Annotated in this window: 50 protein-coding genes and 1 pseudogene (2 of these 51 running past the window's edge); 32 read left to right on the top strand and 19 right to left on the bottom strand. The window is 65.0% G+C overall.

Annotation, left to right across the window (positions count from 1 at the left end):
* Positions 1 to 301, bottom strand: the 5' portion of a protein-coding gene (locus HU763_RS13185) for an FAD/FMN-containing dehydrogenase (RefSeq protein ID WP_186685697.1). Its footprint begins 170 nt before the window's first position; the window shows 301 of its 471 coding nt (coding positions 1–301); it begins with the start codon at positions 299 to 301; its stop codon lies off the left edge, out of view.
* A gap of 160 nt (positions 302 to 461) precedes the next feature.
* On the opposite strand from HU763_RS13185, the gene HU763_RS13190 reads away from it, so the two are divergent.
* Positions 462 to 1469 (top strand): GlxA family transcriptional regulator, encoded by a 1008-nt coding sequence (locus tag HU763_RS13190; RefSeq protein WP_186686033.1) that lies wholly within the window; start codon positions 462 to 464, stop codon positions 1467 to 1469.
* A gap of 30 nt (positions 1470 to 1499) precedes the next feature.
* Here HU763_RS13190 and HU763_RS13195 read toward each other — a convergent pair whose 3' ends face one another.
* Positions 1500 to 2171 (bottom strand): TetR/AcrR family transcriptional regulator, encoded by a 672-nt coding sequence (locus HU763_RS13195; RefSeq protein ID WP_186685696.1) that lies wholly within the window; start codon positions 2169 to 2171, stop codon positions 1500 to 1502.
* Between the two features lie 248 nt (positions 2172 to 2419).
* On the opposite strand from HU763_RS13195, the gene HU763_RS13200 reads away from it, so the two are divergent.
* From HU763_RS13200 to HU763_RS13215, 4 genes are all read left to right on the top strand, one after another.
* Positions 2420 to 3400: an aliphatic sulfonate ABC transporter substrate-binding protein gene (locus HU763_RS13200; protein WP_186685695.1), complete on the top strand. Its 981-nt coding sequence runs from the start codon at positions 2420 to 2422 to the stop codon at positions 3398 to 3400.
* 14 nt (positions 3401 to 3414) lie between these two features.
* Entirely contained in the window at positions 3415 to 4776 is a 1362-nt protein-coding gene (locus tag HU763_RS13205; protein ID WP_186685694.1) for an LLM class flavin-dependent oxidoreductase, read from the top strand.
* A 136-nt stretch (positions 4777 to 4912) separates the two neighbouring features.
* Positions 4913 to 5749, top strand: a complete 837-nt coding sequence (locus tag HU763_RS13210) for a bifunctional allantoicase/(S)-ureidoglycine aminohydrolase (protein ID WP_170030190.1) — start codon at positions 4913 to 4915, stop codon at positions 5747 to 5749.
* An 88-nt stretch (positions 5750 to 5837) separates the two neighbouring features.
* Positions 5838 to 6437 carry an START domain-containing protein gene (locus tag HU763_RS13215; protein ID WP_186685692.1) on the top strand — a complete coding sequence of 200 codons (600 nt, stop codon included), beginning with the start codon at positions 5838 to 5840 and terminating at the stop codon, positions 6435 to 6437.
* Between the two features lie 419 nt (positions 6438 to 6856).
* Here the strand turns inward: HU763_RS13215 and HU763_RS13220 are convergent, their stop codons facing one another.
* The 3 genes from HU763_RS13220 to pobA all read right to left on the bottom strand — a co-directional run bounded on the left by HU763_RS13220 (position 6857) and on the right by pobA (position 10894).
* Positions 6857 to 7738 carry a LysR substrate-binding domain-containing protein gene (locus HU763_RS13220; RefSeq protein ID WP_170030193.1) on the bottom strand — a complete coding sequence of 294 codons (882 nt, stop codon included), beginning with the start codon at positions 7736 to 7738 and terminating at the stop codon, positions 6857 to 6859.
* Positions 7739 to 7808: 70 nt separating this feature from the next.
* Complete coding sequence (gene ggt / locus HU763_RS13225; protein ID WP_186685691.1) at positions 7809 to 9599, bottom strand: gamma-glutamyltransferase; 1791 nt, start codon at positions 9597 to 9599, stop codon at positions 7809 to 7811.
* Between the two features lie 107 nt (positions 9600 to 9706).
* The gene (gene pobA, locus HU763_RS13230; RefSeq protein WP_186685690.1) at positions 9707 to 10894 is read right to left on the bottom strand and encodes a 4-hydroxybenzoate 3-monooxygenase; all 1188 of its coding nucleotides are present in this window, start codon (positions 10892 to 10894) and stop codon (positions 9707 to 9709) included.
* Between the two features lie 172 nt (positions 10895 to 11066).
* Between pobA and HU763_RS13235 the strand changes: the two genes are divergently transcribed.
* From HU763_RS13235 to HU763_RS13245, 3 genes are all read left to right on the top strand, one after another.
* Complete coding sequence (locus HU763_RS13235; protein ID WP_186685689.1) at positions 11067 to 11945, top strand: helix-turn-helix domain-containing protein; 879 nt, start codon at positions 11067 to 11069, stop codon at positions 11943 to 11945.
* Positions 11946 to 12045: 100 nt separating this feature from the next.
* Positions 12046 to 12444 carry a MerR family transcriptional regulator gene (locus tag HU763_RS13240; protein ID WP_186685688.1) on the top strand — a complete coding sequence of 133 codons (399 nt, stop codon included), beginning with the start codon at positions 12046 to 12048 and terminating at the stop codon, positions 12442 to 12444.
* Between the two features lie 19 nt (positions 12445 to 12463).
* A complete protein-coding gene (locus tag HU763_RS13245; protein ID WP_170030197.1) occupies positions 12464 to 13363 on the top strand; it encodes a hydroxymethylglutaryl-CoA lyase in 900 nt (299 codons plus the stop codon).
* 531 nt (positions 13364 to 13894) lie between these two features.
* On the opposite strand, the gene HU763_RS13250 is transcribed toward HU763_RS13245, so the two are convergent.
* On the bottom strand, positions 13895 to 14413 hold the full coding sequence (locus HU763_RS13250) for an MgtC/SapB family protein (protein WP_186685687.1): 519 nt from the start codon (positions 14411 to 14413) through the stop codon (positions 13895 to 13897).
* Positions 14414 to 14596: 183 nt separating this feature from the next.
* Between HU763_RS13250 and HU763_RS13255 the strand changes: the two genes are divergently transcribed.
* The 5 genes from HU763_RS13255 to HU763_RS13275 all read left to right on the top strand — a co-directional run bounded on the left by HU763_RS13255 (position 14597) and on the right by HU763_RS13275 (position 21663).
* The gene (locus tag HU763_RS13255; protein WP_186685686.1) at positions 14597 to 14836 is read left to right on the top strand and encodes a DUF3203 family protein; all 240 of its coding nucleotides are present in this window, start codon (positions 14597 to 14599) and stop codon (positions 14834 to 14836) included.
* Between the two features lie 121 nt (positions 14837 to 14957).
* Entirely contained in the window at positions 14958 to 16361 is a 1404-nt protein-coding gene (ccoG, locus tag HU763_RS13260) for a cytochrome c oxidase accessory protein CcoG (protein WP_186685685.1), read from the top strand.
* A gap of 50 nt (positions 16362 to 16411) precedes the next feature.
* Positions 16412 to 17821, top strand: a complete 1410-nt coding sequence (mapR, locus tag HU763_RS13265; protein ID WP_186685683.1) for a GntR family transcriptional regulator MpaR — start codon at positions 16412 to 16414, stop codon at positions 17819 to 17821.
* 57 nt (positions 17822 to 17878) lie between these two features.
* Positions 17879 to 19534, top strand: coding sequence for a PAS domain-containing sensor histidine kinase (locus HU763_RS13270; RefSeq protein WP_186685681.1), 1656 nt, complete (start codon positions 17879 to 17881; stop codon positions 19532 to 19534).
* Between the two features lie 62 nt (positions 19535 to 19596).
* Positions 19597 to 21663 carry a PAS domain-containing protein gene (locus HU763_RS13275; protein WP_186685679.1) on the top strand — a complete coding sequence of 689 codons (2067 nt, stop codon included), beginning with the start codon at positions 19597 to 19599 and terminating at the stop codon, positions 21661 to 21663.
* Positions 21664 to 21670: 7 nt separating this feature from the next.
* Here HU763_RS13275 and HU763_RS13280 read toward each other — a convergent pair whose 3' ends face one another.
* The 6 genes from HU763_RS13280 to HU763_RS13305 form a co-directional block, all read right to left on the bottom strand.
* On the bottom strand, positions 21671 to 22417 hold the full coding sequence (locus HU763_RS13280) for an SDR family oxidoreductase (RefSeq protein ID WP_186685677.1): 747 nt from the start codon (positions 22415 to 22417) through the stop codon (positions 21671 to 21673).
* A gap of 153 nt (positions 22418 to 22570) precedes the next feature.
* On the bottom strand, positions 22571 to 24106 hold the full coding sequence (locus HU763_RS13285) for a DHA2 family efflux MFS transporter permease subunit (protein WP_186685675.1): 1536 nt from the start codon (positions 24104 to 24106) through the stop codon (positions 22571 to 22573).
* Positions 24103 to 25296 (bottom strand): HlyD/EmrA/EmrK family protein, encoded by a 1194-nt coding sequence (locus tag HU763_RS13290; protein ID WP_170030206.1) that lies wholly within the window; start codon positions 25294 to 25296, stop codon positions 24103 to 24105. The genes HU763_RS13285 and HU763_RS13290 overlap by 4 nt, the downstream gene beginning before the upstream one ends.
* Positions 25297 to 25326: 30 nt before the next feature.
* Complete coding sequence (locus HU763_RS13295) at positions 25327 to 25800, bottom strand: MarR family winged helix-turn-helix transcriptional regulator (protein WP_170030207.1); 474 nt, start codon at positions 25798 to 25800, stop codon at positions 25327 to 25329.
* A gap of 219 nt (positions 25801 to 26019) precedes the next feature.
* Positions 26020 to 26652, bottom strand: a complete 633-nt coding sequence (locus HU763_RS13300) for a response regulator transcription factor (RefSeq protein ID WP_186685674.1) — start codon at positions 26650 to 26652, stop codon at positions 26020 to 26022.
* Between the two features lie 8 nt (positions 26653 to 26660).
* A complete protein-coding gene (locus HU763_RS13305; RefSeq protein ID WP_170030209.1) occupies positions 26661 to 28067 on the bottom strand; it encodes a sensor histidine kinase in 1407 nt (468 codons plus the stop codon).
* Positions 28068 to 28261: 194 nt separating this feature from the next.
* On the opposite strand from HU763_RS13305, the gene HU763_RS13310 reads away from it, so the two are divergent.
* The 3 genes from HU763_RS13310 to HU763_RS13320 all read left to right on the top strand — a co-directional run bounded on the left by HU763_RS13310 (position 28262) and on the right by HU763_RS13320 (position 33030).
* Complete coding sequence (locus HU763_RS13310; RefSeq protein ID WP_170030210.1) at positions 28262 to 29884, top strand: acyl-CoA synthetase; 1623 nt, start codon at positions 28262 to 28264, stop codon at positions 29882 to 29884.
* Between the two features lie 133 nt (positions 29885 to 30017).
* The gene (locus HU763_RS13315) at positions 30018 to 31787 is read left to right on the top strand and encodes an acyl-CoA dehydrogenase C-terminal domain-containing protein (RefSeq protein ID WP_186685673.1); all 1770 of its coding nucleotides are present in this window, start codon (positions 30018 to 30020) and stop codon (positions 31785 to 31787) included.
* A 235-nt stretch (positions 31788 to 32022) separates the two neighbouring features.
* A complete protein-coding gene (locus tag HU763_RS13320) occupies positions 32023 to 33030 on the top strand; it encodes a FecR family protein (RefSeq protein WP_186685672.1) in 1008 nt (335 codons plus the stop codon).
* Between the two features lie 8 nt (positions 33031 to 33038).
* Here HU763_RS13320 and HU763_RS13325 read toward each other — a convergent pair whose 3' ends face one another.
* Positions 33039 to 34358 (bottom strand): Na+/H+ antiporter family protein, encoded by a 1320-nt coding sequence (locus tag HU763_RS13325; protein ID WP_170030213.1) that lies wholly within the window; start codon positions 34356 to 34358, stop codon positions 33039 to 33041.
* Between HU763_RS13325 and HU763_RS13330 the strand changes: the two genes are divergently transcribed.
* From HU763_RS13330 to HU763_RS13365, 9 genes and pseudogenes are all read left to right on the top strand, one after another.
* On the top strand, positions 34327 to 34623 hold the full coding sequence (locus HU763_RS13330) for a hypothetical protein (protein WP_186685671.1): 297 nt from the start codon (positions 34327 to 34329) through the stop codon (positions 34621 to 34623). The genes HU763_RS13325 and HU763_RS13330 overlap by 32 nt on opposite strands.
* 387 nt (positions 34624 to 35010) lie before the next feature.
* Positions 35011 to 35976 (top strand): annotated as a pseudogene (locus HU763_RS25070) (methyl-accepting chemotaxis protein); the annotation flags it as partial.
* Positions 35977 to 36078: 102 nt separating this feature from the next.
* Entirely contained in the window at positions 36079 to 36834 is a 756-nt protein-coding gene (locus HU763_RS25075; RefSeq protein ID WP_414707184.1) for a methyl-accepting chemotaxis protein, read from the top strand.
* A gap of 90 nt (positions 36835 to 36924) precedes the next feature.
* A complete protein-coding gene (locus tag HU763_RS13340) occupies positions 36925 to 37941 on the top strand; it encodes an ABC transporter substrate-binding protein (RefSeq protein ID WP_186685669.1) in 1017 nt (338 codons plus the stop codon).
* Between the two features lie 100 nt (positions 37942 to 38041).
* Entirely contained in the window at positions 38042 to 38905 is an 864-nt protein-coding gene (locus HU763_RS13345) for a LysR family transcriptional regulator (RefSeq protein WP_186685668.1), read from the top strand.
* Positions 38906 to 39145: 240 nt separating this feature from the next.
* The gene (locus HU763_RS13350; RefSeq protein WP_186685666.1) at positions 39146 to 40063 is read left to right on the top strand and encodes an AEC family transporter; all 918 of its coding nucleotides are present in this window, start codon (positions 39146 to 39148) and stop codon (positions 40061 to 40063) included.
* A gap of 33 nt (positions 40064 to 40096) precedes the next feature.
* Positions 40097 to 40702: a cell wall hydrolase gene (locus HU763_RS13355; RefSeq protein ID WP_186685663.1), complete on the top strand. Its 606-nt coding sequence runs from the start codon at positions 40097 to 40099 to the stop codon at positions 40700 to 40702.
* Between the two features lie 195 nt (positions 40703 to 40897).
* Positions 40898 to 41749, top strand: coding sequence for a CAP domain-containing protein (locus HU763_RS13360; RefSeq protein ID WP_186685661.1), 852 nt, complete (start codon positions 40898 to 40900; stop codon positions 41747 to 41749).
* A 179-nt stretch (positions 41750 to 41928) separates the two neighbouring features.
* A complete protein-coding gene (locus HU763_RS13365; protein ID WP_186685660.1) occupies positions 41929 to 42540 on the top strand; it encodes a LysE family translocator in 612 nt (203 codons plus the stop codon).
* A 34-nt stretch (positions 42541 to 42574) separates the two neighbouring features.
* Here the strand turns inward: HU763_RS13365 and HU763_RS13370 are convergent, their stop codons facing one another.
* Entirely contained in the window at positions 42575 to 43774 is a 1200-nt protein-coding gene (locus HU763_RS13370) for an MFS transporter (RefSeq protein WP_186685659.1), read from the bottom strand.
* Positions 43775 to 43879: 105 nt separating this feature from the next.
* The gene (locus HU763_RS13375) at positions 43880 to 44785 is read right to left on the bottom strand and encodes a LysR family transcriptional regulator (RefSeq protein ID WP_186685658.1); all 906 of its coding nucleotides are present in this window, start codon (positions 44783 to 44785) and stop codon (positions 43880 to 43882) included.
* Between the two features lie 117 nt (positions 44786 to 44902).
* Here HU763_RS13375 and HU763_RS13380 point away from each other — a divergent pair, with 117 nt between their 5' ends.
* From HU763_RS13380 to HU763_RS13390, 3 genes are all read left to right on the top strand, one after another.
* Complete coding sequence (locus tag HU763_RS13380; protein WP_186685657.1) at positions 44903 to 45253, top strand: cupin domain-containing protein; 351 nt, start codon at positions 44903 to 44905, stop codon at positions 45251 to 45253.
* 194 nt (positions 45254 to 45447) lie between these two features.
* The gene (locus HU763_RS13385) at positions 45448 to 47865 is read left to right on the top strand and encodes a glucose/quinate/shikimate family membrane-bound PQQ-dependent dehydrogenase (protein ID WP_186685656.1); all 2418 of its coding nucleotides are present in this window, start codon (positions 45448 to 45450) and stop codon (positions 47863 to 47865) included.
* A 111-nt stretch (positions 47866 to 47976) separates the two neighbouring features.
* Positions 47977 to 49245 carry a carbohydrate porin gene (locus HU763_RS13390; RefSeq protein ID WP_186685655.1) on the top strand — a complete coding sequence of 423 codons (1269 nt, stop codon included), beginning with the start codon at positions 47977 to 47979 and terminating at the stop codon, positions 49243 to 49245.
* A gap of 40 nt (positions 49246 to 49285) precedes the next feature.
* Here the strand turns inward: HU763_RS13390 and argE are convergent, their stop codons facing one another.
* Together argE and HU763_RS13400 are read right to left on the bottom strand one after the other, a co-directional pair.
* Positions 49286 to 50446, bottom strand: a complete 1161-nt coding sequence (gene argE / locus HU763_RS13395; protein WP_186685654.1) for an acetylornithine deacetylase — start codon at positions 50444 to 50446, stop codon at positions 49286 to 49288.
* Positions 50439 to 51116: a DUF1028 domain-containing protein gene (locus HU763_RS13400; protein WP_186685651.1), complete on the bottom strand. Its 678-nt coding sequence runs from the start codon at positions 51114 to 51116 to the stop codon at positions 50439 to 50441. Before HU763_RS13400 ends, argE begins: the two co-directional genes overlap by 8 nt.
* A gap of 303 nt (positions 51117 to 51419) precedes the next feature.
* On the opposite strand from HU763_RS13400, the gene HU763_RS13405 reads away from it, so the two are divergent.
* Together HU763_RS13405 and HU763_RS13410 are read left to right on the top strand one after the other, a co-directional pair.
* Positions 51420 to 52739: a flavin-containing monooxygenase gene (locus HU763_RS13405; protein ID WP_186685649.1), complete on the top strand. Its 1320-nt coding sequence runs from the start codon at positions 51420 to 51422 to the stop codon at positions 52737 to 52739.
* Positions 52739 to 53155: a RidA family protein gene (locus tag HU763_RS13410; RefSeq protein WP_170030230.1), complete on the top strand. Its 417-nt coding sequence runs from the start codon at positions 52739 to 52741 to the stop codon at positions 53153 to 53155. Before HU763_RS13405 ends, HU763_RS13410 begins: the two co-directional genes overlap by 1 nt.
* A gap of 152 nt (positions 53156 to 53307) precedes the next feature.
* Here the strand turns inward: HU763_RS13410 and pgm are convergent, their stop codons facing one another.
* A complete protein-coding gene (gene pgm / locus HU763_RS13415; protein ID WP_186685648.1) occupies positions 53308 to 54945 on the bottom strand; it encodes a phosphoglucomutase (alpha-D-glucose-1,6-bisphosphate-dependent) in 1638 nt (545 codons plus the stop codon).
* Positions 54946 to 55179: 234 nt separating this feature from the next.
* Between pgm and HU763_RS13420 the strand changes: the two genes are divergently transcribed.
* A complete protein-coding gene (locus HU763_RS13420; RefSeq protein WP_186685647.1) occupies positions 55180 to 55827 on the top strand; it encodes a DUF1345 domain-containing protein in 648 nt (215 codons plus the stop codon).
* Between the two features lie 274 nt (positions 55828 to 56101).
* Positions 56102 to 56362 (top strand): DUF1652 domain-containing protein, encoded by a 261-nt coding sequence (locus HU763_RS13425; protein ID WP_170030233.1) that lies wholly within the window; start codon positions 56102 to 56104, stop codon positions 56360 to 56362.
* Here HU763_RS13425 and HU763_RS13430 read toward each other — a convergent pair.
* Positions 56359 to 57076, bottom strand: the 3' end of a protein-coding gene (locus HU763_RS13430; protein WP_186685646.1) for a putative bifunctional diguanylate cyclase/phosphodiesterase. Its footprint extends 1373 nt past the window's final position; 718 of the gene's 2091 nt are visible here — the last part of the coding sequence; its start codon lies off the right edge, out of view — the gene reads right to left on this strand; its stop codon occupies positions 56359 to 56361. The genes HU763_RS13425 and HU763_RS13430 overlap by 4 nt on opposite strands.

Genomic DNA, 57076 nt, shown 5'->3' on the forward strand with positions numbered 1-57076 from the left:
AGTCACGCATGGCGGGAATGGCGAACAGCTTGCTGATCAGCGCCGGCATGCGCTGGATATCGGCGACGAATACCGCATCGCGCGCTTCCAGGTAACCCTTGGGCTGGTCGGCCAACGCCGCCTTGACCAGCTTGGCTCCGTCCATGTCGCGGGTTACCAGCAGGATATGCGTGCCGACATCGAGGCTGTAGGCCTGGTCGTATTGGTCGAGCAACGTCCACGGTGCGAGCTTTTCGCCCGGTTCCAGGGCATTGGCCAGCAGTGGCATCAGGCAAAGCAACACGGCAGCGGCGTATTTCATCAAGGCATCCTCAGTGGCGGGAGCATCAGCATAACGGTAACCGACCCAGCCAGACAGCTTGCCTGAACACGACCTCGAATATGCCAGCGCCACCCACGAGATTGTCTTTCCAACGGCCACCCGCCACACTCTCCAGGCCAGCCCGGAAGCGGAGTCCAGAGTGCCCACGCCACGCCAGTTCAGCAAGAAGACCAGTACCAGCAACATGCTGCGGCTGAAGTCCAACAGCGCCAGTGCCCAGGCCCCTTACCGGGTCGATTTCGTACTGCTCGAACACTTTTCGATGGCCAGCTTCACCGTGGCCATGGACGTGCTGGTCACGGCCAACCTGCTGCGTGCCGACAGTTTCCGCTTCACCCCGCTGTCACTGGACGGCGACCGTGTGCTCAGCGACCTGGGGCTGGAGCTGGTGGCCAGCGAAATGTCTGCCGAGGCGTTGAAGGAACTGGACCTGTTGATTATCTGCGGCGGCTTGCGCACGCCGCTGAAATACCCCGAGCTGGACCGCCTGCTGGGTGACTGCGCTGCTCACGGCATGGCCTTGGGCGGCCTGTGGAACGGTGCCTGGTTCCTTGGCCGCGCCGGGGTGCTGGACGATTATGGCTGCAGCATCCACCCCGAACAGCGCGCCAGCCTGTGTGAACGCAGCCCACAAACCCGCATCACCCCGGCCAGCTTCACCCTCGATCGCGACCGCCTCAGTGCCGCCAGCCCCAATGGCGCCATGGAGCTGATGCTGGGCCTTGTGCGCCGGCTGTATGGCGACGGCCTGGCCGAGGGCGTGGAAGAGATCCTGTCGTTCTCCGGCGCGCGCTACCGCCAGGTTGGCCCAGGGGCGAAGAAATCCATGAGCCTGCACCTGCGCACCATCGTCGAGCTGATGGAGAACAACCTCGAGGAAACCCTCAGCCTCGACCAGCTGGCCGTCTACAGTGGGCGCTCGCGCCGGCAGATCGACCGCCTGTTCCAGGCCCAGCTGGGTACCTCGCCGCGGCGCTACTACATGGAGTTGCGCATCACCAAGAGCCGCCGCCTGCTGCAGTACTCCGACCTGTCGGTGATGGAGGTTGCAGTGGCCTGCGGTTTCGTCTCGGTATCACACTTCAGCAAGTGCTATGCGGCGTACTTCGGCTACCCACCATCGCGTGAGCAGCGACTCGGCGAATGACGGCCCGCCCAAGCATCCAGAAAATACCGATCAGGCGCGGATATAGCGCAGCACTGCATCACAGATCATGGCTTTGTGGCGCTGCTTGACCTCGTCAGCGGCGAGGTCGATCTGGAAGATCTCGCCAAAGGTATGGCGATTCGATACCCGGTAGAAGCAGAACGAACTCATCAGCATGTGCAGGTCGATGACCTCGATGCCGGCGCGGAACACACCTTCCTCGACACCCCGGCGCAGGGTATTGCCCAGGGCCTCGAGCACCAGGCTGCTCATTTCGCGGATCGTCGGCGACTGCTTCACGTACTCGCCATAGTGGATGTTCTCGGTACAGATGATCCGCACGAAGTCGACGTTGCGGTCGTGGTGATCGAAAGTGAACTCCACCAGCCGGCGGATCGCCTGCTCGGCCGGCAGCGACTCCAGGTCCAGGCTCTGCTCGGTCTTGCGGATATCCCCGTACAACTTGACCAGGCACTCGCAGTACAGCTGCTCCTTGCTGCCGAAGTAGTAGTAGATCATGCGCTTGGAGGTGGCGGTGCGCTCGGCGATGGCGTCAACACGAGCACCGGCCAGCCCTTGCTGGACGAACTCGTGGATGGCGGCCTGAAGGATGTCCTCACGCGTTTTCTCGGGGTTGTTCTTGCGCGTCTTGCGCCCCCCTTCGATTTCAGGCTGGCCGAGGCTGACTACGGAATCACTCATACCCACTCACAGGCTGTTCATTGGATTGCCCGGATTATCCGTGAGCAGGGCCATACAGGGAAGCGCGCCGTTGGTATGGCGGCCAGACGCTTTCCGGGCCGCTGACGCGTCGGGCACATTTCACATAAAACAAAATGATATGTAAATGACTAAACATTCTAACGAAATGGAATATAAAAATTGAAAGCCCAACGCCAGCTCCTTAGTCTGGACGCACCGTTTCCCTACCGACTCAAGGAGCAATGCCCATGCCCAACCGTGCTTTCTCCCCCCTACGCCGCCTGCTGCTCGGCGGTCTGCTGGCCAGTGCCGCCAGCGCCCTGCTGCCTTGGTCGCAAGCCTTGGCCGACGAGGCCAGGACACTGCGCATTGGCTACCAGAAGTTCAACAGTATCAACATCCTCAAGGGCAGCGGCGCCCTGGAGAAGGCTCTGGCACCACAAGGCGTAACCGTCAGCTGGCATGAGTTCGCCGCTGGCCCGCAACTGCTCGAAGCGCTGAGCACGGGCGCCATCGACCTTGGCCATGCCGCCGATGCCCCCTCGGTATTCGCCCAGGCCGCAGGCAAGCCGGTGGTGTACCTGGCTGCCGAGCAGCCCTACCCACGTGGCATCGGCCTGGTGGTGCGCGAGCAGGATCACCTGGCCAGTGTCCAGGACCTCAAGGGCAAGCGCGTCGCCACGGGTCGCGGCTGGAATGCCCAATACCTGCTGGCGGTTGCGCTGGAGCAGGCCGGCCTCAGCTACCGTGACATCACTCCAGCCTACGTCAACAACGCCGCCGATGCCGTGGCCGCCCTGCAATCAGGCAGCGTCCAGGCCGTGACCCTGTGGGACCCGTTCCTGGCTGCGGCAGAAAGCCAGCCAGGCCTGAAAAACCTGCGCGACGGCAGCGGCCTGTCCAACAACCGCACCTTCTACCTGTCCACCGCCAGCTTCGCCGACCAGCACCGTGACCTGCTGAAAACCTTCTTCAGCGAACTGGGCAAGGTCAGCCAGTGGGCCAATGCCAAGCCTGATGAAGTCGCCGCGCTGCTGGCCCCCCAACTGGGGATCAGCGCCGACGTGCTGCAAGTGGCCAGCGAGCGCCGCAACTACAACGCCGTGGCGATCACCCCGCAGATCGTGGCCGAGCAGCAGAAGCTGGCCGATACCTTCCAGGGCCTGGGCCTGATTCCGCGCAGGCTGCAGGTGGCCGATGCGGTCTACCCGGCTTCCGTGCTGCCTTGAACGGAGCCCACAGCATGCCCCGCCCGATCCGCTTCAATGCCTTCAGCATGAACGCCGCCAGCCACCAGTCGCCCGGCCTGTGGCGCCACCCGCGCAACACCAGTGTGAACTTCAACCGCCTGGGTTACTGGACCGACCTGGCCCGCCTGCTCGAACGCGGCCTGTTCGACGCCCTGTTCATCGCCGATGTGCTGGGCATCTACGACGTCTACCAGGGCGGCCCCGAAGCCGCCCTGCGCGGCGGCGTGCAGGTGCCGGTCAACGACCCGCTGCTGCTGGTGCCGGCCATGGCCGGGGTTACCGAACACCTGGGCTTTGGCGTCACCTTCTCGCTCACCTACGAACACCCCTACCCGTTCGCCCGGCGCATGTCCACGCTCGACCACCTGAGCAATGGCCGCGTCGGCTGGAACATCGTCACCGGCTACCTCGACAGCGCTGCAAGGAACCTGGGCCTGGCGCAGCAACTGGGCCACGACCAGCGCTACGACCTGGCCGAGGAATACCTGCAGGTGCTGTACAAGCTGTGGGAAAAAAGCTGGGACGAAGACGCGGTGCTGCTGGAGCGTGACAGCGGGCGGTATATCGAGCCATCCCGGGTGCACCCTATCAGGCATGCCGGCGAGCACTTTCAGGTACCCGGCATGCACCTGTGCCAGCCGTCGCCCCAGCGCACGCCAGTGCTGTTCCAGGCCGGCGCTTCGCCGCGCGGCCAGCAGTTCGCGGCGCGCCACGCCGAGTGCGTGTTCATCAGCGGGCCGACGCCCACGGTGCTGTGCCGCTACGCCGACGGCATTCGCCAGGCCTGCGAGGCCGCCGGGCGCGACCGTGACGCCGTGCTGATCTACGCCCAGGCCCTGGTGATTGTCGCCCCCACCCAAGAACAAGCCGAAGCACGCTTCGCCGAGTACCGCCGTCATGTGGACCTGGACGCCGCCCTGGCGCTGCTGTCGGGCTGGACCGGCATCGACTTTGCTGGCCTCGATCCCGACGCGCCGATCGAATATGTCGAGAACGATGCCGGCCGCGCAGCCCTGGCCGCCTTTACCGCGGCCGACCCGAACCGCCGCTGGACCGTGCGCGAGGCCGCCGAATTCGTCGGCCTGGGTGGCCGGGGCCCGGTGCTGGTCGGAGCTCCCAGCGAAGTCGCCGACCAGTTGGAAAGCTGGTTGGAGGAGACCGGCATCGATGGTTTCAACCTGACCTACGCCGTGCAACCGGACGACCTCGCCCAGGTGGTGGAGCTGCTGGTACCCGAGCTGCAACGGCGTGGCCGCTACCCGCTGAGCTATGCCGAGGGCAGCTTGCGGCACAAGCTGTTCGGCCACGGTGACCGTTTGCCGGAAGCGCACGCAGGTCGCCAGGTCAGCATTTAGCTGGCAAATACCGGGTATTCCAACATTTAATTTGTGGATGGAACGCTCTCGCCCCTATTCTGTCGCCACATCCCCTGCGCCGCACCGGCCGGTGCGGTTCACGGCATGGGGAGAGAACAACAAGTCGAGATCGTCCATGTCGAACCATTCCTACTTCGCCCCCCACGGTGGGCACCCGGCTCAGACCGAGCTGCTGACTGACCGTGCCATGTTCACCGAAGCCTATGCCGTCATCCCCAAGGGTGTGATGCGCGACATCGTCACCAGCCACCTGCCGTTCTGGGACAAGATGCGCATGTGGGTCATCGCCCGCCCGCTGACCGGCTTTGCCGAGACCTTCTCGCAGTACATCGTCGAAGTCGCCCCGGAAGGCGGCAGCGAGCGCCCCGAGCTGGACCCGAACGCCGAAGCGGTGGTGTTCATCGTCGAAGGCGAACTGGACATCACCGTCGAAGGCAAGCACCACACCCTGGTACCGGGCGGCTACGCCTTCCTGGCACCCGGCGCCGAGTGGAGCCTGCGCAACAACAGCAAGGCCAACGTCACCTTCCACTGGCTGCGCAAGCATTACCAGAAAGTCGAAGGCCTGGACGTTCCGGAATCCTTCGTGACCCACCGTGACAACGCCACCGTCATCGAAATGCCAGGCACCGAAGGCCGCTGGGTCACCACCCGCTTCGTCGACATGGCCGACATGCGCCATGACATGCATGTGAACATCGTCACATTCCAGCCGGGCGGTGTGATTCCGTTTGCTGAAACCCACGTGATGGAGCACGGCCTGTACGTGCTCGAAGGAAAGGCGGTGTACCGCCTGAACCAGGACTGGGTCGAAGTGGAAGCCGGCGACTTCATGTGGCTGCGCGCCTTCTGCCCGCAAGCCTGTTACGCCGGTGGCCCAGGCAAGTTCAGCTACCTGCTGTACAAGGACGTGAACCGCCACGTGCACCTGACCTTGAACCCCAAGCGCTAAGCCCTGGCTGATGCCCACAAGCCCGCCAATCTGGCGGGCTTTCTTTTGGCCGCGCATACTGGAGCCTCGTCCCCGCGCGGTACTTGTCATGAACCGCTGCCTGCTGCTTGCCGCCCTGCTGCTCTGGTCCCGCGCCCCGGCCGCCGATGACTGGAACCTGGCCTATGATCGCGAAGGCATTCGCGTGTACCTGAGTGGTGTCGCCGGTTCGCCGTACCAGCAATTTCGCGGTGTCAGCACCATGAAAGCCAGCCTGCGCACGCTCACCGACCTGCAGGAGAACCTGCGGGTCGCCTGCAAATGGCTGTATGCCTGTGCCCAGATGCGCCTGCTGGAGGTAAACGGTGCCGATACCTGGGTCTACCTGACCACTAACCTGCCGTGGCCGACGATGCCACGGGACATCGTGCTGAAGGTGACCACCGAGCGGCTCGACGATGGCACCCTGGTACGACACCTGAGCGCCGAGCCGGGCCGCTTGCCGGAAGCGCCCGGGCTGATCCGCGTGCAGCACCTGTCCGGCGAATGGATCATGAGACCGCTCGGCAAGCGGGAAACCGAGGTGATCTACCAGCTGCAAGCCGACCCTGCAGGGGATGTGCCGGCTTGGCTGGCCAATCGGTTCGTGGTCGATGCGCCGGTGGTCACCCTCAGAACCCTGAGGGCCGTAGCCGAGCGTCAGCCTTGAGGCTTCAGTCAAACTCGAAGGACGGGTTGCAATGGCCGGTTTCAGTCAGGTAGGTACCTTCAGGGGCAGGGTGTGCTTGGCACGCCAATGCTCCGGACGCTCCGACGACGGGCTTCAGGCTGTTCGGTACACGCTGCAGTCGTTTCGCTGATGGCAGTATCCGCATCTTCACGCTCGTTGCCGTGAGCTACTTGAACCAGGCCTGCGGCGGCCAGTGCGATCTTTTTCACAGGGTCTCCGGAATGAGATCAAAGGGGTTGCGCAGCAGATCCTATGTTTTGCCAAGCCTGGATGACTTTAGCCAGATTCCCCGCGAATCATTCAGAAACCCGCTCCTGCCTTGCGGGAAGGATCGAGGCAGCAGTCATCGCTCCAAGGCAATCGACGCGTCACCGAACCCGCTACCGCAGTTGCAGCGCTCAGATGCCGCCACCCGCCAACAATTGCGTCATCACTTCGGCCAGGGCCTTGACCATGACATCCGCGGTCGGCCGGTGGACGATGACGATTTCGTAGCTGTCGACCTCCGGCAGTCCCTGGCCTGCCCCCAGCACCCGGTGCTCGCCGGTCGCCGCCCGCGGTGGCAGCAGGCTGATGCCCATGCCGTCGGCCACCGCAGCCTGGATACCACTGAGGCTCGAGCTGGTGAAGCTGATGCGCCAGCGGCGGCCGATGCCCTCGATGGCGTTGATCATATCGTCGCGGTACAGGCCCCGTGGCGGGAAGGTCACCAGCGGGATCGGGTCCAGCTCGAAGGCCGGCGTGCGCGCGCTGTCGATCCATTGCAGGCGCTCCGGCCAGCAAGCCACGCCCTCGCGGGCGTTGCGCCGCTGCTTGAGCAGCACCAGGTCGAGTTCACCGTTGTCGTAGGCCTGGCTGAGGTCGCGGCACAGGCCGCTGGTCACTTCCAGCTTTACCTGCGGGTTGCGCCTGCTGAATGCCGACAGCGCATTGGTGGTGCGCCCGCCGACGAAGTCCTCGGGCACCCCCAGGCGTACGGTCACCCCGACCATCGCCCCGGCCAGGGCTTCGAGCATCTGGTCGTTCAGGGCCAGCATGTGCCGGGCATAGCCGAGCAAGGTCTGCCCGGCGTCGGTCGGCAACACATCACGATTGCCACGCACCAGCAGGCGATGCCCGACCATGTCCTCAAGGCGCCGCACTTTCTGGCTGATGGTCGATTGGGTCGAGTGCAGGCGGGCCGCAGCCGTGGTGAAACTGCCACAATCGGCCACCACCACGATTGCACGCAGCAGGTCGAGGTCGAACAGGGCCCTATTCGATTTCACGCCAGTAGACATCCCGGTATTCAACTTCTGAATGGCAAGGCTGTTTTCTATCACGCCCCTCCCTATGCCGCAACGCGCACCGCTAGTCACCCAGTGCCACGCCCTCACGCCGTGGATCGGCACCGCCCGACCAGCCCTCGCCGCTGCGCTGGATGATCTGCATGCCACTGGTCATGGTCATCGGCGTTACCGCATGGCCCCAGGTTGCCAACTGGCGGATCAGCGCCGGGCTGGCCAGCCCCGCCTCCACTTCGGTGTCGGCATTGCGGCTGCCGAAGTTTGGCAGGCTAGCGGCCTGCTGCGGATCAAGCTGCCAATCCAGCAGGCCGATCAGCGCCTTGTTGACGTAACCGATGATCTGCGAGCCGCCGGGCGAGCCGAGGCTGGCCACCAGTTCGCCGGAGGCCCGCGAGAACACCAGGGTCGGCGCCATGGACGACAGCGGCCGCTTGCCCGGCTGTACCCGATTGGCCACAGGCTTGCCCTGCTCCTGTGCAATGAACGAGAAGTCGGTCAGGTGATTGTTGAGCAGAAAGCCCTTGACCATCAGGTGCGCACCGAATGCCGCTTCCACGGAAGTGGTCATGGCCAGCGCCTGGCCGTGGTCATCCACCGCGCTGAGGTGCGAGGTGGAAATGCGCAGTGGCGAGCGGTCGGGGGCCATGGCCAGGTCGGCGCCCTGCGGCTGGCCAGGGCGGGCGCGCTTCATGCTGTATTCGCCGACCTGTGCGGCGCGGGCGGCCAGGTAGGCGGGGTCGGTCAACGCCTTGACCGGGACCGGCACATAATCGCTGTCGGCCAGGTACTGGGCACGGTCGGCATAGGCCAGGCGCTCGGCCTCGGCAACCAGGTGCACGGCCAACGGCGGCGCCTCCAGCCCGGCTGCGGATGAGCTGGGCAACGGCCGCATGGCGGCAAGGTCGCGTGACGGCGAAGCCCGCTGCAGCGCTTCGAGAATGCCCAGGGTCTGCAGCACCGCTACCCCACCCGACGAAGGCGGCGGCATGCCGCAGATGCGCCAGGCCTTGTAGGGGCCGCAGACCGGCTCGCGCACCTTGGCCTGGTACTGCTGCAGGTCCTGCAACGACAGGTAGCCGCGGTTGGCATGGCTGCGCACCCTGGCCACCATGGCTTCGGCGATTGCGCCGGTGTAGAACGCCTCGGCGCCATGCGCGGCAATCTGCTCGAAGGTGTCCGCCAGTTCGGGGTTGCGCAAGGTCGTGCCGACCGCCAGCGGCTTGCCATGCTCATCCAGGAAATAGCGGGCCATGGCCGCTGACTGAGCAATGAACGGGTCGCTCGCCACCAGGGCATGAAGGCGTTCGGAAACCGGGAAACCGTTGCGCGCCAACCTGATCGCCGGGGTGAACAACTCACGCCAGGGCAGCTTGCCGTGTTGCGCATGGGCCAGTTGCAACGCCCGCAGGACCCCTGGCACCCCCACCGAACGCCCGCCGATCTGCGCAGCCCTGAAAGGCATCGGTGAGCCGTCGGCTTGCAGGAACAGATTTTCCGACACCGCCGCCGGGGCGGCCTCGCGGCCATCGTAGGCCTGCACGCGGTGGCCGTCCCAGTACAAGATGAACGCCCCGCCACCAATGCCACTGGATTGCGGCTCGACCAGGGTCAGCACCATCTGCATGGCGATGGCCGCGTCGATGGCGCTACCACCGGCACGCAGCATTGCTCGCCCCGCCTCGCTGGCCAGCGGGTTGGCGGCTGCGACCATGTGCCGGCTGGCGTGCACCGGCTGCAGGCCCGTTCGGTAGCCAGAGGCCAGTTCCGGTGGTGCGGGCAACACCGTGTCGGCACAGGCCCAACCACTGGCAACCAGCAGCCACAGGGCGCCCGTCAGGGGCGTGAAGAATGTCATCGTTTGCTTCCTGCGATTACCTGTTCAGCGAGGCACTGTCGGTCATCCGCGGACCGGTCTGCAAGTGCTGGTGGTTTTTCCAGCCTGCCGGCAGCCAGGCACGGGCCTCAGGCCACTTCCTCGAACGGCAGGCCCACATAGTTCTCGGCAATGTTCATCAACCCCGCCGGCGAACTCAGGAAGTACTCGCGGTCGGCCTCTTGCATCTTCTGGTCCCAGGCGTCCTTGTGGCTGCCGAAATCATGCAGCAGCTGGGTCATGAACCAGCTGAAGCGTTCGCCCTTCCACACGCGGCGCAGGGCCAGCGGCGAATATTGCTGCAGCAAGTCGGTACGCCCCTCGCGATACACCTTGAGCAGGATGCGGTACAGGTAGTTGACGTCCGAGGCCGCCAGGTTCAGGCCCTTGGCCCCGGTCGGCGGGACGATGTGCGCGGCGTCGCCGACCAGGAACAGACGACCGTACTGCATCGGCTCGACCACCAGGCTGCGCAGCGGCGCGATGCTCTTCTCCAGGGCCGGACCAGTCACCAGGCGCGCCGCCACGTCTTCGGGCAGGCGCGCTTTGAGCTCATTCCAGAAGCGCTCGTCGGACCAGGCTTCCACCTGCTCGCCCAGCGGCACTTGCAGGTAATAGCGGCTGCGGGTCTGCGAGCGCTGGCTGCACAGGACGAAACCGCGCACGTGGTGCGCGTAGATCAGCTCGTGATTGACCGGCGGGGTATCGGCCAGCAGGCCCAGCCAGCCAAACGGGTAGACCCGCTCGTACTGCTTCAGCACACCGTCAGGGATGCTTTGCCGCGAGACGCCGTGGAAACCGTCACAGCCAGCGATGTAGTCGCAGTTCACGCGGTGCACCTGGCCATCCTTCTCGTACGTCAGGTACGGCCGCTCTCCCTGGAGTTCATGCGGCTGGACGTTGGCCGCCGAGTAGATGATCGGCGCGCCACTGGCCTGGCGTGCCTGCATCAGGTCTCGGGTGACTTCGGTCTGGCCGTACACCATCACCGTCTTGCCGCCGGTCAGGGCCTTGAGGTCCAGGCGCTGGCGGCGCCCACCGACCAGCAGCTCGACGCCTTCATGGACCAGGCCTTCGCGGTCCATGCGCTCGGCCACACCGGCTTCACGCAGCAGGTCGACCGTGCTTTGCTCCAGCACCCCGGCACGGATGCGGCCAAGCACGTATTCGGGCGTCTGGTGTTCGACGATGACGGTATCGATACCGGCCTTGTGCAGCAGTTGGCCCAGCAGCAGGCCAGACGGACCTGCACCAATAATTGCGACCTGAGTTTTCATTGTTGTTATCTCTGTGCGGACGATGCCGGCCCTGGACTGGCAGCGGGGCAGCATCTGCTGTTAGGGTTTGCCCTTGCATTTTTACTGGCAAAAACAGCCATTGAAGTGTGCTATTCCATGCATAACCTGCACTTTTACAAAAAACGTTCGATTAACGGACAGGCGTGCACACATGAAATCCACCCTCCCCGGCGTCCCCTTGTTCAAGTTGTACGGTGAAAACCAGGCCTGGCCCGGCACCGACCTGCTGCACTGCGAGTCGATCCCGGCGCGTAGCCGTTTGCATCACTGGGAAATCAAACCGCACCAGCACGCGGAGCTGTTCCAGCTGCTGTACGTGCAGCGCGGCCGGGCCGAGGTGGAAATCGAGGGGGTACGCAATACCATCGGCGAAGCGGCGATCCAGGTGGTGCCACCGCTGACCGTGCATGGCTTTCGCTTCAGTGCCGACATTCAGGGTTATGTACTGACCTTCGGTACGGCGCTGGTGGCGAACCTGGAACAGCGCCTGGAGGCACCCCTGGCCGTGCTGGCGAAAGCGGCGTGTTACCCGCTGGGCCAGGACCGTGCGCGCCTGCGCAGCCTGATCGACACCCTGCAGCAGGAATACCAGGGCAACGCGCCGGCCCGCGCGGCGCTGCTCGAGGCCCTGGTAACAGCGCTGATGGTGTGGATCAGCCGTCGCCAGCAGTCGGGGCAGACGCCGCGCAACCGGGATGAGCGTGACCGGCACTTGCTGGGGCAGTATCTGCGTTTGGTCGAGGCGCACTATCGCGAGCACCTGTCGGTGGAGGACTTTGCCGCCCGGCTGAATATTCCCAGCCTGCAACTGAACCAGCTGTGCCGCGCACTGAGTGGGCAAACGGCACTGCAGGTGGTGCACCAGCGGTTGCTGCTGGAGGCGCGGCGCAATCTGGCCTACACACGGATGAGTATCGGGCAGTTGTCGGATACCCTGGGGTTCACCGACCCGACGTACTTTGCCCGCTGGTTCAAGCGCTTGAGTGGGCAGACACCCAATGGCTATCGGCGGGCGGTGCAGCTGGGCTGATTGGCTATCGCCGGTACAGGCGATAAACATACCCACCCCTGCTTGACGTTTACGTCAACCTGCGGTCAGGATAGCCGCATACACCACGCCGAGCCCCAGCATGAGCACCCACACCTACAGCATTTCCGACCTGTCCCGCGAGCTGGACATCACCACCCGCGCCATCCGCTTCTATGAAGAACAGGGCCTGCTGAGCCCTGAACGCCGCGGCTTGGAACGTATCTATTCGGCGCGCGACAAGGTCAGCCTGAAGCTCATCCTGCGCGGCAAGCGCATCGGCTTTTCCCTGGCTGAATGCCGTGAGCTGATCGAGCTGTACGACCCGTCCAGCGGCAACCTCAAGCAGCTCAACAGCATGCTGGCGAAAATCGCCGAGCGCCGCGCCCAGCTGGAACAGCAGATGCTCGACATCCACCAGATGCAACTGGAACTGGATACCGCCCAGGAGCGCTGCGAGCAGGCCCTGGCCGCCACCCTGAACAACAAAGACAACCGCTGAAAGCCACAGGAAACCCGCCATGTCCTTGCCCAAACACGTTCGCCTGGTCGAAGTCGGCCCTCGCGACGGCCTGCAGAACGAAGCCCAGCCCATCAGCGTCGCCGACAAGGTACGCCTGGTGGATGACCTTACCGAGGCGGGCCTGGCCTACATCGAAGTGGGCAGTTTCGTCTCGCCCAAATGGGTGCCGCAGATGGCCGGTTCCGCAGAAGTGTTCGCCGGCATCCAGCAACGCCCGGGTGTCACCTATGCCGCGCTGGCGCCCAACCTGCGCGGTTTCGAAGATGCCCTGGCTGCCGGGGTAAAGGAAGTGGCGGTATTCGCCGCGGCTTCGGAAGCCTTCTCGCAGCGCAACATCAATTGCTCGATCAGCGACAGCCTCAAGCGCTTCGAGCCGATCATGGAAGCCGCCCGTCACCACGGCGTGCGTGTGCGGGGCTATGTTTCTTGCGTACTTGGCTGCCCCTATGAAGGCAAGGTCGATGCCGGCCAGGTCGCGCCGGTGGCTCGCGCCCTGTACGACATGGGCTGCTACGAGGTCTCGCTGGGCGATACCATCGGCACCGGCACCGCAGGTGATACCCGACGCCTGTTCGACACAGTGTCGGCACAAGTACCGCGCGAGCGGCTGGCCGGGCACTTCCACGACACCTACGGCCAGGCCTTGGCCAATGTGTATGCCAGCCTGCTCGAAGGCATCAGCGTGTTCGACAGCTCGGTCGCCGGGCTGGGCGGTTGCCCTTACGCCAAGGGCGCGACTGGCAATGTCGCCAGCGAAGATGTGGTGTACCTGCTACAGGGGCTGGGCATCGAAACCGGCATCGACCTGCAGCGGCTGATCGCTGCCGGCCAGCGCATCAGCGCTGTGCTGGGCCGCGACAACGGGTCGCGGGTCGCACGCGCATGCAGCGCACGATAGTCATACGGGTGTCACATCGATGTGGGTGAAGTGTTACCGCCGCCACGTTTCACAGCAAAAAATCGGGTAACAGGGAAACAAATCGGCAAAATCTCAGGCCAGGCGATTCCGATGAAAATCACTAAGTGCTTGTTTTTAAAGGAATTTAAAAAGTTGGCACGCACCCTGCTAAATCTCTGGCACAACAACAAAAAAAACGTGACACCCAATAAAAACAACAGGTAACGGCTCTGACATAACAAGAACAACACGGCAGAGGCGTAGCAAGCAGATTTTTTTGGAGTCGACACGCTTTTCAGGGGTACGCCCCGCGGTCTGGCACAGAACAATAAAACTACCTCAAGGTAGCGGCAGCCAGGTTCGGATCAGCCATGATGAAAGCAGGTCAGCGCTCAAAAAAATACGTTTGCTCTTGACCCCGAATGGGGGTCACCCGCAACACCCGGACAGGCTGACAAAAACAACAACAGGCCGGTCCCAATAATAAAAATAGAGCAGGCAACAACGCTTTGAGGGGAGCTTCGGCTCCCCTCAGTGCTTCCTGCCCTCTTCCTCTTCCTGTTTTTTCTCATCCTGCCCTTCAAGCTTCTCTACCAGCAACGGCATCGTGCCCAGCACCAGCAGGGCCAGCACCGTGCTGATCAGCGCCGTGGCTTCGCGGCCCATGCCGGCGGCCGTGCCGATGGCGGCAGTCATCCATAACCCGGCGGCCGTCGTCAGTCCTTTGACATGGCTGGGGTCCTGGCCGTTACCTTTCAAGATGGTACCTGCACCGAGAAAGCCGATACCGGCGACGATACCCTGGATCACCCTGCTCAAGGCATCTTCCTCGGCACCGGCCATGCTCGGCGCCAGCACGAACAGTGCCGCTCCCAGCGACACCAGCATATGCGTGCGCACGCCAGCCGACTTGCCCTTGTGTTCACGCTCGAAGCCCAGCACCGCACCGAGCAAGGCGGCCATCAGCAGGCGCACGAGTATCTGCGTGACTTCCCGGGCGTCGGTGATATCGGCGAATTCGGCCTGGATTGCTTGCCAGATGAGGTCCATCGCGGTCGTTCCCATGCCTGAACTTGGTGTTACCAGGCCCACGGGTTCACCTGCGAAGAGGCCGGGCCTGGCATCTGCAACGATTGACCAGCATAGCCAGGGCAAAGTGCCGCTGAACCTGCCGATGCAGCAACCGGCCCGATTCCGTGGTCCACCCCTTAACCGCTGATGGAGGACCACCCCATGCCCGTTGAAATCGACCCAACCACCCGCCGCTGCACCCTCATCGGCGCGGATCTGCGCATCGAAGGCGAAGGCCCGGCCATCGAGATCATCACCGATGAACAGCTGCGCATGTCGGTAGCCCTGCTCGCCGGCCAGCGCGTGCCGATCACCGAGGCTGAGGCCGATGCGCTGACCGTAGCCGGTGCGGTGGATAGCCGCAGGCATCTGAAGTCCAGCGCGCCAGGCTCGGTAATCTAGGGCCTGGCGAGGCAAGCCGGGCAATCTGATCCGGTTTTTATCGTAAAATCTGAGCCTGTGCTGATAACAGGCTCAGGGCCATAGTGTTCACGCCTGATCGAGGCCTGATGAGCACCGAGCCATGACCGATAGAATCCTTTGCACAGAGATCGCCACTGCCCCAGCCAGCGCCCAGCCACGACATACCGACACCGGCATCCATACCCGCAGCTTCTCCGGGCGGTACCGCAACCTGCGCATCGGCTTCGCCGGCGCCCTGTTCCTGCTGTTCTTCGGCACTGCCTGGCTGGACTGGGACGGTCGCCAGGCCGTGCTCTGGGACCTGGGCAACAGCAAGTTCCACATCTTTGCCGCCACCTTCTGGCCGCAGGACTTCATCCTGTTGTCGGCGCTGCTGATCATCTGTGCCTTCGGCCTGTTCGCCATCACGGTGTACGCTGGCCGCGTGTGGTGCGGCTACAGCTGCCCGCAAAGCACCTGGACCTGGTTGTTCATGTGGTGCGAAAAGGTCACCGAGGGTGACCGCAACCAGCGCATCAAGCTGGCCGCCGCCCCCTGGAGCCTGAACAAACTGGGCCGCCGCGCGCTGAAGCACAGCCTGTGGTTGGCCATCGGCCTGCTCACCGGCCTGACCTTCGTCGGCTATTTCACCCCGATCCGCCCACTGGCCGCAGAGCTGTTCACCTTGCAACTGGGCGGTGTGGCGCTGTTCTGGGTACTGTTCTTCACCGCCGCCACCTACCTCAACGCCGGCCTGCTGCGCGAAGCGGTGTGCCTGCACATGTGCCCCTATGCCCGCTTCCAGAGCGTGATGTTCGACAAGGACACCCTGGCGGTCGCCTATGACCCGCGGCGTGGCGAGGCCCGTGGCGCGCGCAAGAAAGGCAGCGATGCCCGCGCGCAGGGCCTGGGTGATTGCATCGATTGCACCTTGTGCGTGCAGGTATGCCCCACCGGCATTGATATCCGTGACGGTTTGCAGATGGCTTGCATCGGTTGTGCCGCCTGCATCGACGCCTGTGACGCAGTCATGGACAAGATGGGCTACGCCCGTGGCCTGATCGGCTACAAGTCCGAACACAGCCTGCAAGGTGGCACCACCCATTGGTGGCGCCCGCGCCTGCTGGGCTATGCCGCCGCCCTGGGGGTGATGATTGCGGCACTGGTGCTGGCCTTGCACCTGCGGCCAATGGTATCGCTGGACGTGATCAAGGACCGCAGCCTGTTCCGCGAGAATGCCCTCGGCCAGATCGAGAACATCTATCTGCTCAAGGTCATCAACAAGACCGCCCGCCCGCAGCACTACGCGTTGCGCCTGCTGGACGCCGATGGCTTGCGCTTGCAGGGCAAGACCGCATTCACCCTCGCGGCCGGCGAAATGAGCGAACTGCCAGTATCGGTGGCGCTGTTGACCGAGCGCCCGGCCAGCAGCTCGCAGACGCTGAGCTTCGAAATCAGCGAGCGCGACGATCCGGCCATCCGCAGTGTGGCCCACAGCCGCTTCGTCGCACCGCTGAACCGTTGATCCCTTACACTGACCCCACCTTGCCTGCCAGGCTTCGACAGAAGGCCAGAATGAAACGCTACGAACGCTTTGCCGATGACATTGCCGAACTGATTCGCTCCGGGGTGCTGGGCCCCGGCCAGCGCGTGCCCTCGGTGCGCTATGCCAGCCAGACCCACGGGGTCAGCCCGTCCACCGTGTTCCAGGCCTACTACCTGCTGGAGCGGCGCGGCCTGATCCGCGCGCGGCCGCGTTCAGGTTACTTCGTCAACGCCTACGCCCCACGCCAGTTCAGCGAGCCGCAGGGCTTGCAGCCGGTCAGCGAGTCCACCACCGTCGACGTCAGCGCGCTGGTGTTCTCGATCCTCGACTCGATCAAGGACCCCAACACCGTGCCGTTCGGTTCGGCCTTCCCCAGCCCAGAGCTGTTCCCGCTGCAGCGTCTGTCGCGTTCGCTGGCCAGCGCCGGCCGCAGCATGGACCCGCGCATGGTGGTCACCGACCTGTCGCCGGGCAACCCGCAGTTGCGCCGGCAGATTGCCTTGCGCTACATGGTCGGCGGGCTGATGTTGCCGATGGAGGAACTGCTGATCACCAACGGCGCGCTGGAAGCATTGAACCTGTGCCTGCAAGCGGTCACCCAGCCTGGCGACCTGGTGGCCATCGAGGCACCGGCGTTCTACGCCTGCCTGCAGGTGCTGGAGCGGCTCAAGCTCAAGGCGGTAGAAATACCCGTGCATCCGCGCGAAGGCATCGACCTTGGCGTGCTTGCGCAAACCCTGGAAAAACACCCGGTCAAAGCCGTATGGTGCATGACCAATTTCCAGAACCCAGTGGGCGCCAGCATGCCGGAAGCGAAAAAGCAGGCGCTGGTGGCGCTGCTGACCCGGCATCAGGTGCCCTTGATCGAAGACGATGTGTATGCCGAGCTGTACTACGCCCAGCAGGCCCCCAAACCGGCCAAGGCTTTCGATACCCAGGGCCTGGTGATGCATTGTGGTTCGTTCGCCAAGAGCCTGGCACCGGGCTACCGTATCGGTTGGGTCGCCGCCGGGCGCTTCGCGCAAAAAATCGAGCGCCTGAAACTGATGACCTCGCTGTGTGCATCGATGCCGGCCCAGGCAGCCATTGCCGACTACCTGCAGCACGGCGGCTACGACCGCCACCTGCGCAAGCTGCGCTACGCCCTGGAAGGCCAGCAGGCCAACATGCTGGCGGCCATCGCGCGGCATTTCCCGGCGCAGACGCGGGTCAGCCAGCCCTCCGGCGGTTACTTCCTGTGGCTGGAGCTGCCCGAACGGATGGATGCGCTGAAGCTGTTTCACATGGCCCTGGCCCAAGGCATCAGCATCGCTCCAGGGCCGATCTTCTCGCCCACCCGGCGTTTCGGCAACTGCATCCGCCTGAACTACGGCAGCCCCTGGCATGACGACGCCGAGCGGGCCATGGAGACCCTGGGGCGGATCATTCGCTCGTTCTGATGGTTGATGGCCCGGCAGGCGACCATAGTTGCCCGATCCGTACACCGGGACTTCGTCATGCAACCAGATTCGCTCACGTCGTTGGCGCAACTGCAGGCGCGTGTCGCCGAGCTGGAAGCACGCCTGGCCGAGCGCGACGACGGCGCCCTGGCCCACAACCGCTTGCTGGGCGAACTGCTCGATAACAGCCGAGCCAACGTGTTCGCCGCCGACCGCAAGTTGCGCCTGGTGGCGATCAACCGGACGGCCCGGGAAACCTTCGAGCGTTATCGTGGCTTTGTGCCGCAGATTGGCGACTACGTGCCGCAGTTTCTGCTTAACCAACCCGACCTCATGGGCCGCCTGGCACCGGTGTGGCCACGCGTGCTGGCCGGTGAAGCGTTCATCGATACCATTACCCTCGGGCCGCCTGACGCCCCGCGCCATTACGAAATCCGCTACCACCCGTGGCGCGACGCTGAGCAGCGGATCCAGGGTGGCTACATGTTCGCTTATGACATCACCGAGCGCATGGCCAATCAGCAGCGCCTGCGCCAGGCTGAGGAAGCACTGCGCCAGGCGCAGAAAATGGAAGCCGTCGGCCAGTTGACCGGGGGCATCGCACACGACTTCAACAATCTGCTGGGCAGCTTGCTGGGCTCGCTGGAACTCGCCGGGCAACGCCTGGGCCAGCAGCGCCTCGCTGACACCGCGCGCATGCTCGAACTCAGCCGCAACAACGTCTTGCGCGCCACCGCCCTGGTGCAGCACCTGCTGGCTTTTTCACGCCAGCAGGCCCTCGTGCCGCAAGCCGTCGATGTGCACCAGCTGGTTGCCGACATGCACGACCTGATCCGCAGCTCGACCGGCCCGCACATCGCGTTCCAGGACCAAACGCTGGCCGGACAATGGCCGATCCGTATCGACCCGCAGCAGCTGGAAAGCGTCTTGCTCAACCTGTGTATCAACGCCCGTGACGCCATGCCAAGCGGCGGTAACCTGCGCATCAGCTGTGCAAGCGTCAATCTCGCAGCGGCCGAGGCCAAGCGCCTGGACCTGCCACCAGGCCACTACCTGCACATTGCTGTCGAGGACAACGGCCTGGGCATGCCCAGTTCGGTACTGCAGCGCGCCGTCGAACCGTTCTTCACCACCAAGCCACTGGGCCAGGGCACCGGCCTGGGCTTGTCGATGGCCTATGGCTTTGCTCGCCAGTCCGGTGGGCAGTTGCTGATCGACAGCATCGCCGGGCGGGGCACCTGCGTTCATCTGTACTTTCCCCGGCACCAACACCCGGGTGTTGCTGATAGCCCGCTGGCTGGCGCAGCCCATGGCGAACCCGCAGGTCCACGCGGGCAGCGCATCATGCGGGTAGAGGACCAGCCGGCGCTGCGCCTGGTGCTGGTAGAAGTGCTGACCGAGCTGGGCCATGAGGTGCAGGCCCTGGAAGATGGCCGCCAGGCCGTCGAGGCGCTGCGCCAGCCCCCACCGCCGGACTTGCTGGTCGCGGATATCGGCCTGCCCGGAGGAACCGACGGCTACCAGCTGGCAGAGATTTATCAGAAACTTGTGAAAGACGCCCCGGTATTGCTGATTACCGGTTACGAAATGACCGATGCGCTACCCGAGGCCGGGCTTGGCCAGCGCACCGCCCTGTTGGCCAAGCCGTTCACGCTGCAGACCCTTGGCGAACGGCTTGGCCAGCTTCTGGGCACCCACGCGCAGCCGCGCTGAACGCTATTCGGCGGCAGGTTAACACGCTAAAGTCAGGGCGTTACCTTTTGTCGGATAGCGACATGCCTCATCGCGACCTGCTCACCCTGCGTCAACAAGTCGAAGACCTGCAACGGCAGAACGCGTTGTTGGAAGCACGGCTTTCGAGCCTGCAGGACCACGGCCAGGACTTCTACCGCTGGTTGTTCGACACCATGGACGAAGGCTTCTGCATCATCGAGTTCTTCGACGGCCCGCACGGCCCGCTCAGTGACTACGTGCATGTGCTGGCCAACGCGGCCTATACCAAGCATGCTGGCATTGCCAATGTGGTCGGGCAGAAGCTGCGCGAAATGGTGCCTGATGAGGCCGATGACTGGGCAGCGCGCTATGGCGCCGTGCTGCGCACCGGCGAACCCTTGCATTTCGAGCAGGAACTGGTGGCTACCGGGCGGGTGTTGTCCATCACCACGTTCCGCGTGGAGCCCGCCGAGAAACGCCAGGTGGCCGTGCTGTTCAAGGACGTCACCGAACGGCGCCGGGCAGAGCAAGCCGTGCAGCGCCTGAACGAAGAGCTCGAGCAGCGGGTAAGCACTGCGCTGGCAGAGCGCAGGCTGTTTGCCGAGCTGGTCGATCACAGCGTGGTCAACGTGCATGTGATCGACAAGGACATGCGCTGGCTGGCGGTCAATCGGCAGGCCAGGCACGATTTCCAGTTGCTGTACGGGCAAACGCCGGAGATCGGCGACTACATGCCCGGGCTGATCGATGACGGCCAGCCCGAGCAGACGCCGATCCTGCCCCTGTGGCAACGCGCACTGCAGGGCGAGCAGTTCATCGAGACCGGCGCTTTTGGCCAGGCCCCCGCGCAGCGCCATTACGAGCTGCGCTTCAACGCCCTGCGCGACCATGAAGGCGAGATCCAGGGCGCCTATCTGTTCGCCTATGACATCAGCCAGCGGGTGCAGGAGCAAGCGCGGCTGGCCAAGGCCGAGGAGGCCCTGCGCCAGGCGCAGAAAATGGAAGCAGTAGGCCAGCTCAGCGGTGGCATCGCCCACGACTTCAACAACCTGCTGGGCGGCATCCTGGGTGCCCAGGAACTGATGCGCCAGCACCTGGAGCAGGCGCGGTTCGACAGCCTGGAGCCGTTGCTGGCATTGTCCAGTGGCTCGGCGCAACGGGCTTCTGCGCTGGTGCACCGGCTGCTGGCGTTTTCCCGCCAGCAAACCCTGCAACCCCGCTCCACCCAGGTGGCCACGCTGGTGGCTGGCCTGGAAGACCTGCTGCGCCGCACCATCGGCCCGTCCATCAACCTGACCAGCTGCTTCCCCTGCCAGCTGTGGCCGACGTTCATCGACCCGCCGCAACTGGAAAGCGCCCTGCTCAACGTCTGCATCAATGCCCGCGATGCCATGCCTGACGGTGGCGTGATCGATATCCATGGCGACAACCTGCTGCTGGACGACGAGCACGCCCGCGCCCTGGAACTGCCGGCCGGTGAATACGTGCGGCTGAGCATCAGCGACAACGGCAAGGGCATGTCGGCAGAGGTGGCCCAGCGTGCAGTGGACCCGTTCTTCACCACCAAGCCGATGGGCCAGGGCACTGGCCTGGGCTTGTCGATGACCTACGGTTTCGTGCGCCAGTCGGGCGGGCAATTGCGGCTGTTGTCGACGCTTGGCGAAGGGACCCGCATCGAGCTGCTGTTGCCCCGCCACCATGAGCCAGCTGAAGTACCGGCGCCCACGCCGCAGCGCACGGCGCCGGAAAAACCCAGCACGGCGGCGCAACGCATCCTGCTGATCGAAGACCAGATCGCCTTGCGCGTGGTGGTCTGCGAAGTGCTGCAAGAGCTGGGCTACCAGGTCGATGCTTTCGAGAACGGCCCGGCCGCCCTCGCCCACCTGCAAACCGGCGCGCGGCCAGACCTGTTGCTGAGCGATATCGGCCTGCCGGGAGGGCTGAATGGTCGCCAGGTGGCGGAACGTTGCCGCGAGCGCTACCCCGACCTCAAGGTACTGTTCATCACCGGCTACGATGAAAGCGCGGCGCTCAGAGACGGCCAGCTGCTACAAGGCACGCTGGTGCTGACCAAGCCGTTCGAGCTGCAGGTACTGGCCGAACGGATACGCACACTGCTGGACGGTTGACGGCGGCTCAGCGCCCGCCGCCCAGGTCGACGAAACTACCGGTAGCGTACGACGCCTTGTCCGAGAGCAACCAGAGGATGGCCTCGGCGACTTCCTCGGGGCGCCCGCCGCGGCCCATGGGCAAGCCGGGCTCAAGTTTGCTGACCCGCTCGGGGTCGCCGGAAAGCGCGTGGAACCCGGTATGGATATAGCCTGGCCGAACGCCATTGACCCGCACGCCCTCGCCTGCCACTTCCTTGGCCAGGCCGATGGTAAAGGTATCGAGCGCGCCCTTGGAGGCGGCGTAGTCCACGTATTCACTGGGTGAGCCCAGGCGTGCAGCCACCGATGACACGTTGACGATGGCCCCACCCTGGCCGCCGTGTCGGCGCGCCATGCGCAGCAAGGCGTGCTTGGCGCAGAGCATGGGGCCGACGATGTTGGTTTTCATGACCTTGAGCAGGCGGAATTCGGACATGTCCTCGACCCGGCTCTGCTGGCCGATGGTGCCAGCATTGTTGACCAGCGCGGTGACCGGGCCGAGTTCCTGGTCGACACGCAGGAACAGCTGTATGACCTCGTCTTCGACGCTGGCGTCGGCCCGCACGGCAATGGCCTCGGCGCCCAGGGCGCGGACCTGGCCGAGGATGTCAGCCGCAGCCTGATCGTCAGCGTGGTAATTGATGCAGATGCGGTAGCCCTGGCGGGCGGCCAGCAGCGCTGTGGCGGCGCCGATGCCACGGCTGGCACCGGTAATGACGATGACGTTCTGCATGGATATGCCGATCGTTGGGAAGGGACGATCGACAATAGGGGAAAAGGGACGGTATGGGAATAGAACGCGGGGCCTGGCAGGTGCCTGTCTCGAGCGGTTGGCTGGCGCTCGATTGCGCCCCACCCAACACCCCAAGCCAGGCACCCGGACGCTTCAATGCCCCGCGGAAGCCGGCCCCGCCTTGGCGGTAAAGGGCGGCTTGGCAAACCACACCAGCAGGATCAACCCGGCAAATACCCAAGTCATCAGGGTGAAGTAATCCACCGTCGACATCATGTAGGCCTGGCCGTTCAGCATCTGCTCCAGCTGCGCATAGCTTTGCGGGCTGGCCCCGCCCAACTGCTCGAGGGTATGCCGCGTCGCCGGGTCGAACTGGCTGATGTGTTCACTCAGGTAGGCATGGTGCTGGTCCGCCCGACGAATCCAGATCCAGGTGGTCAACGACGCCGCAAAACTCCCGCCCAAGGTACGCAGGAAGGTTGCCAGCCCGGAGCCATCGGCAATCTGCTGCGGCGGCAGGTCGGATAGCAGGATGCTCAAGGTCGGCATGAAGAACAATGCCACGCCAATGCCCATGAACAGCTGCACCAACGCCACGTGCTGGAAGTCCACCTCATTGGTGAAGCCGGCACGCATGTAGCAGCTGGCGCCGATCGCCAGAAATGCCAGGCCCGCCAGCACACGCAGGTCGAAACGGTGTGCGTACTTGCCCACGAACGGCGACATGATCACCGGCAGCAGGCCGATCGGCGCCACCGCCAGGCCCGCCCAGGTGGCGGTATAGCCCATCTGCGTCTGCAACCACTGCGGCAGGATCAGGTTGATGCCGAAGAACCCCGCATAACCGCCGACCAGCACGAGGGTGCCAACCCGGAAGTTGCGGTGCACAAACAGGCGCAGGTTCACCACCGGGTGACGGTCGGTCAGCTCCCAGATCACGAACACCGTCAGGAACACCAGCGAAATCAGGCTGCCGGTGACGATGAACGACGATTCGAACCAGTCCAGGTCGTTGCCTTTGTCGAGCACCACCTGCAAGGCACCGACGCCAATGATCAGCGTCAGCAGGCCGATGTAGTCCATCGGCTGGCGGCTGGTGACCACCGGCCGGCTGCGCATCTGCTGGCGCACCACGGCGGCGGCGAACAGGCCGATGGGTACGTTGATGAAGAAAATCCACGGCCAGCTGTAGCTGTCGGTGATCCAGCCGCCGAGGATCGGCCCGGCAATCGGCGCCACCACGGTCACCATCGCCAGCAACGCCAGGGCCATCCCGCGCTTGGCCGGTGGGTACACCGCAATCAGCAATGTCTGGGTCATCGGGTACAAGGGCCCGGCCACCACCCCCTGCAGCACGCGAAAGCCAACCAGCTCCGGCATCGACTGGGCAATCCCGCACAGGAACGAGGCCAGCACGAACAGCAGTGTGGCCCAGATGAACAGCTTCACTTCGCCAAACCGCCGGCTGAGCCAGCCAGTGAGCGGCAAGGCAATGGCGTTGCTCACCGCGAACGAGGTAATGACCCAGGTACCCTGCTCGTAGCTGACCCCCAGGTTGCCGGAAATGGTCGGCAGGGCCACGTTGGCAATGGTGGTGTCGAGCACCTGCATGAACGTCGCCAGCGACAAGCCGATGGTGGTCAGCAGCAGGCTTGGCGGGGTGAACTGGGCCGCAGCAGTATTGCTCATCGCTGCGCCGTCTTGCCGGTTGCGCTGTTCTCGTGGATCAGCCGGGCGATCAGGTTGTCGGCTTCGACCAGCTGACGGTCATAGACCTGGGTGGTATAGCTGGCCTGCTGGGGTGGCTGCTGGGCCAGTGCCGGGCCGCTCTGGTCGTGCAGATCGACCTCGACCACGGTGGACAGGCCGATACGCAGCGGGTGTTGCTTGAGCTGGTCGGGGCTGAGATGAATGCGTACCGGCACCCGCTGAACGATCTTGATCCAGTTACCGGTGGCGTTCTGCGCCGGCAACAAGGCAAAGGCGCTGCCGGTGCCGGCGCCAAGGCTGTCGACCGTGCCGCTGTACTTGACCTCGCTGCCATACAGGTCGGCGCTGATCTGCACCGGCTGGCCAATGCGCATGTCGCGCAGTTGGGTTTCCTTGAAGTTGGCATCGATCCACACCTGGTCCAGTGGGATCACCGCCATGGTCGCGGTACCGGGCTGCAGGCGCTGGCCCAGCTGCACGGTACGCTTGGCAACGTAGCCGGTCACCGGTGCCACCAGGGTTGTACGGGCATGGTCGAGGTACGCCTGACGCAAGTCGGCGGCGGCAGCCATCACCTCGGGGTGCGAGGACACCACGGTGTCATCGACCAGCGCGCTGCTGGTGCTGAGCTGCTGGCGCGCGCTGTTGACGGCGGCCTGGGCCACGCTCAAGTCGTCGCGGGCGTGGGACAGCTCTTCTGCGGCAATGGCGCCGCTGTCGGCCAGCACCTTGCGCCGGTTGAAGTCCTGCTGGGCCTTGCGCAGTTCGGCCAGGCGGGTTTCCAGCTGGGCCTTGAGCGAGTCGACGTTGCTGTACAGGCCGCGCACCTGGCGCACGCTGCGCGCCAGCCTGGCTTCGGCGGACTGCAAGGCCACTTCGCTGTCGGCCGGATCGAACTGCAGCAGCACCTGGCCAGCATGCACCAGGTCGCCGTCATCGGCGCCGATACTGGTGACCGTGCCGCTGACCAAAGGGGTGATTTCCACCACGTTGCCGTTGACGTAGGCATCGTCGGTGCTTTCGTGCCAACGCCCGACCAGGCTGTACCAGGCCCAGGCGCCTGCGGCAGCCAGGATCACCAGCAACAACAGGCCAAGCAGCCAGGCCTTGCGCTTGCGCGAGGGCTCGGGCGTTGCGGAGGGAGACGGGGTGTCTGCGGAAGTGGCCATGACAGTACCTTGGATAATTCGTGACAGGGTTCAACGATCACCGAAGCGGCGGATCGTCAACGGGTCGCCGGCAGCGAGCAACACCTTGGCCAACAGGCCTTCCAGGGCTTTGAGCTCTTCGCCGTCGAGCGCGCCGCACAACTCGTTCATGGCGGCGGCGCCGATTTCCGGCAGCCGGTCGGCCAGGCGCTGGCCGTCGGCAGTCAAGGCCAGGCGCACCTGGCGACGGTCGTCGGCGCAACGGGTGCGCACGATCAGCTCCTTCTGCTCGAGGCGGTCGAGCATGCGCGTCATCGAACCGCTGTCCAGGCCCAGGTAGCGGCACAATTCGGCCGGGGTATCCACCTGGTACTGAGTGACGATGATCAGCACCTTGAACTGTGCGGCGGTGACGCCTTCGGATTCGAGGTGCCAGTCGAGGATGCGGTCCTTGAGGATTGCCGCACGGCCAAGCAGCATGCCGATGGCGCAGGTCTGGAAGTTGTCTGGGGTGAAATGGGCCATCAGCGACTGCTCGGGTAAGTGTGTAAAAATATTACTGCTTAGGCAGTGAATGTCAAAGCTTTGATTAGCAAGCTATGAAATATTTCATGATTTCGCCCGATTCGCGGCCTGTGCAGGAGCGGCCTTGCGTGGCGATGGGGCACAAAGTGGCCCCCAACAGTTTGTGCCGCAACACAGATCCAGGGCCGCTGCGCGGCCCATCGCGACGCAAGGCCGCTCCTACAAGGCTCGCAGGCCCAATGCCTGCACCGCCCCGCAGGCAATGGCAATACCGACCAGCTCGGCCAGGCTTTGCGCCTGCAAGCGCTTCATCACCCGGCCGCGGTACAAGTCCACGGTTTTCACGCTGACCCCCAGCCGTTCGGCAATCTCACGGTTGCTCAAACCCTGCGCCAACGGCACGAACACGTCGCGCTCGCGCGGCGTCAGGGCATCGACGCGCGCCTGCACCTGAGCCAGCGCCTGATCGTCCTGACGCGCCCGCCCGGCCTGGTCCAGCGCAGCCTGTACGCTGTCGAGCAGCAACTGATCGTTATACGGCTTTTCGATGAAATCGCAGGCGCCAGCCTTGAACGCCCGCACCACGATCGGCACATCGGCATGGCCACTGACGAAGATCACCGGCAGCGCCAGGCCGCGCTCGCGGATCGCCTGCTGCACCGCCAACCCACCCAACCCCGGCATGCGCACATCCAGCAGCACACAGGCCGGCCCGTCATCAACGCAGGCATCAAGAAACGCTTGCCCGCTGGCAAACGGCAGTGCCTGCAAACCTACCGACTGCAGCAACCACACCGTCGAATCCCGCATGCCCTGGTCGTCATCGACCACATACACTTTCGCTTGCACCACGCCTCCCCTCATCCCCTGCTGACCGCCAGGCGGCAGCACAACACCAGACCACCCTTGTCACCGGCCCGCGCCCACAGGCTGCCGCCAAAGCCTTCGATCAGGCTGCGGCTCATGCTCAAACCCAGGCCCAGGCCGTCGGCCTTGCTGGTGGTGAAAGGGGTAAAGATTTCATCCAGCCGCTCGGGGGCCACGCCCGGCCCCTGGTCGGCCACTTCTACCAGCACGCCGTCGCCATCGCGCGCAGCGCTCAGCAGGATACGCGACGGCCGCTCGCCGTGCTGCTCGCGGTTGGCATCAATGGCATTGCGCAGCAGGTTCAGCAGCACTTGCTCCAGCAGTACCCGGTCGGCGTACACCGAGGGCAGTTGCGCGCTCATGCGCAATTCGACCAGCACCTGGTCGCGCGCAGCTTCCCAGGCACACAGGCGCATGGCTTCACCGGCCACCTCGGCCACGTCCAGTGCCTGCAGGCGGCGCGGCCCTTTGCGCAGGAAGGCGCGCAGGCGGCGGATCACCTCGGCAGCATGGGTGGCCTGCTCGCTGATGCGCTGCAGGCCCTGCCCAACCCGCTCGCGCGCCTGCGGGTCGTGTGCCACAGCCTGCAGGTAACGCTGGCTGGCATTGGCATAGTTGACCACCGCGGCCAATGGCTGGTTGATCTCGTGGGCTATACCCGACGCCAGCTCGCCCAGGGTGGCCAAGCGGGCACTGTGCGCCAGGCTCTCCTGGGCCTCGATACGCAAGGTAATGTCGCGGGACACGCTGACCACCTCGACCACTGCGCCGGTATAGGTTTCGCGGATGGCCCGGCTGGCGATCTCGAACCAGCGGTAACCGCCTGCGGCCTGGCGCACCCGGCAGGTCATGGTGTGGTAGCCGTCCTGGTCGAGGGCAGCGGCGGCCTGGCGCAGCACCTGGCGACGTTCGCGCGGGTGCAGCAGGGTATGCACCGGCCTGCCACGCAATTGCTCGGGCCACAGCCCGAGCAGGCGGAAGGCCGCCGGCGAGGCATCGAGAAAACGGCCATCAGGGCTGTGCCTGGAGATCAGGTCGGTGGTGTTCTCGATGATCAACCGGTACAGGCGCCGGGCGCGGCTGGCCTCGCGCGCACCGTGGCGCTCGTCACTGGCGTCGCGGCAACGCGCCAGCACTTGCTGGCCCTGATCGTCGGGGATGAAGTTCCACAGCACGATGCGCTCGCCAACCTGTACCTCGACGTCGGCAATCGCCCGGTGCTGGCGCAGGCAGGCGCGCACCAGGGAGGCACAGTTGGCTGGCAGCCAGCTGGCCAGTGCGGGACCCTCATCAAGCCACGCCTGTAACGCCGGGTTGAGCGCCAGCGGCGTGGCATCGGCGCAGAGCATCAGGCTGGGCTGAGGGTCCTTGGCAAGCAAGGGGTAGGCGGTCTTGTCCAAAATGAGCGGCTCGTTGTTATAGTAGTTTTACTATATTGCTATAGTCGATATTCCTAATACCATAGCGACTCGCGTAAAACAGCGACAAGGGTAACGGCCCACCGTCCGTCACCCTGCACCCTGATCAGAGCTAACAATCAGCCACCGGGGGCCAAGCGCACTGGCTGCGCCTGCCTCCCCTACAGGATTACCGCATGTCGATCTATGCCCAGGGCCTGATGCCCGCTGCCGTCAACCATGTCGCCCTCACCCCGCTGAGTTTCATCGAACGCACCGCTGCCGTTTACGGCAATTATCCTGCGGTGGTCCACGGTGCCATCCGCCGCAACTGGCAGGAAACCTACCAGCGCTGCCGACGCCTGGCCAGCGCCCTGGCCGGCCGGGGTATCGGCCGCGGCGATACCGTGGCGGTGATGTTGCCGAACATTCCGGCCATGCTCGAGGCCCACTTCGGTGTGCCCATGACCGGCGCTGTGCTCAACACGCTGAATGTGCGCCTGGATGCCGAGGCCATCGCCTTCATGCTGCAGCATGGCGAGGCCAAGGTGCTGATTACCGACCGCGAGTTCCACACGGTCATCGAGGCTGCCCTGGCCCTGCTCGAACACCCGCCCCTGGTGGTGGATGTGGATGACCCCGAGTATGGCGAAGGCCGCGCGCTCAGCGAGCTCGACTACGAGGCCTTCCTCGCCGAAGGCGACCCGGAATTTGCCTGGGAATGGCCCGATGACGAGTGGCAGGCGATCTCGCTCAACTACACCTCCGGCACCACCGGCAACCCCAAGGGCGTGGTCTATCACCACCGTGGCGCCTACCTGAATGCCCTGGGCAACCAGATGACCTGGGCCATGGGCCACCGCCCGGTGTACCTGTGGACCCTGCCGATGTTCCACTGCAACGGCTGGTGCTACCCGTGGACCATCACCGCGCTGGCCGGTACCCACGTTTTCCTGCGCCGGGTCGACCCGCAGAAGATCCTCAACCTGATCCGCGAACACCAGGTCAGCCACTTGTGTGGCGCGCCGATCGTGCTCAACGCCCTGGTCAACATGCCCGAGGCGGCCAAGGCGGCCATCGACCACCCGGTGCAGGCCATGGTCGCCGGCGCCGCACCACCCGCCAAGGTGATCGGCGCCGTGGAGGAAATGGGCATCCAGGTGACCCACACCTACGGCCTGACCGAAGTCTACGGCCCGGTGACCGTGTGTGCCTGGCATGACGAATGGGACCAACTGGCGCTGGAAGAACGCGCGCGGATCAAGTCGCGCCAGGGCGTGCGCTACCCGACCCTCGACGGCTTGATGGTCGCCGACCCGCAGACCCTCGAGCCGGTACCGCGCGACGGCAACACCCTGGGCGAGATCTTCATGCGTGGCAACACCGTGATGAAGGGTTACCTGAAGAACCCCGAAGCGACCGCCGAAGCCTTCCGTGGCGGCTGGTTCCACACCGGTGACCTGGCCGTGTGGCATGCCGACGGCTATGTCGAGATCAAGGACCGGCTCAAGGACATCATCATTTCCGGCGGCGAAAACATCTCTACCATCGAGGTGGAAGACGCCCTGTACAAGCACCCGGCCGTGCTGGAAGCCGCAGTAGTGGCGCGCCCGGATGAAAAATGGGGGGAAACCCCGTGCGCCTTCGTTGCCCTCAAGCCGGGCCGCGAAGATACCCGCGAGGCCGACATCACCGGCTGGTGCCGCGAGCACCTGGCCGGGTTCAAGGTGCCGAAGACCGTGGTGTTCGGCGAATTGCCGAAGACCTCCACCGGCAAGATCCAGAAGTACGTGCTGCGCGACCGGGCCAAGGCCCTCTGAAGCCGCAGCTGCCTCATCGCCGGCAAGCCAGTTGCCACAGGGTTGATACAAGCCTCGAGCCTTGTGCAATGCCTGTGGCAGCTGGCCGGTGGTTGGGCCCGCACAGACAACCTCAATCTTCCAAGAGCACACGATGACCACCTACACCGCCCCCCTGCGCGACATGCGCTTCGTCCTGCATGATGTGTTCAACGCCCCCGCCTTGTGGGCCCGCCTGCCCGCCCTGGCCGAGCGCATCGACGCCGAAACCGCCGATGCCATCCTCGAGGAAGCAGCCAAGGTCACCGGCCAGCTGATCGCCCCGCTCAGCCGCAACGGCGACGAGCAGGGCGTGCATTTCGCGGCCGGCACCGTCACCACCCCCGATGGCTTCCGCGAGGCCTGGCACACCTACCGCGAAGGTGGCTGGGTCGGCCTGGGTGGCAACCCCGAGCATGGCGGCATGGGCATGCCGAAAATGCTCGGCGTGCTGTTCGAGGAAATGCTCTATGCCGCCGACTGCAGTTTCAGCCTGTATTCGGCGTTGAGCGCCGGCAGTTGCCTGGCGATCGATGCCCACGCCAGCGAAGCACTCAAGGCCACCTACCTGCCACCCCTCTACGCAGGCCGCTGGGCCGGCACCATGTGCCTCACCGAGCCTCATGCCGGCACCGACCTGGGGCTGATCCGCAGCCGCGCCGAGCCCCAGGCCGACGGCAGCTATCGCATCAGTGGCAGCAAGATCTTCATCACCGGCGGCGAGCAGGACCTGACCGAGAACATCATCCACCTGGTACTGGCCAAGCTGCCTGATGCGCCGGCCGGTGCCAAAGGCATCTCGCTGTTCCTGGTGCCCAAGTACCTGGTCGAGGCCGATGGCAGCCTGGGTAGGCGCAACCCCGCGCATTGCGGGTCGATCGAACACAAGATGGGCATCAAGGCCTCGGCCACCTGCGTGATGAACTTCGACGGTGCGGTCGGCTATCTGGTGGGTGAGCCGAACAAGGGCCTGGCCGCGATGTTCACCATGATGAACTACGAGCGCCTATCCATCGGCCTGCAGGGCATCGGCTGTGCCGAAGCGTCCTACCAGAGCGCCGCCCGCTATGCCAATGAACGCCTGCAAAGCCGCGCAGCCAGCGGCCCGCAAGCCAAGGACAAGGTGGCCGACCCGATCATCCAGCATGCTGATGTGCGGCGCATGCTGCTGACCATGCGCACCCTCACCGAGGGTGGCCGGGCGTTCGCCGCCTACGTTGGCCAACAGCTGGACCTGGCGCGCTACGCCGACGACGCCGGCGAACGCGAGCACGCCCAGCGCCTGGTGGCACTGCTGACGCCGGTGGCCAAGGCATTCTTCACCGACAACGGCCTGGAAAGCTGTGTGCTCGGCCAACAGGTGTATGGTGGCCATGGCTACATCCGTGAATGGGGCCAGGAGCAGCGCGTGCGCGACGTGCGCATCGCCCAGATCTATGAAGGTACCAACGGCATCCAGGCCCTCGACCTGCTCGGGCGCAAGGTGCTGGCCGACGGCGGCCAGGCACTGGCCAGCTTTGCTGCCGAGGTACGTGCCTTCAGCCTCGACGCGCCGCTGCACCGCGAAGCCCTGCAAGCGAGCCTGGCACGCCTGGAAGCAACCAGCGCCTGGCTGCGCTCGCGCGCTGGCGAGGAGCCCAACCTGGTCAGTGCCGTGGCGGTGGAATACCTGCAGCTGTTCGGGCTGACCGCGTATGCCTACATGTGGGCGCGGATGGCCGCGGTGGCGTTGGCCAAGCGTGACGAGGACGATGCGTTTCATGCGGCCAAGCTGGCCTGTGCGGAGTTCTACTTCCAGCGCGTCCTGCCGCGTGGCTTGGGCCTGGACGCGAGTATTCGTGCAGGGAGCGCCAGCCTTTATGGGATGACCGCCGGACAATTCTGATCGCCCCGCCCGCCCTCAGCGTCGGCAAGCCGGCTCCCACAGGCAGGCCCTGTAGGAGCCCGGCTTGCCGGCGGTGGCGACCAGGTGGAACGGGTTCCTGCCGCGAAGGGTTCTCAAACGCTGGAAAACCGTTGCCAATCCGACGAAAAACCGGCACAACAGAGAATCACTCGCCATTACCGCGGTTCTCCGGAGCCCTGCGCCAAGGGTAGAATGCGCAAAACCCGGAGCCGCAATGAACCACGACCGCCGCAACCCCAGCCCAGACGATGCCATCACCGACGCCGCCGCGCACTGGTGCATGCGCCTGCATGCCGAGGATTGCACGCTGGCCGAGCGCGAGGCGTTCAGCCGCTGGCTGGCGGCCGACCCGCAGCATGCCGAGGAATACCAGGCAATGCTGGAGATCTGGCACACCGCCGACCTGCTGCCACGCACCGCCACCGTCATCGATTTCAACGCGCCCGTTCAGCACCCGGCGCGCCCGCGTGGCTGGCGGCCATTCGCCTCTGCTGCCGCCATCGCCCTGGCAGTGCTGCCGCTGGCCGGCTGGCTGGGCTGGGAACAAGGCTGGCTGCCCAACCACTACCAGCACTTCGCCGCCGGCGAGCGCATGCAGACCGTGGAACTGAACGACGGCAGCACGGTGCAGCTCAACCTCAACACCGAGCTCACCTACCTGAACTACAAGGACCAGCGCCAGGTCACGCTCAAGCGTGGCGAGGCGTTCTTCAAGGTGCGCCACGACAGCAACCACCCCTTCATCGTGCATGCCGGCCGTGGCCAGACACGTGTCACCGGCACCCAGTTCAACGTGTGGAAGTACCAGGACCGGGTCAAGGTGACGTTGGTGGAGGGCTCGGTACTGGTCTCCAGCGACGGCAGCGACGGCGGCTACCGCCTCGGCCCGGGGATGCAGGCCAGCTATCGCCAGGGCGACTTCGAGCCGCAGCTGGCACAGAGCGACGATTACGGCAACAGCCTGGCCTGGCGTGACGGCAAGCTGGTGCTCGACAACCTGAGCCTGGAGCAGGCGCTGCCGATGATCAACCGCTACCTCGACGCGCCGTTGCTGCTGGCCGACGCCAGCACCGGCCGCATTCGTATCAGCGGCATCTACAACACCCGTGAGGTGGGGCGCCTGGTCAACAACCTGCCCAAGGTGCTGCCGGTCTACCTGACCCGCAGCAAGGATGGCAGCACTGTGCTCAACCGCATCTCGCCGCCACCCGGCAAGGGCTGACGCCTGCCCTACAGGGTCATCGCCGCCAGCCAGCCGAACGCCAGCAGCGGCAGGTTGTAGTGGATGAAAGTGGGTACCACGGTGTCCCAGATGTGGTGATGCTGGCCATCCACGTTGAGCCCCGAGGTCGGCCCCAGGGTCGAGTCCGAGGCCGGCGAACCCGCGTCGCCCAGGGCGCCGGCGGTACCCACGATGCACACCGTGGCCAGCGGGTCGAAGCCCAGTTGCACGCACAGCGGCACGAAGATCGCCGCCAGGATCGGTACCGTGGAGAAGGACGAGCCGATGCCCATGGTCACCAGCAAGCCCACCAGCAACATCAGCACCGCACCGACAGCCTTGCTGTGGTTGATCCACTGCGCCGACGCTTCCACCAGGCTCTTCACCTCGCCGGTGGCTTTCATCACGTCGGCAAAGCCCGAGGCGGCAATCATGATGAAGCCGATCATGGCCATCATCTTCATGCCTTCGGTGAACAGGTCGTCAGTGTCCTTCCAGCGCACGATGCCCGACAGCGAGAAGATCAGGAAGCCGACCATGGCACCGATGATCATCGAGTCCAGCCACAACTGGACAACAAACGCCGCAGCAATGGCCAGCCCGGCCACCAGCAGCGTCAGCGGGTTGTACTGCACGCTCACCTGCTCTACCTGCTCGATGCGCGCCAGGTCGTAGTCACGCTTCTTGCGGTAGCTGACGAACACTGCCAGCAACAGCCCGGCGAGCATGCCGGCGGCCGGGATGGCCATGGCATGGGTGACATTGACGCCGCTCACATCGACACCTGCGCGGGCGACGTTGGCCAGCAGGATCTCATTGAGGAAGATGTTGCCAAAACCCACCGGCAGGAACATGTACGGGGTGATCAGGCCGAAGGTGATGACGCAGGCGATCAACCGACGGTCGATGCGCAGGCGAGTCAGCACATACAGCAGCGGCGGCACCAGTAGCGGGATGAAGGCGATGTGGATGGGCAGGATGTTCTGCGACGACACCGCCACCACCAGCATCAGGCCGATCAGCAGCCATTTCACCTTGCCGCCATTGGCATGGCCCTGGCGCTCGATCATGCCCAGGGCACGGTCGGCCAGGGCATGCGCCAGGCCAGACTTGGCGATGGCCACGGCAAAGGCGCCCAGCAGTGCATAGGACAGGGCCACCGTGGCACCACCACCCAGGCCGCCGTTGAAGGCCTTGAGCGTCCCCTCGATACCCAGGCCACCGACCAGCCCACCGGCCAGGGCGCCAATGATCAGGGCGATGACCACGTGCACGCGGGACAGGCTGAGTATCAGCATGATGCCGACCGCGGCGATCACTGCATTCATGGTTGGCTTACCTCGTTGCGACAGAAAAAAAGCCGGCACTCTGAAGCAGTGGGCGACAGAAGTCAAAAGCGCCATGCTGCGGCAGATTACCAATGCCCGGCGCGATGCTTTGCAGGAGCGGCCTGGTGTCGCGATTGAGGCGCGGCGCGGCCCCAGCCATTCGTCTGCTGATGCTGAAATCCTGGGGCCGCGTTGCGGCCCTTTCGCGACACCAGGCCGCGCCTACAAGGGCCACGCGGGCCTGCAGGTTAAATTGAACGTTTGAATAAAGAAAAACCTGCGCTGGCCGACACAGACGTCAGCCACACTCCTATTACAAGGGACCCATCCCATGCCTTTGCGACAACTTTCCATCCAGTGGAAAATTACCCTGCTCGCCGGTCTCTGCCTGGCCGGCATCGTCACCCTGCTCGTCGGCCTGTCGCTGTACCGCATGGACCACAGCTCGGACCTGGTCAAGGCCAGCAGCATGCAGATGCTGACCGAGTCGGCACAGTCGCGCATCGAATCGCAAGGCGAGGTGCAGGCCTTGAACATCCGCCGCCAGTTCATGGACGCCTACCAGTACGGCGCTGGCTTCGCCCGCCAGGTGCTGTTCCTGCGTGAACAGGCCGAAAAGCGCTTTCTCGATGCCTTCGACCTGCGTGAGGACATGACCCGCCAGGTACGCGCCGCCTTGCAGGCCAACCCGGACCTGCTCGGCCTGTCGCTGGTATTCGAACCCAACGCGCTGGACAACAAGGACAGCCTGTTCGCCGGCAAGGCGGAACTGGGTAGCAACGCTACCGGGCGTTTCGCCCTGTACTGGTCGCAGCCGCGGGTCGGCCAGCTGACCTCCATGGCCCTGCCTGAAACCGACATGGCCAACACCGAGATCGGCCCCAGCGGCCAGCCGGCCAATACCTGGTGGGTCTGCCCGCGTACGTCCGGCAAGGTCTGTGTGGTGGAACCGTACTTCTATGACATCGATGGCCAGCAGGTCCTGATGACCAGCATCGTCTTCCCGCTGCGGGTAGACGGCAAGGTGATCGCCACCCTGTCCGTGGACATCAACCTCAACAGCCTGCAGGCCCTGAGCCAGGAGGCCAGCCGCAGCCTGTACGAAGGGCGCACCACGGTCGGTATCCTCAGCCCGGTCGGCCTGCTGGCCGGCTACAGCGCCGATGCCAGCAAGCTGGCCCAGCGCTTCGACCAGGTCGATACGGCCAAGGGCGCCGAACTGGTACGCACGCTGGCCGATGGCAAGTTGACCACCCTGCACGACCAGCAGCGCCTGAAAGTGCTGGCAGCGTTCCGCCCGATCCCGGATGCCCAGCCATGGGGCGTGTTGCTGGACGTGCCGGAAGATGCCCTGACCGGGCCGGCCGAGGCGCTGAAGCAGGAACTGGACGCGCTGAACACCAGCGGCACCCTGCTGGAGCTGGGCCTCGGCCTGGCCGCGGCAGTGGCCGGCCTGCTGATGGTGTGGCTGATGGCTCGCGGCGTGACCCGGCCGATCCTCGGCGTGGCGGCCATGCTCAAGGACATTGCCAGCGGCGAAGGCGACCTGACCCGCCGCCTGACCTACCAGAAGCGTGACGAACTGGGCGAATTGGCCGGCTGGTTCAACCGCTTCCTCGACAAGTTGCAGCCGACCATTGCCGAGGTCAAGAGCTCGGTGCAGGCCGCTCGCGGCACCGCCGACCAGTCCTCGGCAATTGCCACGCAGACCAGCGCTGGCATGGAGCAGCAGTATCGCCAGGTCGACCAGGTGGCCACCGCCTCGCACGAAATGAGCGCCACCGCCCAGGACGTTGCCCGCAGCGCCGCGCAGGCCGCCCAGGCCGCCCGCGACGCCGACCAGGCGACCCGCGAGGGCCTGGCGGTGATCGAGCGTACAACCACCAGCATCGATGCGCTGGCTGCCAACATGAGCGAAGCCATGGCCGAAGTCGAAGGCCTGGCGCAGAACAGCGAGAAGATCGGTTCGGTGCTGGAGGTGATCCGCTCGATCGCCGAACAGACCAACCTGCTGGCACTCAACGCCGCCATCGAGGCCGCCCGCGCCGGTGAGGCAGGACGTGGTTTTGCCGTGGTGGCCGACGAAGTGCGCAACCTGGCCCAGCGTACCCAGGAGTCGGTGGAAGAAACCCGCCAGGTGATCGAGGCGCTGCAGAACGGTACCCGTGAAGTGGTCGGGGCGATGGACAACAGCCACCGCCAGGCCCAGGGTGGTGTCGAGCAGGTTGGCCAGGCGGTCACTGCGCTGCAACGCATCGGCCAGGCGGTGACGGTGATTACCGACATGAACCTGCAGATTGCCTCGGCCGCCGAGGAACAGAGCGCCGTAGCCGAGGAAATCAACAGCAACGTGGCGACCATCCGCGACGTCACCGAATCGCTGTCGGGGCAGGCCAACGAATCGGCGCGGGTCAGCCAGTCGCTGAACAGCCTGGCCAACCAGCAGCAGGCGCTGATGGATCAGTTCCGCGTATGACCGCCGGCCCTGCCACCTCGTGGTTGCCGGGCACGCGGGCGGGTCGTCTACACTTGCCGCACCACTCAACGGCAACCGACGAGGGCCTGGATGAAGAAGATCCCAACACTGTTGGCCGGCCTGCTGCTCACCCTAGGCCTGGCCAGTACCGACAGTGCCGCCTCGGCTGAACGCAGCGAGCCCATCCACTTTGGCGCCATAGCCTGGGAAAGCGGCGCCCTGACCACCGAAATCCTGCGGCTGATCGTGGAGCGTGGCTATGGCTACCCCACCGACACCCTGCCCGGCAGCACAGTCAGCATGGAGGTGGCGCTGGCCCGTAACGACCTGCAGGTGATCGCCGAGGAATGGGCCGGGCGCAGCCCCGCATGGGTCAAGGCCGAGCAGGCCGGCCAGGTGTATGCCTTGGGCGATACCGTGAAAAACGCCGAGGAAGGCTGGTGGGTACCCGCCTATGTGATCGAAGGCGACGCTGCACGCAAGCTGAAGCCCATGGCACCCGAACTTCGCAGTGTCGAGGACCTCAAGCGCTACCCGCAGGTTTTCCGCGACCCGGAATCGCCCGGCAAAGGGCGCTTTCTGAACAGCCCCAGCGGCTGGACGTCGGAAACCGTCAACAGCCAGAAACTCAAGGCCTATGGCCTGGACACGCTGTACAGCAACTTCCGTACGGGCTCGGGAGCGGCGATGGATGCCGAGATCGGCTCGGCTATCCGCCGCGGCCAAGCCGTGCTGTTCTATTACTGGAACCCGACCCCATTGATGGGCCGCTATAAGCTCATACGCCTGGAAGAACCGCCGTTCGACGCCCAGGCCTGGGCCACCCTCACCGATCCCGGCAACCCCAACCCCAAGGGCAGCCGTTCGCTGCCGGCGAAATTGTCGATCGGGGTGTCCAAGGCGTTTCATCAACACTATCCGGAGCTGGTGAGCGTGTTCGAACAGGTCGAGTTGCCCATCGATCGGTTGAACAAGGCGCTGGCCGACATGAGCGAAAAGCGTACCCCACCCCGTGATGCCGCCCTCGCCTTCCTGCGCGATAACCGCCAAGTGTGGAAGGCCTGGCTGCCTGCGGACGTCGCCAGCAAGGTCGAGGCCAGCCTCTGAGCAGCGGCTGGCGCAGGCTTGGCCAGCAAGGTCCTGGCTTGCCGCCAACAGGGCCGCGCCTGACAATGCCACACCGACCGACCAGCCCGGACCCACCCGCATGTCTCTCAAAGCCCTGCGCACCTTGGTGACCATCGCCCGGCATGGCACCTTTGCCCGTGCCGCCGACCTGCTCAACCTCACGCCCTCGGCGGTGAGCCTGCACATCAAGATCCTCGAAGACGAACTGCAAGTGACACTGTTCGACCGCAGCCGCAGGCAGGTGGCGCTGACTGAGGCCGGCCAGTTGGCGGTAGCCCGCGCCGAGTCCATCCTGGCTGCCTATGACGAACTGGCCGATACCCTGGCCAGCGGCCCGAGCCTGCGCGGCCGCCTGCGCCTGGGGGCGATCCACACGGTGCTGGCGCGGCGCTTGCCGAAGGCACTGGTGTGGCTCAAGGCGCACCACCCACAGCTGCACATCAGCGTGGCATCGGGCATGTCGGCCGAACTGGCGCGACGCGTGGAAGATGGCGAGCTCGATGCAGCGATTACCACCGAACCGGTCAGCCCCTACCCGCAGAGCCTGGACTACACGCCCTTGTTCGAGGACCGCTTCTGGGCCATCGCCAGCGCCGAGCTGGCCGGGCACAGTGTGGCGCAGTTGCTGGCCAGCCAGCCCTTCCTGCGCTTCGACAAGCGTGCCTGGGCCGGCCGACAGATCGAGCAGGAACTGCGCCGCCAGCACCTGCAGGTGAGTGAACAGATGGAACTGGATAGCCAGGAAGCCCTGGCGCGCATGGCGGTGATGGGCCTGGGTGTGGCGATCGTGCCCATGGCCGATGAAGACCTTGCCCGCCTGCCAGCAGCGACCTGCCTGCCGTTTGGCGAACCGCAGCTGACCCGGCGGGTGGTCTTGCTGGAGCATCAGAAAAGCCAACGGCGGCACTTGAGTGCTGTGCTGAAGACTGCGTTGGATGCTTAAGTTACGGGTGACCGCCAGGTGCAGGGGCGGCCTTTTGTCGTGAAAGAACCGTAAAAAGGTGGTGGCGAAGATGAAGCGCTGGGGGGCGCTTCGCACCCCTTTCGCGACGCAAGGCCGCTTACACACTCAGTGGCTGGGCGAATATGCATTTTTGCTCAACGGTCAATGAAGAAAACAACGTTTTTATAAATCAAACAGCCTCCGTAATCTTGCCCGGTACCCGACCACGGAACGCTGACCATGCTCCACTTGCTGCTGACCACCCTGCTACCGATCATCCTGCTGATTGCCTTGGGCGCGTTCCTGCGGCGGCGTGGCTTTCTCGCAGAAAGCTTCTGGCCTGGCGCCGAGCGCCTGAGCTACTACGTGCTGTTGCCGTCGCTGTTTCTGCACGGCCTGGCCAGCGCCAACCTCGATGGCGTACCGGTGCTCGGCATGGTCGGCGTGCTGATGCTTTCGACCTTGGCCGGGGCCGTGCTGCTGGTACTGTACCAGGGCGCAATGAACCACGATGGTGCCGACTTCACGTCAGTGTTCCAAGGCGGTATCCGCTTCAACAACTACATCGGCGCCACCCTGGCAGCGGGCATCTACGGCAGCGCTGGCATCGCCCTGGCCGCGGTGGCCAACGCCGCCATCGTGCCCCTGGTCAACCTGCTTTGCGTGCTGGTGTTCGCCCGCTTCAGCGCCCGCCATAGCTCAACCACCACGGTATTGCGGGCGATCTTCGCCAACCCCCTGATCGTCGGTTGCGCTGGCGGCTTGCTGCTGCGCGCCAGTGGGCTGGGCTTGCCGGCGGGTATCGAGCCCACCGTCAAGGCGCTGGGCCAGGCGGCCCTGCCGCTGGGCCTGCTCTGTGTCGGCGCCGCCCTTGGCGGCGCCAGCCTGGGCCAGCAGCTGCGCCCGTTGCTGGCCGCATCGGCGTTCAAGTTCTTGATCATGCCACTGACGACCTGGGGCCTGTGTCGCTTGCTGGGCCTGGGTGGCCAGGCGGCAGTGGTGGCAGTGTTGTTCCAGGCGCTGCCCACGGCGTCCTCTTCCTATGTGATGGCCCGGCAGATGGGCGGTAACGCACCGCTGATGGCGGCCATCATCGCGTTGCAGACCGTGGCAGCCGCTGCAACGTTGCCCTTGGTACTGATGCTTGCGCTTGACTAGACTGTGAACCACCTCACGGTTCGGAGCCCGCTCATGCGCCTGTTCTGGATACTGACCGGCCTGGCCCTGCTCTCAGGCCCACTGGACGCGGCCGACCCCGCCAAGGCAGCGATCGCCGAAGACAAGGCCGCGCGGCTCGAGGACAAGGTGGTAAACGACGCGCCACCGCCAAAGAAGGCAGAAACCCTTACCCCGGCGGAAGCGCAGGCCGTGGACCCGGCGGGCCAGGCAGCACTGGATGACAGCATCACCTGCCTGGCCCGGACCGTTTACTGGGAGGCCAAGGGCGCCGACGCCGAAGACATGGCTGCCGTGGCCAGCGTGGTGCTCAATCGTCTGGGCAGCGAGGGCTTCCCGGACACCATCTGCGGCGTGGTCAAGCAGGGTGTCGAGAGCAAGGCCTGCCAGTTCTCCTGGTGGTGCGACGGACGCCCTGACCAAGTCGAGGAACCGCAGCGTTATGGCATTGCCAAGGAGATCGCGCGCAAGGCGCTCAACCAGCAATTGAAGGACACCACCGGCGGGGCGTTGTACTTTCATGACCGCAACGTCCGCCCGGACTGGGCCAAAGCCTATCGCAGGACAGCTCAGACCCGGCATTTTCTCTTCTACAAGCCCAACCAGGCACTGGCCCGCTGACACTCGCCCAGGCTGGTCACGGGTAATGCGACGCCTGATCGCACTTTTTCGCCGGTGGCAGGTCTACTCCCTCTTTTGCCGCCAGCAACGATTGCCGGCGTTTTCATTGCTTTGCACGATCCCGGGCCAAAAGCCCCGGGCTTGTGTAGGATGAGCAGCGCAAACCACGACGCTGCCAGTCATAGGGAGATCCACATGCGCGTCCTGTCATCCGTTGCCGCCTTGTCGCTGGCCCTGGTCGTCTCGACCGGGGCACTGGCTGCCACCGGCGAAGAGGCGCAACTGATCGATTCGATCAATACCTACCGCAGCAAGGCCCAGCCCTGCGGTGGCGAAGCGTCGCTGGAGCTGCCGCCGCTCAACAGCGATACCCGCCTGGCGTTGTCGCCAGAAGGCACCCGCGACTTGCAGCAGGCGATGACCCGCGCCGCTTACCCCATGGTCAATGTGCAGGCCATCAGCCTGTCGGGGCCGCGCGATGCACGCGCCGCCATGCATGCCATCGAAGAGAGCTTCTGCCAGGTGGTGCTCGACCCGCAGTTCGTCGATATCGGCGTCAGCCAGGAAGGCCGCGAGTGGCGTATCGTGCTGGCCAGGCCGCTGCTCAGTGGCCGCCTGGGCGACTGGCAGGCCGAAGGGCAGAAAGTGCTGCAGGAAATCAATGCTGCGCGCAAAGTGCCGCGCCAGTGCGGAGGCCAACCCTTTGCCGCGGCACCGGCGCTGAGCTGGAGCGGCGTGCTGGCCGGCGTCGCCGCCAACCACACCCGGGCCATGGCCAACCAGAACTTCTTCGACCATATCGACAAGGATGGCCGTACCCCCGGTGACCGGGCCGAACTGGCCGGCTACCTGTACCGGCAGATCGGTGAAAACATCGCTGCAGGGCGTGACACTGCGCACAAGGTGGTCGATGGCTGGCTGGACAGCCCGGGGCATTGCGCCACGCTGATGAACCCGGACTTCCGCGAACTGGGGGCTGCCTACGCGGTGGATCCGAAGAGCGATGCGGGCATCTACTGGACGGGAGTGTTCGGGGCCCCGCAATGAGGCAGGCGGAGATAGCCTGGTTTCAGCCGTTCGGCATGAGGGGCTCAGCTCACATCGTTGTATCCCTCCATGGTCGCGAATACCGGCAGAGCCCGTGCCATTCTCCACGTCGCCTGCTTCGCGGATAAATCCGCTCCTACAATTGGCGCTATTTTCTTCTCAACGAGGCTCATCCCGCCATGGCACTCGACACCTGGCTGATCTACCTGCTGGCCAGCATCGGCCTGTCGCTGACCCCGGGCCCCAACAGCCTGCTGGCCCTGAGCCACGGCGCCTTGTACGGCGCACGACGGACGTTGTTCACCATCATCGGTGGGGTGTTCGGCTTCAGCGCCCTGATCGCCCTGGCCATGTTCGGCCTCAGCGCGTTGCTGCAGGCCTCGGCCTCGGTATTGAACGTGCTCAAGTGGGTGGGGGGTGCCTACCTGATCTGGCTGGGAATCCAGCTGTGGCGCAGCCCGGGCTTGCACCTTGAGTTGACCGGGCAAAGCGCCCGGCTGGGCAATGCCAGCCTGTTCCGCCAGGGCCTACTGTCGGCCATGGCCAACCCCAAGGTGTTGTTGTTCTATGGTGCGTTCCTGCCGCAATTCATCGACCCGCAGCGTGGGCTGTTCGCGCAGTTCGTGGTCATGGCGGCGACCTTTGCCAGCGTCGAGTTTCTGGTCGAATACCTGTTGGCCCGCCTGGCGTTTCGCATCCGCCCCTGGCTGGCCAAGGGCGGCAAAGGCTTCAACCGCTGCTGTGGCAGCCTGTTCGCCCTGATCGGCGTGGCGCTGCCGCTTGGGCGATGAGCCAGGCAACTTGCGCAGCAGCGCGCGTCGTTCTTCAGTTGCGGCGGGCCTTGGCCAGGAAAATGACCAAGGCTACACCCGGTAACCCAGCCCCTACCCACGCCACACCCTGCCAGCCGAACTGGCTGAACACTGCGCTGGCGACCGCCGAGCCCAGCGCTCCACCAAGGAAGATGCTGGTCATGTACACCGCGTTGAGCCGCCCGCGGCTGGCCGGGTCCAGTGCGTACACCTCGCGCTGGCCGATCACCATGTTCATCTGCACGGCGAAATCCAGCAACACCCCGGTAAGCCCCAGGCCAATCACGCTGTAGCCCGGCGCCGTCAGCCCCAGCAGCAGGGCCGTCGGCGCCAGCAGCAGCGCCAGCAGCGAGCCAGCCCGGGCATGCCCGGCATCGGCCAGGCGACCGGCCAGCGGGGCGGCAACGGCACCCACCGCGCCGACCAGGGCAAACACCGCGATCTGGCTCTGTGACAAGCCATGTTCACCGGCCAGGGCCATTGGCACCGCGGTCCAGTACAGGCTGAACGCCGCGAACATCAACGCCTGGTACAGCGAGCGCTGGCGCAGCAAGGGGTAACGGCGCAGCAGCGTCAGCAGCGACAGCATCAAGCCGGCATAGCTGGCCTTGTGTTCGGGGCGGCGCTGCGGCAAGGTCAACGCCAGCAACAGGATGATCGCCAGCATGACCGCGGCGGCGCCGATGAACACTGCACGCCAGCCAAAGTGGTCGGCCACCAGGCTCGACAACGGCCGGGCCAGCAGGATGCCCAGCAACAGGCCGCCCATGATGTTGCCGACCACGCGTCCACGCTGCTGCTCCGGCGCCAGGTGCGCCGCCAGCGGAATGAGCATCTGCACCGCTACCGAACTGAAACCGATCAGTAGCGCATAGCTCAGGAACAGCTGGCCCTGGCCACTGCTGCTGGTGCCTGCCAGCAGCAGGCTGATTCCGGCCAGCACCGCCGTGGCCACCATCAGCCGGCGATTTTCCAGCAGGTCGGCCAGCGGCACCAGCAGCAACAGGCCCAAGGCATAGCCCAGTTGGGTGAGCGAGACGATCAGGCTGGCATGTTCGGTGGACAGCCCAAGGTCCGGGGCGATCAGCCCGACGATGGGCTGGGCATAGTAGATGTTGGCGACAATCGCGCCACAGCAGAACGCCAGCAGTGCGACCAGGGCTCGGCTCAGGCCGGTGGCTGCCGGCTGCGCGGCGGCAAGGGAGGGATTCATGCGAGGTTCCTCGGCAACGGATGGAATATGCCGATCACCTTACCCAGCGGCGTCGGCAGCGGGAATCCGGCGCTGGCGCAATGGGCTTTTGCGTGTTGCGCAACGCTAGGCGCGCTGTGCCAGTACCGTTTCGCAAAAGTGAATGAACGCGTTCACCCGCCTGGAGCCACGGTGGTTGGGCAGGTACAGGGCATTGATGCTGTCGTTGGCCGCCCCAGGGCTGGCCCGCCAATCAGGGAACAGCCGCTGCAGGCGCCCGGCTGCCACGTCCTCGCGCACCAACCAGTCGGCCAGCAGTGCAATGCCGCTGCCGGCCAATGCGGTCTCGCGCAGCAGGTCGGCATTGGCGCTGCGCAACGGCCCGCTCACTTCCAGCTCCAGGCTCTCCTGCGCCCGGGTCAGGCGCCAGGAGCGGCCTTTCTGGCCATAGCGAAAGCGCAGGCAGGCGTGCTCAAGCAACTGCCGGGGATGCTGCAGCGCATCACGCCCGGCCAGGTAGGCCGGGCTGGCCACCAGCCAGCGCTCGAAGCGGCCCAGCTGGCGACACACCAGCTCATCGTTGGGCGAAGGGTCACCCAGGCGGATCGACAGGTCGTAGCGGCCATCGAGCAGGTCATCGAGGCGGTCGCTGAGGTCGATGTCCAGTTCCAGTGCCGGGTGCTGCGCCAGGAACGGCCCCAGGTGCGGGGCGATGACGCGCCTGCCGAACTCCACCGGCAAGCACAGGCGCAGCACGCCGACCGGCTCCTCGCCACGGTCGGCGACGCTGGCATCGGCCTCGTCCAACGCTTCGAAAATACCCCGGGCGCGCTCGTAATAACGCGCGCCGGCCTCGGTCAGGCTGACCTGGCGGGTCGAGCGGTTGAGCAAGGTGGCGCCCAACGCGGCTTCCAGGGCATCGACCAGGCGCGTCACCGACGAGGTCGCCAGCCCAAGCCTGCGCGCGGCAGCCGAAAAGCCCTGGGCATCGACGGTGGCCACGAACATTTTCATCGCCAGGAGTTTGTCCATTTGCTGCCCGCCTTCCAAATCTCGGAAAGTTCTTACAAACGACCGGGCGGGTCAAGAAGCGCGGCAATTGGAAATCGCGTCCATAGTGGAAGCAGTCCCCTTCGAGCGAGGCATTCCATGACATTGCACAACCTCCTGACCGACCTGCCCCCTTGCGCCGCCACCAGCGCTGAACGTGTCGACGAGCTGCTCAGCCGCCCGGGCGTACGCGTGGAACGCATCGTCTCCACTGGCCAGGCCAGCCCACCCGGGTTCTGGTACGACCAGGCCGAAGGCGAATGGGTAATCCTGCTCAGCGGTGCCGCGGGCCTGCGCTTCGAGCATGAACAGCACACCCGCCTGCTGGCAGCGGGCGATTGCCTGGACATCCCGCCACATTACCGCCATCGCGTGGAATGGACTGCCCCCGGCACAGCGACGATCTGGCTTGCGGTTTTCTACGGCAGTGGCAGTCCGTGGCCGACGTAACCAGACGACTTGCCGATGTCTGTGCTGTATGTACAGCTTTTCTCTCGTCATGTTCGCCACCTTATCCATGCTTTTAGCAGCACCCAGGCCAGTTCAACCCTGCGACAATCAGCCTCACAAAATTATGTACCAACTTGTTAATTAGCAAGCTAAGCGTTTAGACTGCGCGTATTCCACCTGCTGAGATCCCTGGCATGAAAGCAATACCGCGCGCTTCCGGCGCCACACACATCATCCTGGTCGGCCTGGGCGTGATCATCGCCCTGCTTGGCCTCCTCCTGGCGGCGGGCGGCGTCAAGCTGGCCGGCCTGGGCGGTTCCTGGTACTTCCTGATCGGCGGCCTGGCCATGGCCATTGCCGGTGTTCTCATCGCATGTCGCAAGCCGGCGGGGGCCTGGCTGTACGCGGCGTTCCTGGTGGGTACCGCGATCTGGGCCCTGGCCGACGCCGGCCTGGTATTCTGGCCGCTGTTCTCGCGCCTGTTCATGTTCGGCGCCATCGGCCTGGTGGTGGCGCTGGTCTACCCGCTGCTGGCACGTACCAGCGGCGCCAGCAGCGGCCGTGGTGCCTATGGCGTGGCCGCTGTCATGGCCGTTGCGCTGGTCATCGCCGTTGGCAACATGTTCGTTGCCCACCCCACTGTCGCACCTGCCGGCAAGGGCCCGGGCATGACCCCGGTCGAAGCCGGCAAGCAGCAGAAGGACTGGGCTCACTACGGCAACACCGAAGGCGGCAGCCGCTTCGCCGCGCTGGACCAGATCAATCGCGACAACGTCAGCAAGCTCCAGGTGGCCTGGACCTACCACACCGGTGACGTGGCCATCAGCGACGGCAACGGTGCCGAGGACCAGCTCACCCCGCTGCAGGTTGGCAACAAGGTGTTCATCTGCACCCCGCACAACAACCTGATCGCGCTTGACGCCGACTCCGGCAAGGAACTGTGGAAGAACCAGATCAACGCCCAGTCCAAGGTCTGGCAACGCTGCCGTGGCATGGCCTATTTCGACGCCAGCGCGCCGATCACCCAGCCAACCCAGCCGAACAGCACGCCGGTCACCGTCGGTAGCGTGCCGGCCGGTGCCAACTGCCAGCGTCGCCTGCTGACCAACACCATCGATGGCCGCCTGATCGCCGTAGACGCCGACACCGGCGAGTTCTGCCGGGGCTTCGGCAACAACGGCCAGGTCAACCTGATGGCCGGCCTGGGCAACGTACCGGACTCCTACTACCAGCTGTCCTCTGCACCGCTGATGGCCGGCACCACGGTGGTGGTCGGCGGGCGTATCGCCGATAACGTGCAGACCGACATGCCTGGCGGCGTGATCCGTGGTTTCGACGTGTTCAGCGGTGAAATGCGCTGGGCCTTCGACCCGGGCAACCCGGAAGACCGACGCGCGCCACAGGGCGACAAGACCTACGTGCGCAGCACCCCGAACAGCTGGGCACCGATGTCCTACGACCCGGCGATGAACACCGTATTCCTGCCGATGGGCTCGTCGTCCACCGATATCTACGGCGTCGAACGCACCCGCCTGGACCACACCTACGGCGCTTCGGTGCTGGCCCTGGACGCCACCACCGGCAACCAGAAGTGGGTGTTCCAGACCGTGCACAACGACCTGTGGGACTTCGACCTGCCGATGCAGCCGAGCCTGATCGACTTCACCAAGGATGACGGCCAGTCGGTACCGGCGGTAGTCATCGGCACCAAGGCCGGGCAGATCTACGTGCTCGACCGCGCCACCGGCAAGCCGCTGACCCAGGTCGACGAAGTGCCGGTCAAGCCCGGCAACATTCCCAACGAACCCTATTCCCCGACCCAGCCGAAGTCGGTGGGCATGCCGCAGATCGGCGCACAGACACTGACCGAATCCGACATGTGGGGCGCCACCCCGTATGACCAGCTGCTGTGCCGTATCGACTTCAAGAAGATGCGTTATGACGGCCTGTACACCGCACCAGGCACCGACCTGGCGCTGAGCTTCCCGGGATCGCTGGGCGGCATGAACTGGGGCAGCATTTCCACCGACCCGGTGCATGGTTTCATCTTCGTCAATGACATGCGCCTGGGCCTGTGGATCCAGATGATTCCGTCGCAGAACAAGGGCGGTGCGGCCTCCGGCGGTGAGGCCCTGAACACCGGCATGGGCGCCGTACCACTCAAGGGCACCCCGTATGCGGTGAACAAGAACCGCTTCCTCTCGGTAGCCGGTATTCCGTGCCAGGCGCCACCATTCGGCACCCTGACCGCCATCGACATGAAAACCCGCCAGGTGGCCTGGCAGGTGCCGGTCGGTACCGTCGAAGACACCGGCCCGCTCGGCATCCGCATGCACCTGCCGATCAAGATCGGCCTGCCGACCCTCGGCGGCACCCTGTCGACCCAAGGCGGCCTGGTGTTCATCGCCGGCACCCAGGACTTCTACCTGCGTGCCTACGACAGCAGCAACGGCGACGAGATCTGGAAAGCCCGCCTGCCCGTGGGCAGCCAGGGCGGCCCGATGACCTATGTCTCGCCGAAAACCGGCAAGCAGTACGTGGTGGTCACTGCTGGCGGCGCGCGCCAGTCGACTGACCGTGGCGACTACGTGATGGCTTACGCGCTGCCGTAACACCGCGTCGCCTGCTTCGCGGGCACGCCCGCTCCCACAGGGTCACCAGCTGCCCTCGTGGGAAGCGGGCTTGCTTGCGAATACCCCTGGAACACACACCGAGATTCAGTAATGCCCTGCGTAACCCGCATCACCCCCACCCTGCTGCTGGCCCTGGCCAGCACCACCGCCCTGGCCGACGCCGACCTGACTACCCGCAGCACGCTTACCGGCGACTGGGGCGGCCTGCGCCATCAGCTGGAAGCAGACGGCGTCAAGTTCACAGGCGACTACAGTGGCGAAACCGCCTACAACGCCCATGGCGGCCTGCACCGCTCGGCACGCTACTCGCAAAACCTGAAACTGGGCGTGCAGTTCGACTTGTCGAAGCTGTATGGCCTGGACAACGGCGGCAAAGTCCAGCTGACCGTCAACGATCGCCGCGGCAACAGCGCCTCGGAAGACTTGGTGGGCAACCGCCTGCCGATCCAGGAAAACTACGGTGGCCTCTACACCCGGCTGACCGAACTGAGTTACGAGCGTACCCTGTTCACCCCGGCGCTGAACGTCAAGGCCGGCTACATGGCCATGGGCAACGACCTGGGCGGCCTGGACAGCGGCATCCTGTGCAATTTCATGAACGCCGGCTTCTGCGGCCACCCGCTGAACATGTCCGGCGGCAGTGGCTGGACCAATTACCCCAATGCGCACTTGGGTGTGCGGGTGAAATACGACCTGTCGCCAGCCTGGCAACTGCGCGTGGCCGCGTTCAATGTCGACCCGCAGAGCAACGGCAACTCCAGCCGAGCCTGGCACCTGGGCCCCAAGCACACCACCGGCACCGTGGTACCGGTCGAGCTGGTGTACAAGCTGCAGGCCGAGCTGCCTGGCGAGTACAAACTGGGCTACTACTACGACAGCTCCGATGTGAAGCGCATCGACAGCAATGAGCAAGTGTCGGGCCGTGGCGGCCACTACTTGCTGGTCGACCAAGCGCTGTGGAATGACCAACGCTCGCCGGGCCGCAGCCTGCATGCCTTCGCCCAGTACTCGGCATCGAGCAAGGCCGCCTCGCCGTTCACCCGCTGGTATGGTGCCGGCGTGGTGCTGTACAAGCCGTTCAAGGGGCGCCCGAAGGATACCGTGGCGCTGGGTTATGGCCGCGCCGTGCCCAACCCGCGTAGCCGCGACGTACTGGAGGATGCCGCCTACAACGCTGGCCAGCCGTTCCCCGATATCGACAGCGCCGAGCAGCTGATCGAGCTGAGCTATGGCTACCAGGCGACACCGTGGCTGAACCTGCGCCCGGACATGCAGTACATCATCGAGCCAGGGGCATTCTCCGGGAAAGCCATCGACAACGCGCTGGTGCTTGGCCTGCAGGTCAAGGCGACCTTCTGAGGCGCATGGGCCGCTGCGCGGCCCATTCACGGCCAGCCCATCAGTGCTGCCTGAGGTAATCCACCAGCCTTGACAGCATGGCATCACAGCCCTGCAACTGTTCGACACTGACAAACTCGTCCGGTTTGTGCCCCTGCTCCATGCTCCCGGGGCCGCATACCACGGTCGGGATCCCCGCCTGGTCGAACAACCCGCCTTCGGTGCCAAACGCCACCGTACCGAACGCCTCCGAGCCGCTCAGCAACGCCACCAACTGTGCTGCCTCGCTGTCTGCCGGGGTCGCCAGCCCCGGGTAGGCACTCAACGGTTGCAGGCGTATCGCGCTGGCCGCATTGACCTTGCGCATGCGTGGTAGCAGCTCGGCCTCGGCATAGGTCTGCAACTGGTCGGCCACTGCCTGCGCGGCAAAGCCTGGCAATGCGCGTACTTCGAAATCGAACTCGCACTCTGCCGGCACGATGTTCAGCGCCCTGCCGCCCTTGATCACACCGGTCTGCACCGTGGAGAACGGCGGATCGAAGCGCGCGTCGTGATGTTCCGGCAAGGCCAGGGCCTCACCGATATCACCAAGCTTGCCGATCAGCTTCGCCGCATACTCGATGGCGTTCACCCCGTACGGCGCATAGGCCGAATGACAGGCCGCACCCTGCACCTGGCAACGCATCGCCAGCTTGCCCTTGTGCCCGAGTACCGGCTTGAGTTCGGTGGGCTCGCCAATCAGGCACAGCCGAGGCTTGTGCGGGCGCTGTTCGAGTGCAGCCAACAGCGAGCGCACACCCAAGCAGCCAACTTCCTCGTCATAGGAAAACGCCAGGTGCACCGGCAGGCGCAACGGCTGCGCGACCAACGCCGGCACAGCCGCCAGGACCGAGGCGATGAAGCCCTTCATGTCGGCCGTGCCGCGGCCATACAGGCGACCGTCGCGTTCGCTCAGGGCAAACGGTTCGACGGTCCAGGCCTGGCCGTCGACCGGTACCACATCGGTATGCCCGGACAGCACGATGCCGCCAACGTCCCTCGGCCCGATGGTAGCGAACAGGTTGGCCTTGGTGCCCTCCGGGTTATGGAACAGCTCGCTTTCAACTCCCAGCCCGGCCAGGTAATCGCGGATGAAACCGATCAGCGCCAGGTTGGAGTCCCGGCTGACCGTGGCAAAGCCGATCAGCCGGGCCAGCAGCGTGCGGCTGGCATCTTCACTCATCGCCCGGTACCCCGTAGCTTGGCGCCGCAGTCGGGTTGAGCGCACGGGTGACGTAGTCCTGCATCTGCGGCCGGTACGCCTGCCACAGGCCGTCGAGCACGCCGATCGGGTCGGCGTCGGCCCAATCCACCCGCAGGTCCACCAGCGGCCAGGTCAGTTCGCCGGCAATCTTCAACGCCGCCGAATGCACCGGCCCGGCCTCGCCACCAGCGGCCATCGCCGCCTGCATGGCCGCCAGCAAGCGATCGGCCAGATGCCCCGCAGCCTGTTCGAAAGCCTGCACCATCGACTCGATCACCTGGGGCGAGGCCAGCAGGTTGCCGGCTGCCGCGCATTGCTCACCGGCCACGGCATGGTGCGTGCCCAGGGCCTCCTTGCCGGTGAACAGGGCGACCTGGCCATGGCTGTCGATCACCGTGACCTGGCGGTATTCGCTCCAGCCATTAGCGCTCAGCACCCTGTCCAGCGCCGCGGCGGGCGGCAACTGGCCCTGTTCCAGGGCATCGAGAATCTGCGGCCCGAGCGCCGGCAAGGTGATGTTCTGCGTGGCCACTGCGCCGACGCCGGCCCGCACCCACGGGCAGCGGGCGCCCACCGCGATGCTCGACGAGCTGATGGCGATACCGACCTGCCCGGTTTCCTGACAGCGGCCGATGATGGAAAAAGTCATTTCATGGTTCCTGTTGTGCTGTGCGATACAGGGCATTCTGGGTGGAACCTTCCAGGAGGCGAAACCACCTTTTTCCGAGGCCTTGCAGAGGAAAAAACTAAGGCCAGGACAAGCCACCGGAATCCTCGCAAATGCTGCTGTACTCAGCCCTGCGGGCCTCAGAAAACGGGGCCTTCGCCGTTTTATGGGCAAGCCCAAGCTAAATACTATTTTCGCCGTTTCCACGGCATCCCTAGTCTGGCCCCAGGTAACGGCGGTCCTCCAAACCGACCTGACAAAAACCGCCTGAACAAGGGCTCGGACATGACACTGAACAATCTCGAAATCGACACCCTCGTGGTCGGCGCCGGCCAGGCCGGCGTGGCCATGAGCGAACACCTGAGCAAGCTTGGCGTGCCGCACCTGGTACTGGAGCGCAAGCGAATCGCCGAGGCCTGGCGCAGCGGCCGCTGGGACTCGCTGGTGGCCAACGGCCCGGCCTGGCACGACCGCTTCCCGGGGCTGGAATTCGCCCTCGACGCCGATGCCTTTGCCGGCAAGGACCAGGTGGCCGACTACTTCGAGCAGTACGTACGCAAGTACAACCTGCCGGTACGCACCGGCATCGAAGTGACCAAGGTAGTGCGCAACAGCGACCGCCCCGGCTTCACCATCGCAACCAATGAAGGCGTGATCCGCGCCAACCGCGTCGTCGCTGCCACCGGCCCGTTCCAGAAACCGGTGATCCCGGCCATCGCGCCGCAAGACAGCAACCTGCACCAGATCCACTCGGCGGCCTATTACAACCCCGCTCAACTGCCAGCAGGGGCTGTGCTGGTCGTGGGCGCCGGCTCCTCGGGTGTCCAGATCGCCGAGGAGCTGATGCGTGCCGGGCGCCGGGTGTACCTGTCGGTCGGTGCCCACGACCGCCCGCCACGCGCCTACCGCAACCGTGACTTCTGCTGGTGGCTGGGTGTGCTGGGTGAGTGGGATGCGGAAGTCGCCAAGCCCGGCCGCGAGCATGTGACCATTGCCGTCAGCGGTGCCCGTGGCGGCCATACCGTGGACTTCCGCGCCCTCGCCCACCAGGGCATGACCTTGGTCGGCCTGACCCAGTCGTTCGAAAACGGTGTGGCACGCTTCCAGGACAACTTGGTCGAGAACATCAACCGCGGCGACGAAAATTACCTGGCCCTGCTGGATGCCGCCGATGCCTACATCCAGCGCAACGGCCTTGACCTGCCGGAAGAGCCCGAAGCCCGCCAACGCCTGGCCGACCCGGAATGCATGCGCAACCCGCTGCTGCAACTGGACCTGGCCGAGGCCGGTGTCACCAGCATCATCTGGGCAACCGGTTACAGCGTGGATTTCAGCTGGCTGCAGGTCGACACCTTCGACGCCAACGGCAAGCCCCAACACCAGCGCGGTGTGGCTCGCGAGCCGGGCATCTACTTCCTTGGCCTGCCGTGGCTGTCGCGGCGTGGCTCATCGTTCATCTGGGGCGTTTGGCACGACGCCAAGCACGTCGCCGGCCACATCGCCACGCAACGCACCTATAGCGCCTACCGCGACCGCCAGCAACGCGCCGCGGATGAGCAGCAACACCCACCGCTCAGCAACGTCAGCACTTTCGGAGCCCACTGATGCCTACCCATACCCGCATTCGCATGTTCAACACCAAGGCCACCTACCCCAACCAGACCCTGGACAACGACCTGTGCCAGGCGGTGCGCGCCGGTAATACCATCTATGTGCGCGGGCAGGTGGGCACCGACTTCGATGGCAACCTGGTTGGCCTGGGGGACCCACGGGCGCAGGCCGAGCAGGCGATGAAAAACGTCAAGCAACTGCTTGAAGAGGCCGGCTCGGAGCTGTCGCACATCGTCAAGACCACCACCTACATCACCGACCCGCGCTTTCGCGAGCCGGTGTACAAGGAAGTGGGTAAATGGCTGAAAGGCGTGTTCCCGATTTCCACCGGGCTGGTGGTCGCCGGGTTGGCCCAGGCCGAGTGGCTGATGGAGATCGATGTGATCGCCGTGGTGCCCGACCCCGCCTGAGCGGTTTGACGCGGTCGCTTGTAGGAGCGGCCTTGCGTCGCGATGGGCTGCGCAGCAGCCCTGGCAAATGTGCATATTCGCTGAAATCCGGGGGCTGCTGCGCAGCCCATCGCGACGCAAGGCCGCTCCTACACGGATTGCACTTGCCCTGATCAGGCGATCGCGGCGTCCACCAACACCTGCGCTTCCTGCACCAGGCGCTGCAGGTGCGCCTCGTCGATGAAGCTTTCGGCGTAGATCTTGTAGATGTCCTCGGTGCCCGACGGCCGCGCGGCGAACCAGCCATTGGCGGTCATCACCTTCAGCCCGCCAATCGCCTGGCCATTGCCCGGCGCGTGGCTGAGGATTTGCACGATCGGCTCTCCGGCCAGTTCGGTCGACTTCACCTGCTCTGGTGCCAGCTTGCTCAGCAGCGCCTTCTGCCGGGCATCGGCCTTGGCTTCGACCCGCGTAGCAAACGGCTTGCCCAGCGCCGCAGTGAGGTCGGCGTAGGCCTGGCTCGGGTTGCGCCCGGTGCGGGCGGTCATCTCGGCAGCCAGCAAGGCCGGGATCAGGCCGTCCTTGTCGGTGGCCCAGACCGAGCCATCGCGGCGCAGGAACGAAGCCCCTGCACTCTCCTCGCCACCAAAGCCGAGCGTCCCGTCGAACAGCCCTTGGGCGAAGAACTTGAAGCCCACCGGCACCTCGTACAACTCGCGGCCCAGGCGCTGGGTAACGCGGTCGATCAGGCCGCTGGACACCACGGTCTTGCCCACTGCCGCGTCACTGCGCCATTGCGGGCGGTGGCGGTACAGGTAGTCGATGGCCACGGCCAGGTAGTTGTTGGGCTGCAGCAGGCCATCCGGGGTGACGATGCCGTGGCGGTCATGGTCCGGGTCGCAGGCGAACGCCACGTCGAAGCGCTCGCGCAGGCCGATCAGGCCTTGCATGGCGTACGGCGACGACGGGTCCATGCGGATCTGGCCGTCCCAGTCGACGGTCATGAAGCGGAAGGTCGGGTCGACCTCGGTATTCACCACTTCCAGGTCCAGCTGGTAGCGCTCGGCAATCGCCGACCAGTAGCGCACCCCGGCCCCGCCCAGCGGGTCGACACCCAGGCGCAGCTTGGCGCCACGGATGACCTCGAAGTCGATGACATTTTCCAGGTCGGCCACGTAGTTGCTGACGTAGTCGTGACGCTGGGTAGTGGCGGCCTGCAGCGCCTGGGCATGCGCCATGCGCTTGACCCCCGCCAGGTTCGCCGCCAGCAGTTCGTTGGCCTTGGCTTCGATCCACTTGGTCACATCGCTGTCGGCCGGGCCGCCATTGGGTGGGTTGTACTTGAAGCCACCGCTCTGTGGCGGGTTGTGCGACGGGGTGATGACGATGCCATCGGCCAGGCCCTGCACGCGGCCACGGTTATGGCAGAGGATGGCGTGGGACACGGCCGGGGTCGGCGTGTACTCGTCGTCCTTGGACAGCATCACCTGCACGCCGTTGGCCGCCAGCACTTCCAGGGCGCTGGCGGTAGCCGGTGCCGACAGGGCGTGGGTATCGGCGCCGATGAACAGCGGGCCGTCGATGCCCTTCTCCTGGCGATACAGGCAGATGGCCTGGGTGATGGCCAGGACGTGGTATTCGTTGAAGCTCAACTCAAGTGAAGTGCCCCGGTGCCCCGAGGTGCCGAAGGCCACCCGCTGGGCCGCCACGGCAGCATCGGGGCGGCCGGTGTAGTAGGCGGTGAGCAGTCGTGGAATATCGACCAGCACGCTGGCCGGAGCCGGCTTGCCTGCCAAAGGACTGAGCGTCATGCAAAAACCTCGAGTTCAACGAATGGTGGGGATGTTGGGATTGGAGCATGCAGTGTACTGAGAGTTGCAATGCCGTGCGATGGGCGACATCAAAGAAACACCCGACCACGCCGCCCGACGATTGCGCCCACCCTGTGCGAGCGGGCATGCTCGCGCACAATGGACCGGGGCGTGCCGCTCGTCTCTGTCATGACCATCCAGAGTAGTAGCCACACCCTTTGCCAGCGAGGCCACATGGCTTTCCACCGCCTGACCCACACCCACCCGCGCCTGACTGTCGCCACCCTGGCCGGCCTGCTCGGCGCCTGGCTGATTCCTGCAGACGACACCGTTCAGCGCATCCTTGCCGGCTGGAACCTGGGTGTATGGCTTTACCTGCTGCTGGTGTTCTACCTGACCTGGAATGCCAACCCGGACAAGGTGCGCAAGGTTGCCCGGGTCGAAGATGAAAACGCCGGCCTGGTCTTGCTCACCGTGTGCATCGCCGCGATAGCCAGCCTCGCTGCAGTCACCTTGCAACTGGTCTCCAGTCGCGGCCTGCAAGGCACCGCACAGGCGCTGCACTACCTTTATACCGGCCTGACCGTGGCCGGCTCGTGGTTGCTGATCGGCTGCATCTTCAGCCTGCATTACGCTCGGCTGTTCTACACCGCGCAACAACATGAGCCGCCGCTGCGTTTCGCCGACGGCGAGCGCAACCCGGATTACTGGGACTTCCACTACTTCTCGTTCACCATCAGCATCGCGGTGCAAACCTCGGACGTCGGCGTCGCCGGGCGCGGCTTACGCAGGGTGGTGCTGGCCCATTCAGTGGTCGGGTTCGTGTTCAATACCGCCATCCTCGGCTTCACCATCAACATCGCCGCAGGGCTGCTGGGCTGAGCGCACCATTCGTCTGAAAAAGCGCCGACCGAACCACGTGACGAATGACGGCAAACAGCGGGGTAAGTGCGGCCATCCGGCGAGGAAAACGTTTGCAAGAAGGCGCCTCGCTGGCTGGCGTGGCGCACAAAGATGTGACCGCCATCATGCATTAGTACTTTTGTCGCATTCGCCAGCGAGAATAGCGCGTGACAGGTGCTATGGTTACCTTCCCGGCGGCCACAGCGAGGTGGCCACCCGCTCACCACGTCCGGGTACGGACAAGGAGGCTGGCATGAACAAAATGACGTTCCCCAACGCCTGCCAGGTGATGCGCTGGCATTTCCACCCACTGGGCTTCGAAGCCAGCATGGATGCGCCACGCAGCATGGTCGCGCGGCTGTTCGACCGCGCCACCGGCGAAACCCTGCTGGCGATTGCCGGCATCCCCTGTGCGGCGATCATGGCCGCGGCGGACGTAGAACGTATCATCGAAGCCGTCGAAGCGGAAATGGACGCCTTCATCCCCGCCATCCCCCTGCGCGATGCGGTCTAACCAACTGCCGTAGTGCTCTCGCGCATGGCCTGCAACTTGCCCATGAACTGCTCGGCCGGCACCGGCTGGCCCAGCAGGTAACCTTGCAGCGAATCACAACCCAGGCGGGTCAGGAAGGCCTGCTGCTTGTCGGTTTCCACCCCTTCGGCAACGATCCGCAGGCCCAGTGCCTGGCCCAACGCCACGATTGCCGAAACGATCGCCGCATCGTCGCTGTCCTGCTCCAGGTCGCGGACGAACCCGCGGTCGATCTTCAGCTCGTTGGCCGGCAGGCGCTTGAGATACATCAGGCTGGAATAACCGGTACCAAAGTCATCGATGGACAGGTCCACGCCCATGTCGGACAGGCGCTGCAGCACCGTCAGACTGGCATCGGCGTCGTGCATGGCGGTGGTTTCGGTAATTTCCAGGGTCAGGCAGTTGGCTGGCAGGCCGGTCTGCTGCAACGCCCGGGCCACGCTCTCGACCAACCCGGCATGGCAGAACTGGATGGCTGACAGGTTCACGGCCATGCGCCAGTACTGATACCCCTGGTCCAGCCACTGACGCATCTGCCGGCAGGCCTCGATCAACACCCACTCACCGATAGGGATGATCAGGCCGGTCTTTTCCGCCAGCCCAATGAAGCGATCGGGCAGCAGCAGGCCCTGCTGCGGATGTTCCCAACGCAACAAGGCCTCGGCGCCGATCGGCTGGCAAGCCTGGGCGTCGAAC

The organism is Pseudomonas anuradhapurensis (assembly GCF_014269225.2).
GTDB classification, from domain to species: Bacteria; Pseudomonadota; Gammaproteobacteria; order Pseudomonadales; family Pseudomonadaceae; genus Aquipseudomonas; species Aquipseudomonas anuradhapurensis.

Excerpts from the sequence above, each read along its gene's own strand:
- HU763_RS13195 (WP_186685696.1), bottom strand. The coding sequence starts at position 2,171 with ATGAGTGATTCCGTAGTCAGCCTCGGCCAGCCTGAAATCGAAGGGGGG.
- HU763_RS13200 (WP_186685695.1), top strand. The coding sequence starts at position 2,420 with ATGCCCAACCGTGCTTTCTCCCCCCTACGCCGCCTGCTGCTCGGCGGT.
- HU763_RS13205 (WP_186685694.1), top strand. The coding sequence starts at position 3,415 with ATGCCCCGCCCGATCCGCTTCAATGCCTTCAGCATGAACGCCGCCAGC.
- HU763_RS13210 (WP_170030190.1), top strand. The coding sequence starts at position 4,913 with ATGTCGAACCATTCCTACTTCGCCCCCCACGGTGGGCACCCGGCTCAG.
- HU763_RS13215 (WP_186685692.1), top strand. The coding sequence starts at position 5,838 with ATGAACCGCTGCCTGCTGCTTGCCGCCCTGCTGCTCTGGTCCCGCGCC.
- HU763_RS13220 (WP_170030193.1), bottom strand. The coding sequence starts at position 7,738 with ATGTCTACTGGCGTGAAATCGAATAGGGCCCTGTTCGACCTCGACCTG.
- ggt (WP_186685691.1), bottom strand. The coding sequence starts at position 9,599 with ATGACATTCTTCACGCCCCTGACGGGCGCCCTGTGGCTGCTGGTTGCC.
- pobA (WP_186685690.1), bottom strand. The coding sequence starts at position 10,894 with ATGAAAACTCAGGTCGCAATTATTGGTGCAGGTCCGTCTGGCCTGCTG.
- HU763_RS13235 (WP_186685689.1), top strand. The coding sequence starts at position 11,067 with ATGAAATCCACCCTCCCCGGCGTCCCCTTGTTCAAGTTGTACGGTGAA.
- HU763_RS13240 (WP_186685688.1), top strand. The coding sequence starts at position 12,046 with ATGAGCACCCACACCTACAGCATTTCCGACCTGTCCCGCGAGCTGGAC.
- HU763_RS13245 (WP_170030197.1), top strand. The coding sequence starts at position 12,464 with ATGTCCTTGCCCAAACACGTTCGCCTGGTCGAAGTCGGCCCTCGCGAC.
- HU763_RS13250 (WP_186685687.1), bottom strand. The coding sequence starts at position 14,413 with ATGGACCTCATCTGGCAAGCAATCCAGGCCGAATTCGCCGATATCACC.
- HU763_RS13255 (WP_186685686.1), top strand. The coding sequence starts at position 14,597 with ATGCCCGTTGAAATCGACCCAACCACCCGCCGCTGCACCCTCATCGGC.
- ccoG (WP_186685685.1), top strand. The coding sequence starts at position 14,958 with ATGACCGATAGAATCCTTTGCACAGAGATCGCCACTGCCCCAGCCAGC.
- mapR (WP_186685683.1), top strand. The coding sequence starts at position 16,412 with ATGAAACGCTACGAACGCTTTGCCGATGACATTGCCGAACTGATTCGC.
- HU763_RS13270 (WP_186685681.1), top strand. The coding sequence starts at position 17,879 with ATGCAACCAGATTCGCTCACGTCGTTGGCGCAACTGCAGGCGCGTGTC.
- HU763_RS13275 (WP_186685679.1), top strand. The coding sequence starts at position 19,597 with ATGCCTCATCGCGACCTGCTCACCCTGCGTCAACAAGTCGAAGACCTG.
- HU763_RS13280 (WP_186685677.1), bottom strand. The coding sequence starts at position 22,417 with ATGCAGAACGTCATCGTCATTACCGGTGCCAGCCGTGGCATCGGCGCC.
- HU763_RS13285 (WP_186685675.1), bottom strand. The coding sequence starts at position 24,106 with ATGAGCAATACTGCTGCGGCCCAGTTCACCCCGCCAAGCCTGCTGCTG.
- HU763_RS13290 (WP_170030206.1), bottom strand. The coding sequence starts at position 25,296 with ATGGCCACTTCCGCAGACACCCCGTCTCCCTCCGCAACGCCCGAGCCC.
- HU763_RS13295 (WP_170030207.1), bottom strand. The coding sequence starts at position 25,800 with ATGGCCCATTTCACCCCAGACAACTTCCAGACCTGCGCCATCGGCATG.
- HU763_RS13310 (WP_170030210.1), top strand. The coding sequence starts at position 28,262 with ATGTCGATCTATGCCCAGGGCCTGATGCCCGCTGCCGTCAACCATGTC.
- HU763_RS13315 (WP_186685673.1), top strand. The coding sequence starts at position 30,018 with ATGACCACCTACACCGCCCCCCTGCGCGACATGCGCTTCGTCCTGCAT.
- HU763_RS13320 (WP_186685672.1), top strand. The coding sequence starts at position 32,023 with ATGAACCACGACCGCCGCAACCCCAGCCCAGACGATGCCATCACCGAC.
- HU763_RS13330 (WP_186685671.1), top strand. The coding sequence starts at position 34,327 with ATGATGCCGACCGCGGCGATCACTGCATTCATGGTTGGCTTACCTCGT.
- HU763_RS13325 (WP_170030213.1), bottom strand. The coding sequence starts at position 34,358 with ATGAATGCAGTGATCGCCGCGGTCGGCATCATGCTGATACTCAGCCTG.
- HU763_RS25075 (WP_414707184.1), top strand. The coding sequence starts at position 36,079 with ATGGAGCAGCAGTATCGCCAGGTCGACCAGGTGGCCACCGCCTCGCAC.
- HU763_RS13340 (WP_186685669.1), top strand. The coding sequence starts at position 36,925 with ATGAAGAAGATCCCAACACTGTTGGCCGGCCTGCTGCTCACCCTAGGC.
- HU763_RS13345 (WP_186685668.1), top strand. The coding sequence starts at position 38,042 with ATGTCTCTCAAAGCCCTGCGCACCTTGGTGACCATCGCCCGGCATGGC.
- HU763_RS13350 (WP_186685666.1), top strand. The coding sequence starts at position 39,146 with ATGCTCCACTTGCTGCTGACCACCCTGCTACCGATCATCCTGCTGATT.
- HU763_RS13355 (WP_186685663.1), top strand. The coding sequence starts at position 40,097 with ATGCGCCTGTTCTGGATACTGACCGGCCTGGCCCTGCTCTCAGGCCCA.
- HU763_RS13360 (WP_186685661.1), top strand. The coding sequence starts at position 40,898 with ATGCGCGTCCTGTCATCCGTTGCCGCCTTGTCGCTGGCCCTGGTCGTC.
- HU763_RS13365 (WP_186685660.1), top strand. The coding sequence starts at position 41,929 with ATGGCACTCGACACCTGGCTGATCTACCTGCTGGCCAGCATCGGCCTG.
- HU763_RS13370 (WP_186685659.1), bottom strand. The coding sequence starts at position 43,774 with ATGAATCCCTCCCTTGCCGCCGCGCAGCCGGCAGCCACCGGCCTGAGC.
- HU763_RS13375 (WP_186685658.1), bottom strand. The coding sequence starts at position 44,785 with ATGGACAAACTCCTGGCGATGAAAATGTTCGTGGCCACCGTCGATGCC.
- HU763_RS13380 (WP_186685657.1), top strand. The coding sequence starts at position 44,903 with ATGACATTGCACAACCTCCTGACCGACCTGCCCCCTTGCGCCGCCACC.
- HU763_RS13385 (WP_186685656.1), top strand. The coding sequence starts at position 45,448 with ATGAAAGCAATACCGCGCGCTTCCGGCGCCACACACATCATCCTGGTC.
- HU763_RS13390 (WP_186685655.1), top strand. The coding sequence starts at position 47,977 with ATGCCCTGCGTAACCCGCATCACCCCCACCCTGCTGCTGGCCCTGGCC.
- argE (WP_186685654.1), bottom strand. The coding sequence starts at position 50,446 with ATGAGTGAAGATGCCAGCCGCACGCTGCTGGCCCGGCTGATCGGCTTT.
- HU763_RS13400 (WP_186685651.1), bottom strand. The coding sequence starts at position 51,116 with ATGACTTTTTCCATCATCGGCCGCTGTCAGGAAACCGGGCAGGTCGGT.
- HU763_RS13405 (WP_186685649.1), top strand. The coding sequence starts at position 51,420 with ATGACACTGAACAATCTCGAAATCGACACCCTCGTGGTCGGCGCCGGC.
- HU763_RS13410 (WP_170030230.1), top strand. The coding sequence starts at position 52,739 with ATGCCTACCCATACCCGCATTCGCATGTTCAACACCAAGGCCACCTAC.
- pgm (WP_186685648.1), bottom strand. The coding sequence starts at position 54,945 with ATGACGCTCAGTCCTTTGGCAGGCAAGCCGGCTCCGGCCAGCGTGCTG.
- HU763_RS13420 (WP_186685647.1), top strand. The coding sequence starts at position 55,180 with ATGGCTTTCCACCGCCTGACCCACACCCACCCGCGCCTGACTGTCGCC.
- HU763_RS13425 (WP_170030233.1), top strand. The coding sequence starts at position 56,102 with ATGAACAAAATGACGTTCCCCAACGCCTGCCAGGTGATGCGCTGGCAT.